Below are 56,582 nucleotides of genomic sequence, written 5' to 3'. Positions count from 1 at the left end.
CCAGGAACAGCCCGCAGGTAAACAGCAGCAACGACCACGGGATCAGGGTTATCGTCAGCACCTTGGGTCGCCGGACGGCGAACGCCACTACCAGGATCGCGGCCGCTGCAGTTGCGGGAATCCAGATAGCCACGCCGGAAACCAGCGCCGGCAAGAGAAGTGCCAGCACAATCGCGCTGACCAGCAGCAGGGTCTTGTCCTGCGACGCCTTGGACTGGGCCGGGACTGCCGGCCGTGTGGAATCCCGCGCATAGGTCCTGCGCAGATCGCGTCTGAAGACAACTGCTATGAAAGCCAGTGGGACCACAACCGCGGTCAATGATGGCGCCCACATCAGCTGGGCGAACTGTGCCGGGCTGATTCCGCCCAGATTGTGCTGCGCCAGGAGATTGGTCAGGTTGGAGATGGGAAGCAGGAGGCTGGCCGTGTTCGCCAGCCAGACCGTTGTCAGGGCGAAGGGCAGGACAGGCAGGCCCGCCTGGCGTGCCACAGTGACAACCACCGGAGTGAGGAGCACGGCCGTGGTGTCCAGGGAAAGGAAGACTGTGCTGAGCGTGGCGAACAGGGCCAGCAGCAACCACAGCAGGACGGCGCGGCCACGTCCCCACCCGCGCAAATGCCGGGCGATCCACTGGAAGGCACCGCCTTCGCTGACGAGCTCGGTCACCACCGTCATGGCGACGACGAAGGCCAGGATCGGGGCTACCCTCTCGACCAGAACGGTCACTTCGTGCCAGGGCAGGATACCGGTGGCAACGGTGACCCCGCCCGCCACAAGGAGGATCAAACCAATTATCGCCAGACGCATGGAACGGATTCTAAGCCCGCGTTCTGTGTTCTTTCTGCGCGGCACGGCCCCACAGCCGCCTGCGGGCCAGTTAACCCCGACGGGCCTGAGCCACTTGCCGATGCGTTGCGAGGCCCGCTCTTCGCGGATCGGATGGGATATGGGGCGTCAACCGGGCCTCACAACGCAGTAGACCTTCACAGAGGACGTAGGATGTCTTCATGACATCACGCCTTCCCCGTCGTATCGCCCGTGTCCGCCCTGTTGCCGCAGAGTCCTTCACGGGCCAGGCTCCGGACGAACAATTCTTCGTGGCCAACGATGCTGCTGACTTTGACTCCGCCGAGGGCAGGACGTGGACGATCATCGATTCACCCTTCCCTGCATCGCGGGCCAATGCGTCCAGCTCCAGCCGCGAAGGGTGGGAGCCGGGCACCGAGGTCAGTGAAGACAGCTTCCATTTCCTGGCGCCATCCGTACCGGTCAATGTCTTCGGGATGGCCCACAACACCGGCCAACCAGGCCGCGACCTGCCGCCCCAGGCATTCCACAAAGCGGCGTCCAGCGTGATCGGCCCGGGCGAGGCGATCCAGCTGGGCTCGACGGTGGGCCACGTGGACCCCGAAGCCGAGTTGACCGTCGTCGTGGGCCGTAAGGCGCGGGGCCTGGCCCTCGAAACGGCGAGATCGGCAATCCTGGGCTACACCATAGGCAATGATGTCTCTGCCCGCGAGCTCCAGAAATCTGACGAACTGTGGATCAGCGCCAAGAGCCAGGACACCTTCACCCCGGCGGGCCCCTGGATCGTCACGGAGCTGGACGACTCAGCCCTCTCCATTGGCATTGTCCACAACGGCACCGAGCTGAAGACCGCCAGTTCGGCGGACCTCGGCTGGAAAGTGGATGAGATCCTGGTTTACCTGACCTCGTTCATGACCCTGCAACCCGGCGACCTTGTGCTCACGGGATTCCCGGCAGAGTCCGCGCGCATCCATCCCGGGGACACGGTGGTGTGCCGGGTGGAAGGCATCGGCGAACTGCACAACCCCGTCACCGGCGCATCCTGGGAGGAGCACCCGGCTTAGTGTGTCAGGCTTAATCCATGGAGATCGCCGCGGAAGCCACTGAGCTTCGCTCCTCTCCCCCACGCAAGCCGCCCAGAAAGCGGCATCGCGGCGTCCTGAAGTACCCGGTGGTGCGCCAACTGCTGCGGTTCACGGGCGTCGGTATCGTGTGCACAGCCAGTTCGTTGGCCCTTTATGCGTTGCTGCGTCCCGTGATTGACCCACAACTGGCCAACGCTGTTGCCCTGATCGTGACGTCCTTGATGAACACTGCGTTGAACCGGCGCCTCACCTTCAAGATCACAGGCAAGAAGAAACGGGCCAAAGACCACCTCAGCGGCGCCATCGTCATCGGCATTGCGCTGGTCATCACGGGCGGCAGCTTGGGGCTTCTGCATCTGTTCAAGCCCGGAGCCACGGTAACCGAGGAGCTCTGGACCACCACATTGTCCGGGTTCGTGGCCACAGCAGTTCGTTTCACCCTGCTGCGGCACTGGATTTTTCGGCGCGCCCGCCATGTGTAGCCGGGCCGGCTACTGAGGGGCCAACTTACGGACACGGGCGACGGCGGTTTCCACGGCTGCGGCGGCCTGCTCCAGTTCGGCGTCCGTAACAGCTGACGTGAAGCTGAAGCGCACGGCGGTTTGCGCAGTTTCGGGGGCAATGCCGAGGGCCAGCAGAACGGGCGACGGCGCATCGGAACCGGCCGCGCACGCCGAGCCACTGGAGCACACCACACCCAGCCGCTCAAGCTCGAGCAGCACCGATTCGCCGCTGGTTCCCGGGAAGCAGAACGACGCAACCGAGGGCAACCGCAGGCTTCGGTGGCCTGTGAGCATGGAGTCGGGCACGGCCTGAAGTACCCGGTTGATGAACCCGTCGCGCAGCACCGACACCCTGGCTGCCTGTTCCTGTTGATCGGCGTGCGAGAGCCTCAGTGCTGAGGACAGGGCAACGGCCCCGGCCACGTTTTCGGTGCCCGAACGCCTGCCCCGTTCCTGGCCTCCGCCATGGACCAGGGGCTCAACCCGCAAGCGACCCCTGGTGAACAGCACGCCGGATCCCTTGGGTGCTCCCAGCTTGTGCCCTGAGATACTCATCGCGTCCACGCCGAGGGCCTTGACGTCCACGGGGAGCCACCCTGCAGCCTGCACGGCGTCCGTATGGAACGGCACGTTGTACTCCCTGGCCACGGCGGCAAGTTCGGCGACCGGTTGGACGGTTCCGATCTCGTTGTTCGCGTACATGATGCTCACCAGGGCAGTGTCCGGACGCAGCACTGCCCGCAGCGCCGCCACAGTGACCATTCCCTGGCCATCGACCGGGACAACATCGACGTCGAAACCGTGCACTCGCTGGAGGTAGCGGGCCGATTCTTCAACAGCCGGGTGTTCAATTGCGCTGATGACCACACGGCTCAGCGACGGATCCGTCGCCCGCCTGGCCAAGGCAATGCCCTTGACTGCCAGGTTGTCCGCTTCTGTTCCTCCCGAGGTGAACGTCACCTCGCCGGCGCGGCAGTTCAATACCTTCGCGACGCCGGTGCGCGCCTCTGCGAGCGCAGTGGCAGCGGCCTCGCCCAGGCTGTGATGGCTGGAGGGGTTGCCGAACTCGCCGCTCAGGTACGGCCACATGGCATCCAGGGCTTCGCGACGGATCGGAGTGGTGGCTGCGGCATCGAGGAAGATCATGGGAATGACGTTGTTCCTAGGGTTGCGATGTGGTGAGTTCGATGTCGAGGCCCAGGTCCAAAGCGTTCACGCTGTGGGTCAGTGCGCCGACGGAAATGACATCCACGCCGGCCGCTGCGATCCCGGTGACGGTGTTGATGTTCACGTTGCCGCTGGCTTCGACGATGGCACGGCCGTCCACCTGCTTGACACCGGCGCGGAGTTCTTCAACGGAGAAGTTATCCAGCATGATGGTGTCAACGCCGGCCGCCAGTACCGGTTCGATCTGTTCGGCGCTGTCCACTTCGACTTCGAAGTGCGTGGTGTGGCCCAGCTGGGCCTTGGCCGCTGCCAACAACTCGGTGAGTTTGGTGGTGTCACCGCCTGTCATGACGGCCAGGTGGTTGTCCTTGGCCAGGACAGCATCGGAGAGGCTGTACCGGTGGTTCGCTCCCCCGCCACAACGCACGGCGTAGCGTTCGAGCACCCGAAGTCCAGGGGTGGTTTTCCGCGTATCCGTAATACGGGCGCGGGTTCCTTCAACCAGCCTGACGAACTCGGCCGTCTTGGTGGCTATCGCGCTCATTCGCTGCACCAGGTTGAGCCCTACGCGTTCAGCCAGCAGCACGGAGCGGGCGCTGCCGCTGACCCGCGCAAGGTGCGCGCCGGCGTCGAACGCTTCACCGTCGGCGAGCAGCAGCTCAACGTCGGTGTCCGGGTCCACCAGCTTCATGGCGTCGAGGAATACCGTGCCACCGCTGAACACGCCAGGCACGCGCGCGTTCAGCACCGCCGTGGCCCTGGCCTCGGCGGGAATCAGCAGCTGGGAGGTGATGTCGCCGCTCGGCGCGTCCTCCGCGAACGCCCGTTCAAGAATTTCCCGGACTGGGGCTGCGGGGAGGGTCAGGTTAGTCATGGACGAGGCTCGCTTTCCGACTCATGGTGTAAGTCTGGTCAAAATGTACGACGGCGGCCGGTTCGGTCACGCTGTCGCTGCGGTAGTGCGCCCCCAGGGACCCACGCCGCTCCCGGGCAGCCTGCACCAGCAACTGCCCGGCGAGCAGCAGGTTCGCATCCTCATGCTCCCGCACCTCAAGGGAGTCAGGAACAGTCAGTGGAAGCACTCCACTCTCCCACTCACCCAGAGCCTCGGCAGCCTCAGCCAACAAAACCCCGTTACGCAGGACCCCGGCCTTGGCAGTCATGAGTTTCTGGAGCGCACTCCTGGAGAACGCGGAGCGCGAAGCTTGTCCGGGTGACGTGCCGTCGTCGGCTGACGGGGTCCCGGCAGCGTGCGTAAAAGCGAGGCCGCCAGCGGCCGAGTTAGCACGCAGAGGGACCGCGTCAGCCGACCCAATGAACGCACTCACAGCCCGCCGCCCGAAGACCAGGCCTTCAAGCAACGAATTACTGGCCAAGCGGTTGGCACCCTGCACACCGGTACAAGCAACTTCACCGGCAGCCAGCAAACCGGGAACAGAGCTCCGGCCGTGCAGGTCGGTCACCACCCCACCCATCCAGTAGTGCGCGGCTGGCGCTACGGGAACGGGTTCCCGGGTCCAGTCGATACCGGCTTGCCGGGTGTGTTTGCTGAGGGTCGGGAATCGCTTTTCCAGAAATCCCTGCCCTCGTGCCTCTTCGACCACGGTGGCGTCCAGGAAGACGTGGCCGTTGGGGTCGTTGAGTTTTGCCAGGTGCAGGGCGATGCTGCGTGAGACCACGTCCCTGGGGGCGAGTTCGGCATCCGGATGGTAGTCGGGCATGAAGCGGTGGCCAGTGGCGTCCACCAGGGTGGCCCCTTCACCGCGGACTGCTTCGGAGATCAGCAAAGGGGCGGTGCTGCTCTGGCTGCCCGATGAGTCCCAGCCGATGCCGACACGGACCATGCACGTGGGGTGGAATTGGAAGAACTCCAGATCGGACACAGCAGCGCCGACGCGCCACGCCAGCGCCAGTCCGTCAGCCGTGGCCACGGAAGGATTGGTGGTCTGCGCGAACAGCTGCCCAGCGCCTCCTGTGGCGAGCAGTACGGCGTCGCCCTGGATGCTGTGGTGGCGTCCGTCCTGGATATAATCGGCACCCGAGATGCGAACCTCGCCAGCGAAGCCGACGCCCTGGGTCAGGGACGTGACAAACGCATGGCTGATCACCCGGATCCTGCCGGCGGCCTGGAAGTCCAGGACAGTCCGGATCAGTGCGGCGGCAACCCCGGCCCCGGTGGCGTCGCCGCCTGCGTGAAGGATGCGTGGCGCTGAGTGGGCGGCTTCCAGGCCCAGGGCGGGGTCGCCGTCGTCGTCAACGTCGAAGCGGACCCCGAACCGTTCCACCCCGGCGATGTCCAGCCTTGCCTCGGTGCATAGCACCCGCACGGCTTCTTCGTTGCAGTGCCCGGCGCCCGCTTTGAGGGTGTCAGCGATGTGGGCGGCGACCGTATCCCCGGGCGCCGGCTCGTCCAGGACCGCTGAGATGCCACCTTGGGCGTAATAGGTGTTGCTGTCCGCAAGGGCCCCCTTGGTCAGCAACACCACCTCAGCGCCCGCTTCCGCGGCCAGCAACGCGGAGTACAGTCCCGCGATACCGCTTCCGACGACGATCAGCCGCTTGGGCCGTGGCCCTCCAGCAACGCTCTCTGTGGTCATGCGAGGCTCTCTTCAGCTAGGGGTAATGCCTGGTGCTAGGCAGGCTTGGCGGCCAGCATGCGTTCCAGGGCAACCTTTGCGTTGTCCTGTACGGCGTCGTCCACAGTGATGCGGTTGACGATGCGTCCTTCGACGAGTTCCTCCAGCACCCAGGCGAGGTAGCCGGGGTGGATGCGGTACATGGTGGAACACGGGCAAATGACGGGGTCGAGGCAGAAGATGGTGTGCTGCGGGTTTTCCGCGGCAAGCCTGTTGACCATGTTGATTTCGGTGCCGATGGCGAACGTGGTGGGTTCGGTGGCGGCGGCTATGGCCTTCTTGATGAAGTCCGTGGACCCGGCAGAGTCAGCAGCGTCCACCACTTCCATGGGGCATTCGGGGTGCACAATCACGTTGACGCCCGGGAAGTCCTTGCGGGCTTTCTCGATCTGGCCTACGTTGAAGCGCTTGTGCACCGAGCAGAATCCGTGCCAGAGGATCACCCGGGAATCAAGCAGCGCCTGCTCGTCGTTGCCGCCGAGTTCCTTGCGCGGGTTCCACATGGGCATCTGCTCCAACGGGACGCCAAGGGCTTTGGCCGTGTTGCGCCCGAGGTGCTGGTCAGGGAAGAAGAGGACGCGCTGTCCGCGTTCGAAAGCCCATTCCAGGACCACTTTGGCGTTGGAGGACGTGCAGACAATGCCGCCGTTCCGGCCACAGAAGGCCTTGAGCGCGGCAGAGGAATTCATGTAGGTGACGGGGATGACCGGCACCCGGCCGTCGGCATCCGGCTCTGTGCCAAAGATTTCCTCCAGCTGCTCCCAGCATTCCTCCACGGAGTCCTCATCTGCCATGTCTGCCATGGAGCAGCCGGCGGCGAGGTTGGGCAGGATGACGGCCTGCTCGGGTGTGGAGAGGATGTCCGCAGTCTCGGCCATGAAGTGGACGCCGCAGAAGATGATGGCTTCGGCGTCGGGCTTGGTCAGCGCGGCGTTGGCCAGTTGGAAGGAGTCGCCCACAAAGTCCGCGTACTGGATGACTTCATCGCGCTGGTAGAAGTGGCCAAGGATGACCGCCCGATCCCCGAGCGTGGCCTTGGCGGCCCGGATGCGGGCGTCAAGTTCGGCGTCGGAGGCTTTCTTGTACTCTTCCGGCAGCTGGCCCTGGCGTGGCGTGGCCTTGGGCGCGACATCATTGCTGGAGGCACCCGGGCCGTAGGCCGGCTCGCCTGCGAGTGCCTCGGCAAGGTCGTATTCCCATGGGCCCCTGGCTAATGCCGGGCTGCACGTGGACCCTGCGCGGGAGAGGCCTTCCTCGGCTTCTTCGCGAGTGATCAGTTGGACGGCAGTGTTGACGCTGCTCATGGTGTACTCCTGTTATCTGGCCCGAGGCCGGGCGTGCCGGTGAAGCGGTAGAGGCGTGGCGGACGGTGTTTTCCGCCTTGCAGGTATTCACCGGTTTCTTCGATCTCCGGTGTGGCTTTGATGTGTCGGCGGAAGTTGGCGGGATCCAGCTGGCGGTCCAGCACGGCTTCGTAGACTTCCCGGACCTGGGCGAGGGTGAAGAACTCTCCCAGCAGGTGGTAGGCAATGGGCCCGTAGGCCATCTTGTTCCGAAGCCGCCACAGCGCGTAGTCCACGATGGCGTTGTGGTCGAATGCCAGCTCGCCGAGTTTGTCGGCACGGAACCACCGGACATTCTCCGACTCGTCCGCCAGTGCGGCCTCGGTGGGTTGCACCAAGGCCCAGTAAACGATGGACACGACGCGCTGGGTCGGTGATCGATGGAGTCCGCCAAAGGCGTAGAGCTGCTCAAGGTAATGCGGGGTTAGTCCCGTGGTGTCCCGCAGGTTCCGGGAGGCTGCATCCTGCAGGGACTCATCATGCGCCAGAGGGCCGCCGGGCAATGCCCACATGTCCCGGTACGGTTCACGGATCCGGCGGACGAGCGGCAGCCACAGCGTCGGGCGGCCGGACGTCTCGCTGGGGCGGAGGGCGAAAATCACCGTTGAGATGGCCAACGACGGCGGCGCGAGCCGCCGTTCGGCGACATTGGCTGAGCTGGTGTTCACGGCGTTCACCTCGCTTCGTCGCCGCTGCAATCCTGATCGGATCTTAGTTAAAGTCATGTTGACTAGAACTAATGGTACGACTCAATCCGCAGTCCCGCAAAATGCTTTGCGTCACACTGACTTGGCCGCCGCCTCCATCAGGGGAAGGGTCCGCCCCTGAATGTGGCTGTTCAGCACAATGACCGAGGAACAGCGGACCACCGACTTCGTGGCGATCATGGCATCGAGCACCCTCTGCATGTCGGGATTGGACCTCGCGGCTATGCGGACCATAAGGTCCGAGTTCCCCGTGACCGTGTGGACCTCGATGATCTCCGGAATCGCGCCCAGGCTTTCGATGATCGCATCATGGCCGATTTCCTGCGTGATGGTCACCGAACAGAAGGCCACTACAGGGAACCCGAAGTTTGCCGGATCCGGCTGCGGCACCCAAGAGCCTATGACCCCGTTTTCGATCATCCGGTCGATCCGGGACTGCACCGTAGCCCTCGCGACCTTCAGCACCCGCGACGCCTCCAGCACCGAAGATCGCGGCGAATCGGTGAAGAAACGTACAATTTTTGCATCAAGCGCATCGACCAGCATCAAAGTTCCTGTCCCCTGGGTTTCATACCCATCACATCGCCACGGCAAAAAGTGATGTATCTTACAAACTGCGAGAATTATTCCACGGCTCTTGCCGCGTCGTCGACGCCCGCGTGCCAAGCCTATGAAGCCGGCACGCCAAACCAGCATGAAATCCATAGAAGGTAGACACGTATGACAACGAAGTCCATCGCGGCTCCTGCATCAACGGGCGGCCTCGGCCACTCACTCAAACCGCGCCAGCTGACCATGATGGGACTGGGCAGCGCCATCGGCGCCGGCCTCTTCCTTGGGTCAGGGGCGGGAGTTCAGGCCGCCGGGCCGGCTGTCCTGATTTCCTACCTCGTTGCCGGAACGCTCATCATCCTCGTCATGTGGGCGCTGGGTGAGATGGCAGCCGCGAACCCCAACAGCGGGGCATTCTCGGTCTACGCCGAAAAGGCCCTCGGCAAAACGGCCGGCGGCACCATCGGCTGGCTCTGGTGGCTCCAGCTCGTGGTGGTCATCGCCGCGGAAGCCCTCGGGGCGGCAGGGTTGCTGTCCTCCGTCTGGCCAGTCATCCCGGTATGGATACTGGCACTGGTCTTCATGGTGGCCTTCACCGGGATCAACCTCGTAGGCGTCCGCAACTTCGGCGAGTTCGAATTCTGGTTCGCCATCCTCAAAGTCGCCGCAATTGTCATCTTCCTGCTCATCGGCGCAGCGCTGCTGTTTGGCTGGCTGCCGAACGTACCCTCACCGGGCCTCTCCGCGTTCGGGGATTTCGCTCCCCACGGTATTGGTGGCATTGCCGCCGCACTGTTCGTAGTGATCTTCGCCTTCGGTGGAACCGAGATTGTCAGCGTTGCCGCCGCGGAAACCGAAAACCCCGCCCACAGCGTCGGCAAGGCGATCCGCACTGTCGTATGGCGCATCCTTGTCTTCTACATCGGTTCGGTCTTCGTCATCGCAGCCGTCCTCCCCGTGGGTTCAGAAGGACTGAAGTCCCCGTTCGCCGGAGTCCTGGACCTCGCAGGGATTCCCGGCGCAGGCGCAGCAATCACCCTGGTAGCTGTTGTCGCGTTGCTTTCGGCACTGAACGCCAACCTCTACGGTGCCTCGCGGATGATCTTCTCCCTCTCCGAGCGCGGGGAAGCTCCCCGGCTCCTGTCCCGCCTGAGCGCTTCGAAGGTTCCGGTAGCCGCCGTCGGCGTTTCAGTTGCCTTCGGCTTCATCGCAACCATCCTGGAACTGCTGTTCCCGGACAAGATCCTGCCGGCGCTCCTGAACCTGGTCGGCTCCACCTGCCTGGTGGTCTGGGGCACCGCACTGGTGTCCCAGTTCATCCTGCGCCGCAGGGCGGACCGGGAGGGAACCGAATTGCCGCTTCGGATGAAAGGCTTCCCCTACCTCACCATCATTGGCCTGGTCCTGCTGGGCCTCATCCTTGTGGTGGGCTTCGCCAACCCCGAAAGCGCTGGCCAACTGGTGGGCACCTTCCTGCTGATCCTGGCCATTGCTGCCGGCTGCTTCCTCAACGCGAGGGCAAAAGCCGCCAAGGCCGCAGCGGGCGCCTAAAAGCCCCCTGCTAGCAAGCATCCAGAGGCCCTGCACAGTTTGTACTGTGCAGGGCTTTTGCGTGTGCCCAAATTGTACAAAATGTTCCGTTTGAAGTGAGCTGATTGCGCACAGTCGAGCGCGGTGACTAGGGTCACAGCCATGACTCTCAAACCTGTGCTGGCCGCACTCGATGATGATGCGGCCCCGCTCACCCACCATCAACTCCGTGAGCTGTACACCCTGATGGCTGCCGTCCGCCACCTCGACACTGCCGCAGTCGCCTGGCAGCGCCAGGGCATCATTCCCGGCTACGCCCCCGAGCTTGGCCAGGAGGCCGCGCAGGTGGGCAGCGGATACGCCGTGGACCGCGCCCGCGACTTCGTTTTCCCCACCTACCGCGAAATGGGCGTTGCCCGCGCCATGGGCGTGGACATGGTGGGCTACATGTCCACACACAAGGCAACCTGGCACGGCGGCATGTACAACCCGCTGGAATCCAGGTTCGCACCCATCCAGGCAGTGGTTGCGGGTTCCGTCCTGCACGCCGTCGGATGGGCGCATGGCCAAACCCTTGCCGGAGCACAAGAGACGGGGGTTGCCGTGACGTACTTCGGGGACGGCGCCTCATCCCAGGGTGACGTCCATGAAGCCATGAACTTCGCAGCTGTTATGAAGGCCCCGGTGGTGTTCTTCATCCAGAACAACGGCTGGGCCATCTCCGTCCCGACCGAACGGCAGGTTGCCGGCGGTTCCGTCGCCGCCCGCGCCGCCGGATACGGCATCCCGTCACTCCAAGTGGACGGCAACGACGTGGTGGCAGTCTTCGAAGCCACCCGTTCGGCCCTCGCACATTGCCGCTCCGGCAACGGCCCCGTGGTGATCGAAGCCATGACCTACCGCCGCGGCCCGCACTCCACCGCAGACGATCCCGGCAGGTACCGCACGCTCGATGAGGAACGGCTCGGCGCGGGCGAGGACCCGCTGGAACGCTTCAAGCAGCGCCTGCTCGCGGACGGGGTGGCCGACGAGGCCTTCTTCGCCGAGGCTCAGCGCAAGGCAGCCGAGGAAGAGGAAACCATCCGGGCCGGGATCGCAGACCTCGGCCCGCGCCCAGGCGCTGAGATGTTCAGCCTGGTCTTCCAGGAGCCAACGCCCGCCCTTCAATCCCAGGCCACCGCGTGGCGCGAGGAGTCCGAACATGCCTGAGACCACCATCACTGAGGCCACGGCAACCACCGCCGTCGGCATTCAACAGCTTTCCATGCAGCAGGCCCTGAACCGGGCCCTCGACGAAATCCTTAACGAGAACCCCAAGACGGTGATCTTTGGAGAGGACTGCGGCCAACTCGGCGGAGTTTTCCGCATCACCGACGGCCTCCAGGCCAAACACGGCGAGGCGCGCGTTTTCGACACCCCGCTCGCCGAGTCGGGCATCCTGGGCATGTCCGTTGGTTTGGCCATGGCCGGCTTCCACCCCATCCCGGAGGTCCAGTTTGACGGTTTCGCGTACCCGGCGATCAACCAGATCGTCTGCCAGATCGCCCGGATGAACTACCGAAGCCGCGGCACGCTCCCCATGCCGATCACGCTGCGCGTCCCCAGCTTCGGTGGCATCCGCGCCCCCGAGCACCATGGCGAAAGCCTTGAAGCACTGTTCGCCCATGTGCCCGGCCTGAAGGTGGTTTCGCCGTCGAACCCGCACGACGCCTACCATCTCCTCAAGTACGCTGCCAGCCGTCCGGACCCGGTCATCTTCATGGAACCAAAGTCCCGGTACTGGCAGAAGGGACCGGTGGACGTCGGGTCCGCCGACCAGGACACAGCCGCGCACGACGGCGGAACGGACGACGCCGGAAGCCTCACCGGCGCCCGCGTGGCCAGGGAAGGACGGCACCTTACGCTGGTGGCCTGGGGAGCCATGGTCTCCCGCTGCCTTCAGGTGGCTGAACTGGCGGCCGAGGACGGCATCGACATCGAAGTCCTGGACCTGCGCTGGCTCAAGCCCATCGATGCCGAAGCACTGGCGACATCCGTGGGCAAGACGCGGCGCGCCGTCGTCGTCCATGAAGCGCCGCTCACCTCCGGCCTTGGGGCCGAAGTTGCGCAACTGATTACCCAGAGCTGTTTCGCGACACTCAAGGCACCGGTGGAGCGTGTGACCGGCTTCGACGTCCCTTATCCCTCCGGTGACCTGGAGGACGAATACATCCCCAACATCGATCGCATCCTCTTTGGGATCCAACGAGTACTGGAGTACCGCCGTGGCTGAAATTTCCTTCCCGCTTCCCGATCTCGGTGAAGGCCTCATCGAAGCAACCGTGCTCGAATGGCTGGTCGAACCCGGCCAGCAGGTCGAACGCAACCAGGCGATCGTCGAGCTCGAAACCAGCAAGTCAGCCCTCGAGTTGCCCAGCCCGCAGGCAGGTAAAGTGGTGCGTATTCACGGGGCGCCCGGTGAGACCATCAACGTTGGCGAACCGCTGATCGTGTTCGAGGTTCCGGATGACACCGCCGGAATCGTGGGCACTGTTCCGAAGGACGAAGCACCCAAGCGCCGGGTCCGCCTGAGCGCCGTACTCGATGAGGACTGACACCATGACCGGCAGGCACACCGTGGAACACAGCAGGCACACCGTGGAGGGCACAGACCCGGGACTGTTCGTGGAAGTCCATGAGCCAAGTGCCGACGCCGGACTACGCCCGGTGCTGCTGATTCACGGTTTCTCCTCCTCCAGCAAGCTGAACTGGGTAGACAGCGGATGGCTTGCAGCCCTCCAGGATGCCGGCCGCAGGGCGATCACCGTTGACCTTCCAGGCCACGGCCGAAGCCACTCCCCCGAAGACCTGGACTCGTACACGCCCAGCCGTATCCGGGCGGACCTCCTTCAGATAGTCACCGACGTCGGCGCCCGGCCGCTGCGCGACGGCGACCCGTCCACCGGGCTGGACATCATCGGCTATTCGCTGGGGTCCCGCCTGGCGTGGGAGTTCGGCGCGACCCAGCCGGACCTGGTCCATCGGATCGTCCTGGGTGGGCCCAGTTCGGCTGATCCTTTGGCCGCATTCGACCTCGCAGCCGCGCAACGGCACCTGGCCGACGGCACGCCCATCGCGGACGAATCGACGGCCGGACTGCTGAAGATGGCGCAAATGCTGCCGAGCAACAACCTGTTCGCCTTGCTCTCACTCATCGAGGCCATCAAGGGGGAACCTTTCGATCCGGCCGAGGCGGCCCCGCACATGCCTCTCCTGCTGGTTGCCGGCGAGAAGGACGAACGTGCTGCGACGATGCCGGAACTGGCCTCCATTGCTGGCAAGCACGGTGGCATGGTTGAGACTCTGGTGATTCCGGGCCGGACGCACACCAATGTAGTAACCAGCCGGGCCTTCAAGGAAGCTGCCCTCGAGTTCCTGGGAGTGTAGGCCCGACTCCCCTTGCAGGCGGCTGGTGGAAGGCGGCTGGTGCTGCTGGCTGAGGTCAGCGGGCCAGCCGCTCTGCATTGAGGCTCATGCGCTCCAGGACGCTGAGCGCCATGGCGTACTCGTCGATGCCGATGCCCATGGACAAGTCCTGGCGGGCATCTTCGACGAGTCGTTGGGCCTCGTGGTACGTTTCCCGGCCCCGCTCACTGAGCGTCAGCCGGTCATCGACCATGGTGATCAAACCGCGGCCCACCAAGGCAGCGAGCTCCCGCTCACGCAAACGGATATCGCTGCCCCACAACGGTCGCAGGCCTTCCTCGAGTTCGTCAGGAAGCATGGCACCCCCCGAGAGGGTTCCCAAGGCATGCCACTGACGTTTGCTGAGCTTGATCCGCGCCAACGTCCTGTCCAACTGGACATCCAACGCGGCGTCGAGCCTCTTGATCCAGTATCCGATGGGCTTGTTCACACTGCCATGCTTTCAGTGGAGGCCTCGCCCGGCAAGGCCTGGACGGTAGGCTTGGGAATGCAACGAATTTCGTGGAAGTGGAGCAGATGGGCATGCGTTTCAAGGACCGTGCGGAAGCCGGTCGCCGCCTGGCCGAAGGTCTCCCCCAGCTCAGGGAACGCCCTGACACCATCGTCCTGGGCCTCGCCCGCGGGGGGATTCCCGTGGCCGCCGCCGCGGCCGCCGAACTTTACCTGCCCTTCGGAGCCGTACTGGTCCGTAAACTCGGCATTCCGGGCCGGGACGAGACCGCATTCGGCGCCCTGGCATGGTCCCGGGGCGACGTCCTCCGGATCGTCAACAAGCCGCTCAAGGAACTCATTCTTTCCCGCGGCATTTCCCAATCCGCCCTGGACGCCGTGGAAGCCCACGAGCGCTCTGAGCTCCTTCGACGCGCCAAGCAGTACCCGGGCACAAGCCATGACCTCCGCGACAAGACCGTGGTCCTGGCAGACGACGGACTTGCCACCGGCGCCACCATGCGCGCTGCAGTGGAAGCCGTCCGGGCCGGGGGTGCCAAAACGGTGGTGGCCGCCGTTCCGGTGGCATCACTGGAGGCGTCAACGTCTTTGGGCAGGGTGTGCGACTTCGTGTTTGCCCTGCATACCCCCGGTAAGTTCCATGCAGTCGGCGCCTTCTACGAGAGATTCGATCAGCTGTCCGACGCCGACGTCGTGAGCCAGCTGGAAGCTGCCGGTGCCAGCGGTCGCCGCTGACCGCCGTCGTGACGCTGCAAGACCTGAGGCGTATCAAAAGGGTGCGGCCCAGAGGACCGCACCCTTTTGATTCGCCTGATAGCGGAAGAGCCTAGTGGTGGACGCTGTAACCCAGGGGCCGTCCCTTGGTCTCCTTGGCGAGGATGACGCCTACCGAGGAGATGATGCAAAGACCCATGATGTACAGGCCCACTGAGCCCGACCACTTCGTGGAATCCAGGAGTGCTTGGGCAATCAGCGGTGCGAAAGCACCACCAAGGATGGCGCCGAGCGCGTAACCGATGGAGATGCCTGAGTAACGGACCTGTGCCGGGAACATCTCGGCGTACATCGCAGACATCGGGCCGTAGGAGAGTCCGAGTCCGATGGTCAGGACAAACAGGGCCGTCCCGTAGAGCAGGATGTCCTTTGAATCGATGAGCACGAACATGGGGATCATCCAGGCGAAGACAAGGCCGTAGCCGATGAGGAAGGTCTTCACGCGTCCAATCCGGTCCGACAGCCAACCGCCCACCATGGTGAAGATGAGCCAGCCGAAGGAAGCAATGGTTGTCGCCAGGAGGACCTGGGGCGCGGGCATCTTCAAGGTCTTGGTGGCGTAGGAGATGAAGAACGCAATCAGCAGGTAGCCGGCGGCGTTGTTGGCAATGAAGATCAGCGCGGCGAGGACCACTTCCTTCTTGTTCCTGCGGAAGAGTTCACCAAGAGGTGCTTTGCTTTCTGCCTTGCGCTGGGCAAGCTCCTTGAACACGGGGCTCTCGCCAACGGCGCGGCGGATCAGGTACCCCACCACGATCAGGACCACCGACAACAGGAACGGCACGCGCCAGCCCCAGGCCGCGAAAGCCTCCTTGGACATCCCCGACTGCAGGAAGAACAGCAGCCCGGTAGCGAGGATCATGCCGATGGGCACGCCAATCTGGGGGTAGGCACCAAAGAGGCCGCGCTTCTGGATAGGCGCGTGCTCCACGGCCATCAGGGCCGCTCCACCCCACTCGCCACCAGCCGAGAAACCCTGGAGGACACGCAGGAAGATCAGCAGTACCGGCGCCCAGAGCCCGATGGTGTCGTAGGTCGGGAGGACACCGATCAGGGCGGTTGCTGCACCCATCATGACCAGCGTCATGACGAGCACTGCCTTGCGTCCCATCCTGTCGCCCAAGTGCCCGGCAACGAACGCCCCGAGCGGACGGAACAGGAAGCTGATGCCAATCGTGGCGAAGGACAGGAGCTGGGCTACACCCGGGTTGGATTTTTCCAACGGAGAAAGAAACAACGGAGCCAGCAAGGTGGCCGTGAGCTGGGCGAAGATGAAAAAGTCGTACCACTCGATAGTGGTGCCTACCAGTGTCCCGGCAAGCACCCGGCGCTCTTCGCGCTTGCTGCTGGGGCCTGACGGTGAGTCGACAGTGGAAGTTGCGGTCATTGGAACTCCATGTGGGGTGAGGGTGCGGTCAGCGAGTGACGTACATAAACCGACAGAACGGTCAGTTAGGAAAGGATACTACATGCTGTGACGCAAGGCACAGGCACGCGCCGAAGCCGGTCCAACATAGGATGGTTCGCATGAATCCCCGCAGCGGCACCCAGGGCACCACCGACGCGTCCACCCAGGCGCCGCCGTCGCAAACCCTCTCCCGGGGGATCCGTGCGCTGGAAATACTGGCAGCAGCAGAGCGCCCCCTCAGCATCGCGGAACTGACCGAGGCCCTGGGAGTGCACCGCTCGGTGGCCTACCGCATCCTGCGGACCCTCGAGGACCATTCACTGCTGGTCCGCGACGACTCCGGACGGGTCCAGCCCGGGCCGGGATTGGCCGTGTTGGCCCGGGGCGTGTCACGGAACCTGCAAGCGGCAGCGCTGCCCGAACTGACCCAAGTGGCCAACGAACTGCACATGACCGCGTTCGTCGCGGTCTGGGACCACCAGGAATGCGTCACCCTCGTAACGGTGGAGCCCCGCCACTCCGGTGCGGCACTCGCCCAGCATCCAGGCAGCCGGCACCCCGTTGGCACAGGCGCCCCAGGGATCGCCATCCAATCCACCATGACCGAGGAACGGTGGCAGCAGGTGGGAGCCGGCATCCCCTACCGGGAAGAAGCCCGGGAGGCGCACCGCCTGGGCTATGCCACCAGCCACGACGAAGTCATCGCCGGACTGTCCTCCATTGCCGCTCCCATCCGGGTTCCCGGCGGACGGCCGGCCGCGATCGCCGTCGTCTACATCCGCCTGGACCAGGATCCGGACGCCGTGGGCCAGGCACTGGCGGCGAGCGCAGCGCGCATCGAAAGCCAACTCGCCTGAACCATTCCTTCCACGCCAAGCAGCGTGCCGGGCAGCACAAGACGGCAGCCGGGACCGGACCGAATACTCGAAGAAGGACCGGACACAGTGTCCCGTCCTTCTTCCGAGACTGAGAAGGAACCATGAGCCTGAATCTTCTTGACACCTCCAACTGGCTGCCGCTGGAGGGTTTGGCACCCGGCTTCGACGCCAACAAAGCCCCCACCGTCCAGGACCTGGCGGGACAACAGTTCTCCGTGCACAGCACCGGCGGATCCATGTCGTTCAGCTTCGACGACAAAGAGGTGCAATGGTCAGCCGCGGGGCACAACAGCACATCCGCGTACGAGGCCTTCGCCGTGGCAGAGGAACTGTATTACGCCCAATGGCAGGATGCCGGGGACCCGGAACTCGCCGTTTCCCTCATCCTGGACCTTTCCCACGGCCGCGCACTCTACATCGGCGCCGCACTTGGCACCGCCACCGCCTCCAGTGTTGATGTCCGTCACGACTTCCGGCCCGGAACCCTCGGCGGATACCAGGTAACCGGCAATGACATTGCTGAAAGCACCGGGCTCATCGGCCGCCGCGTTGAATGGGTCTACAGCGGATCGCACGCCTACGAGCACATTTACCTCAGCCCCACCTGGTACACCTGGCAATGCCTGGCAGGGCCGGAGCGCGGTTTGGCAGACACCGATTCCAACACCGTCTTCGAAATCCGCCCCGGCATTTTTGTGTTCACGTGGCGGGAAAAGGTCATTCCGTGCGGCTCGGTCACCATTGCCGACCACCGCGACCCGAACGCCATCCGCTCCCATGGAAGCCTGTTCGGCTGGGATGAGGCAGGAACCACCCCCGTGCACTTCACGTTCGGCGCGCACGGCCGCCTGATCAGCATGACCCGGCACAGCCCCGAACTGGACCCGGCCAAGGGGCTCTAACCCCAGGAACAGCCACGGCACAAGAAAGCCCCGGCGCGGAATGCGCGCCGGGGCTTTCTTGGCAGATCAGGGTCAGTCTTCGGCGCCGTGGCCGATCCGGGCGTAGAGTGCCGGTTGCGAGCGCCTGAGGCGCAGGCCCCAGACGATGCCCACGACGCCGGGCAGCAGGACCAGCGCGGGCAGGACAAACGTGGCTGGTGTCGACTCGGTTTGGCCCAGCAGGACGTTGAAGTTGGTGGCGATCAGCACAAAGACCACAGCCAGGAGAACGAAACCCAGGCCCGGGGCGACAACCCTGACCCACAGGCTTGCCCCATGCTGCTGCCGGCGGAAGAAACCTATCACGGCAACAGAGACCACGGTCATGAGCAGCACCAGGCCCATGGCGCCGCTGTTGGTCAACCACGTGAACATGGTCAGCACGGGGTACAGTTCGCCCAGTTCGGAGCCCGATCCCGCGATGGCAAACCCAGTAGTCACGACGACGGCAATCACCGTTTGCGCCAAGGAACCGGCGAACGGTGCCCCGCTCTGCGTGCGAACCTTGGCCAGCGCGGCCGGAAGGACCCGTTCGCGGCCCAGGGAGAAGAAGTAGCGCGCCACTGCATTGTGAAAACTGACGAGCGCGGCAAAAAGGCTTGTGACAAACAGGACCTGGGCGATGTCGCTGAGCAGCACGCCGCCATTCGCGCCCAGGAAGGCAAAGATCATGTCAGGGCCGGAGGTTGCCGCGGTCTCAATGACAGCTGAAGGCCCCGTTCCTACGGTCATCGCCCAGGCAGATACCGCGTAGAAGACGGCGATGATGCCCACGGCGGCAAAGGTGGCACGGGCGACGGTCCGCTGGGGGTCCTTGGATTCCTCGCCGTAGATAGCTGCCGATTCAAAACCCATGAAGGCGGCGATGCCGAAGGACAGTACCGCGCCGATGCCGGGAACGAACAGGCTCTCAGGGCTGAAGGTCGCTGCGCTGATGCCCTCAGGGGCCACGGCGAGGCTGATGACGTCGTACACGATCACCACCAGGAACTCGAGGGCCACCAGGACACCAAGGACCTTGGCCGACAAATCCACCCTGTTCACGCCCAGCCAGCCCACGATCGCGATGCACACCAGCACGGGTACCCACCAGGGAACGCTGATGCCCAACCGCGCCGAAAGGAGCGATGAAACCGTGAAGCCGAAGAGTCCGTAGATCCCCACTTGCATCAGGTTGTAGGCCATCAGGGCAACCAGGGAGGCGCCCACTCCGGCCGGCCTGGAAATGCCTTGCGCTATGTACGCGTAGAACGCGCCGGCGTTGGTGACGTAGCGGCTCATAGCGGCGTAGCCCACAGCGAACAACGCCAGGATTCCGCCGAGGAGCAGGAAGGACAGCGGGACGCCGGTCACCCCCGTGACGGCGAACGTGGTGGTTACTCCACCCGCCAGGACGGTAAGCGGCGCGGAGGCCGCGATGATCATAAAGGTCACTGCCGGTACGCCCAGCCGCTTCTTGGTGACGGCGGCTGCGGGGGTCCTGCCTTTGACGGGGTTGTCCACGCTCATAGTGTGCTCCTGCCTCGGTGCCGCGGGAGAGAGCGCGGCACGGTGTCTGTCATTCCGCAATCTTCCACCGCCACGCCACCGCGTGACTTGTCTCACACGGCAAGGTGTTTGTCGCTGGACGCAGGCACAGTGCCACATGGTCCCCGGTGTAGAATCGTGGGCAAGCTCACGTCCCGCAGTGCCGGCCCCCCGGCCCACCCGCAGCGGCACCGCAGGCCTCTGAAAGGGAGTTTGATGACCGTCGCGGCCGAAACCGGCCCCGCAACCGTGGAAACCATCGTGGCGGAGTCGTTCCAGGAGTGGAGCAGGGCAATCTCCGCCTCCTTCGTACCGTTGCTGGCCCAAGGCCCACGCAACTCAGCCTTCCACGGAACCATGCGGGCACGTGTCCTTGGCCAGATCTCCGTAGTTGAAGTCACCGCCGGACCCCATGCTGTCCTCCGCACTCCTGAGCTGATAGCCAAGTCCACCGGCCGCTTCTTCAAACTCAGCATCCAGCTCAGTGGGTCCGGTCGCCTGGTGCAGGACGAACGCGAAGCCGTGTTGCGCCCCGGCGACCTCTCCATTTACGACACCTCACGCCCGTACCAGCTAACGTTCGACGACGACTTCCGCACTTTGGTGCTGATGTTCCCTCACGTCCTGCTGGACTTGCCGGCCGAAGCCATGGGCCATGTGACAGCTTTGCGGATTCCCGGTGACGAGGGGCTCGGCGAACTCATCAGCCCCTTCCTGGTGAAACTGGCCGACAACCTTGAAGCCCTGTCCGGCACCAACGGCCTGCGGTTGGTCCGCAATGCCCTGGACCTGGTGACAACGCTCTTTAACGGCGAACTCGACCAAATGATCGAGACGGGCCGCGATCCCCACCTGCTGTTGCTGGGCCGGATCCACGACTACATCGAAGCCAACCTCGGTGATCCCGGCCTCTCCCCCGGAACCATCGCCGCCGCCCACTACATCTCCACCCGCCACCTGCACGATCTTTTCCAGGAGATCGGCACTACGGTGGCTTCGTCGATCCGGCAACGGCGTCTTGAGCGGTGCCGCCGGGACCTGATGGATCCGGTACTGGCAGAACGCCCCGTCACAGCCATCGCAGCGCGGTGGGGGTTCACCGACGCCGCCCATTTCAGCCGCATCTTCAGGGCCGCTTTCGGCAACTCGCCCACCGGATACCGCAATGCCGGAGCCGTGACCAGCCCCAACGTCGGGGCTTGGCAGGTCAGCCCTGGGGCCGACGCTTCATCACCAGGAACGTGACGACGCCCAGCATGAAAAGACCTGCTGCTGCGCCCATGGAAACCACGAACGCCGCCCCGTAGCCCTGGGTTTGGGCCAATTGCCCGGCCAAGTAGGAGCCCAAGGCGGTACCCGCCACGATCCCGCTGGCCAGCGCCGTCATCACGGTTGCCATCCGGCCGGCAGGCGCCACCACGCCACCGATACTGAAGACCGTGACCATAACCGGTCCCACAGGAATTCCAAGGACCAGCAACACGACGACCATGGGCCAAATTCCGGCGGGGAGCAGCAACAGCAACGACAACACCGACATCGACAGGGCAGCGGCTACCCAGCGGGCAGCCAGGCTGAAGCGCTGCGGCCAGAAAGCGACAGACAACGCCGCAACCGCTGAGCTCAGCCCCATGACGGCGTACAAGAGACCGGCGATTTCGGCTGTTGCATACTGGGCCGAGAAGGCGCTCAAAGCGTTTTGGGTCGCACCAAAGAAGGTGCCCATGCAGATCATGGCCAGCACGGGAACCGCAACCACGGCACCGGCCCAGCGTTGACGGCGCTGTGGTTTCGCTCCGTCGTGTTGCCCTGCGGCGGGCACGACGCCGGTACGCGCCTTTCGTGGGGCCGGCACCACAGCTTGTTGGCTGGGATGGACGGCAAAAGCAGGAACGAGGGTGATGGTCATGACAGCAGCCAGGGCAAGGGGCAGCCAGGGGGCTACGATGCTCGCCAGGACGCCCACCAAGGCGGGACCAAGGACGAAAGTGATTTCGTCCGCGGTGCCCTCATAGGAGAGGGCGGTATCCAGGTCGGCCCGGTTGGCCGCGACGCTCCTGCCCCCGCTGCCTGCCGCGGGCGACAGGTTGCGTGTGGTCAGCGCCATCCAGCGGACCCTTGCCATGGGACCTACCTGGGGACAGCTCGCCCCGGCCAGGAACGCGGCGACAAGGACGGCGATCGCGTCAGCCGCCGATTCGTAGCCGGGAGTGAAGTAGGCCGCGGCAAGCAGTCCGGCAACGGCCAAGGTGTTGACGATGGCCGCAACGACAAGCACGATGCGTTGGCCAGCGCGGTCAGCCAGGGAGCCCAGGACCGGAGCACCCAGTGCAGAGCCGATGCCTACGGCTCCGGCTGCCATCCCGCCGATCGCGTACGAATGGCTGACGGCTGTCACCAAGGTCAAGGTACCCACGGTAAGCATGGCCAAGGGGAGCCGGGCGAAAAGACCCAAAGGCAGGAAGCCGGGTCCAGCCAGTTCGGGAAGCCGGGCGAAACGGCCTGGCAGGCGTGAGGGACGTGCTGGCGCCAATGACAAGGGCTCGGAGGCCACAGAAGATTTTTCCATTAATCCGGGTTCGCTAAAAGGTGCGCATCGTCCCTCCTCCCGATGCGCGCGACCCGGTGTAACGGGTTAAGTCTATCGGATATGGGTCATGTGGGAACTACCTCGGCGATCCGCACGCTGGAACCATGGCGCCCCTTGACCACCTGGAGCTGGCTGGTGATGCGCTGCTTCATCTCCGCAACGTGGCTGACCAGTCCGACGACCCGGCCGCCGTCGCGTAGTCCCTCCAAAGCGTCCATGACCTGCTCGAGCGCTTGCTCGTCGAGGCTGCCGAAGCCTTCGTCGACGAAAAGCGTTTCAATGTCCACTCCACCTGCCTCATGCTGGACGACATCCGCGAGTCCCAAGGCAAGCGACAAGGAGGCCATGAAGGATTCACCGCCCGAAAGCGTGGACGTGTCACGATGTTGGCCGGTCCATTCGTCGACTACTTCCAATCCAAGGCCGGACTTCGCGCCCCGCGCAGCCTTGGCATCGGTGTGCTGCAAGGTATAGCGGCCATCGCTCATGGCAACGAGCCTTTCGGAGGCGGCGGCGGCCACCTGCTCCAAACGAGCAGCAAGAACATAGGTGTTCAAGCTCATCCGGTAACTGTTGTCCCCGGCTCCCCGCACTGTTTCAGCCAGCCCGGCAAGCACCCGGGCCTTCCTGCGCGGTTCTTCAGCGGCCTGGGCAAGGGAACGGTATTCCGCCCGATAGCGGCGAATGGCCTCAACCGACTTGCCCGCGAGCCCTGCAGCCAGGGCAGCAGACCGTGCATCCTCTGCGGCCTTGGCAGCACGGAGCCGTGTTTCCGCGCGTTCGGATTCAGGCATGGGCAGTTCGCCGATGCTGGCTTCCTTGCCGGCCAGGACCAGTTCTTCGCTGGCAAACAGCTCGTCCAGCTTCGCTGTTTCGGCGTCGAAATCGGCGAGGTCCTGCTCAAGTCCAACGACGTCGGCAGGGGACAACAACTCACGACGGGCTTCTTCAGCGGAGGCAAACCCTGATTCGGGCAGCGCGCGTTCCAGAGCGGTTGCGGCCTCGCTCATGACACGCCGGGCACCCTCCAGCTCCTGATCCCCTTCGACAGCCTCCTGGAGGAGGGCACTTTCCCTGGACAGCGCTTCCAGACGTTCACGCAGGCTGGGGAAATCCCCCCTTAGACCTGCCAGCTCGGCTGTCAGGGCATCGTATTGCTCCTGAAGAAGCTGGACACTCGAGGCCGCCTGCGCTGCCGCACCGACTGACGCGGAGTGTTCTTCTTGCACCTGGGCCACTCGTTTACTGAGGGCCTCATGCTCGCCCTGCAGCTCCGCCAGCAGGATGGACGCCTTCCGGGCTTCCAGCGCAGCAGCCTCAGCCGCCACGAGACTTGCCTTAGCCTCGGAGAGGTCAAGTGAACCGCCTTGGGCCGCCAAGCCGGCGACTATCTGGGCCGCAGCGGAAACGTGCCCGGCCAACTCTGCCAGGGCTTTCTCGCTGGCCTCAAAAAGCTGCCTGGCTTCTTCCTCGTCCTGGGCCAGAGACAGGGCCGAGCGCGCAGCTGCTGCAGGCTGCGGATGGTCCGCACTGCCGCAGACGGCGCACGGCTTCCCGTTCTCCAACGCCGCGGCAAGCTCCCCTGCGGCGTTGGCGAGGCGGAGCTCGCGGAGATCAAGCCAGCGCTGACGAAGATCCTGCGACGCTGACCGTGCTTGGAGGTGTTGGCCGTTGAGGGTGTCGAGTTCGTGGGCTGCGGTGGAATAGCGGGCTACGATGCCTACCAATTCGGCTGCTGACGCGGCATCCCGTTCCCGGTCTGCGAGGTGGGCAGCGAGAGGTTCCAGCGGCTCAATCCTAGACTCCAACGCAGAGGCTTCTTCGCGTAATTGAGCCAGCAAGGACGTTGCCTTGGACGCCGCAGCCAGATGGGTTGTCTTTTCAGTCCCCTTGGCAGCGAGGCGTCCGGCGATTTCCTCCATGCGTTGCTCGTCCGGCAGCCGGGCCTGGAGTACCGCGTGCGACGCCTTCGCTTTATCCAGGGCCACTGTGGGATCTTCGGTCGCGACGCCCGCCGCAGCCAGTTTGCCGCGAGCCTTTGCCACCCGTTCAACAGCGGCATCGACCTTTCGGATCGCAGATCCAACAGCGTCGAGCTGGCCGCTGAGAACGGCAGCACGACGGTGCTTTGCCAGCGCTTCCCTGTTCTCAAGCGCCCGGGGTGCCGCCAATTCAGCCACGATCTTCCGCTGCAAGGCGGCAGCGAGGCGGGCATGCCGCAGTGACTTCTCCTCGCCTTCCTTGAATTCCTCGGCGTACCGGACGGATCGCGTTTCCGCTTCGGTGGCGGCGGCCTCCCGGCGTTTCCGTTCGGCCTCAACGTCTTCTTCGACAGCTTGGAGCCAAGCCTCAGGGTCCTCGTTGTCCGCCTGGGGTGTCTCTCCAGCGGTAAGGACAGGCCCGTCGTGGTCACCCGGTGCATCCTCCCCCGTGGCGCCGGAAACACCCAACTGTGCCTGTTCTGAGGCAATCCTGTCCAGCAGCATCTGGAGCCCCGATGCGTTCTCCCCAACCTCTTTGGCTGCTGCCGCCGCTTGCTGGGCGAGTTGCTGTTCGACGGCCTCGAACCGCTGAGTGCCGAAGAGTTTCTGGAGGAGGTCCAGGCGGTCGCCGGCCTTTGACCTCAAGAAGGCTGCAAAGTCCCCTTGGGGGAGCATCACTACACGGGTGAACTGGTCCCGGTCCATCCCCAGGACGTCGGAGAGCTCGGCACCTACCTCGTCATTCCTGGATGACTTTTCCTCCCACGTGCCCCCGATGCGTTCCCGGAGAAGCGTCTTGGCCTGCTGGGTTGTGTACCCCTTGCGGCCACGGGCGCTGGGTCGTTCCCATGCCGGAGAACGGCTTACCTCGAAACGCCTGCCACGGGCTGTGAATTCGCAGACCACGCGCGGTTCGGCCCCCGGTGCCGCGTGGTCGCTGCGAAGCCGCTTACCTTCCTGGCGGGCGCCGGGCACAGATCCGTACAGGGCGAAACAGATGGCATCCAGGATGCTCGTCTTGCCGGCTCCTGTGGGGCCATTGAGCAGGAAGAGTCCTTGGGAGCTCAACTGGTCGAAGTCGATGTGTTGCGGGGTCGCAAAAGGACCGAACGCTTCGATGTCCAGGCGGTGGATTCTCACAGCTCCGCTTCCTCCAACCGAACGGCCTCAAGGGCTTCCCGCAGCGCAGTTTCTTCGGCCTCGCCTGCGGTACGGCCGCGGACATGGTCCAGGAAGCCGCAACATACTCCGAGGTCGTCCTCAGCCTCGGCAAGCCGGGTGCTGTAGCTGGTCTTGGACCGGGCTTCGGCGCCTTCGGGGTCGAATGCCAGGACCAGGGTGTCTGGAAAACGGCTGCGCAGCGTCTCCATGGCTTGGGCGGGCCGCTGGGCGTCCGTCAACGTGATGTGGCAGTACGCAGCTTCCGCCCACGCATGCTCCGCGGACCCCAGCAGGTCTTCGAGCTTTCCCCTCAACACGGCGAGTGTCCGGGGGGCCTCCCATAGGACTTCCTGGATGTCCGGCACGCCATCGGCACCGATCTCCACCAGCCAGGCGCCTTTGTGGTGCCTGGCCTCCGAGAACGAGTAGGCCAAGGGTGAACCGGAGTAACGGATGTGGGGTGCCAGCTCCTGGCGGCCATGGAGATGACCGAGCGCGGTATACGAAAAGTCCTCGAAGAGATCCAGCGGGACCGCGCCCAGGCCGCCGATACTCAGGTCCCGCTCACTCTCCGAGGTGATACCGCCGCTGGCGAAAGTATGGGCCAGCACCACCGGATGAACAGGCCCGGAAACGCGGCGTTGTGCAACGTCGGCCTTGATGCGCTCCACCGCAGCGAGCGTGACCTCGAAGTGGGTGGCGCTGGGGGCCTCCAACCGCTCAGCCACGAGCCGCGGTTCAAGGAACGGAATGCCGTAAATGGCCACTGTCGCAGGGTTTCCTTGGCCGTCCGGACCTGCAGGCAACATGACAGGTACGTCCAGGTCCTCGATCCGGGTCCGCAAATGCACTCCCCCACGTTCCAACAACCTTGAGGCGAAGCCCAGCCTGATCGCGGAGTCGTGGTTGCCGCTGGTCAGCACAACCTTGGCCCCCGCCTGGGTAATGCGCACCAAAGCCTCATCAAGCAGCTTGACGACATCCAATCCAGGCAGCGCGCGGTCATAGACGTCACCGGCAATCAGGACAACGTCAACGGACCTGGCTTCGACGAAAGACACCAGCTGGTCCACGAAGTTGCGCTGGGCTTCAAGCATGCCAACGCCGTGGAAAGACCGGCCAAGATGCCAATCGGAAGTATGGAGTAACCGCATATTCTCAAGTTATCCGGGAGCACCGACATTAAAGCGGAGGCGAGCCGACCGCCGTCGATCCTGTCCGGCCGCTAGCCTTTCTTGCCCTCGAAAAAGTCGCGTGCGTCATCGTCGGCGGCGGGAGCAGCAGGAGCCGGACGGACCGGTGTGCTGCCTTCATCCTCGCTGCCCTTCGCATCACGGGTCACTGCAACGTCCTCGGTGGGGTCGGCCTCAGCGTCGAAGGAATCGTTGACCCCGCCATCCGCCAGCACGGAGCTTGCCTCGGCACCCCGGTTGCCGGCAGAGAAACCCTGGAAGCCCCTGAATGCCAGACCTGCGAGCGCGGCACCCATCAAGGGAGCCACCCAGAAGAGCCACAAACCATCCAAGGCCCAGGACGGGCTGAAGAACGCCTGCCCCGTGGCGCGTGCAGGGTTGAACGGAAGGTTGCCCAGGACCTGTCCGAACTGGAGCAGGACCGCAGTGGCAAGGCCTACTGCGAAAGGTGCCACTACAGGCAGTGCGCGGCGGCCCGAAGTAGCGCCAAGGAACACGGCGACCAGCAGTGCCGAACCGATAACCTCTACAAGCAGGACCCCGGCCATCTGGGTTTGTGCAGCGGCGTGTTCGCCATAACCGGCAGCCACAGAGCCGAAGGCTCCACGGGCGTCCGTCAGCACGGGAACTGTCAGCACCACGCAGTATGCAAGGGCGGCACCCACGACGCTGCCAATCACCTGGGCCACGATGTATGCGATCGCGGCCACGGCGCGGATGCGGCCCGCAATCAGATTGCCCAAGGTGATCACCGGGTTGAAGTGGCCGCCGGAAACGTACCCGAAAGCCAGCATCGCCACGGTAACCGTCAGGCCGGTTGCCAGTGCTGCAGGCAGCGGGGCACCGGAAGGGTTGGAGAAAATCGAGACACCGACCGCAACCAGCACGACGAACATGGAGCCCAAAGCTTCAGCCGACAGCCTGGCGATGAGTCCCGGCTGGGGATCGGAGGTGGCGTGCACAGGAGAGGTCATGACGAAGTTGTCCTTACGGTTGGTGTGCAAGCCGGTGTGGCCTGCCGCGGATCGCGCTGCACGGTGGCGTGCCCATGGTTCGCCCGGATCGTCCGGAGTCCTTGAGCATTTTGCCAGCCGAATCTGGGCAGTTGCTGAATCCCGCCTCCGAGCTTATCTGCCCAGGGCTATCGCTGCGATGGCGGTGCCCCCGAGGCCCATCACCGCCAGCGTGCTGACCAGGACCAACCGTGCCGATGCCGCCTGGCTGCCAGCCTGGAGCTGGCGTGAGCGAACCCACACCACTGCGGCGAGGACTACCGTGGCCGCTGCGGCCATGAGAGCGCAAAGCCCTTGGTAGTCCAGCCCTGGCAGGCGGGCGACGACGTTGCCGGCGGCGGGCTCCGATGTCAGCCAGCTTCGCCAGATGAAAAGGTCCACCACCACCAGCGAAATCAGTGTGCGTCGCCATGCCAAGGTGGTTCGTTCGGGTTGCAGGCCAGGATCCCGGACTTCCACGCTCACGGTTCTGCCCTGTTCAATGCGACCATACTCAACGCGCCACGAGGATCAACACGGCGAAGGCGAAGGCGGCTACGGCCACCACGATGGTCATGAACAACATCACCCGGGAGAAAGGGAGGGCCTGGTCATTGCGCATCGCGGCTTCCATCTGACCCCAGCGACGATACGACAAGGCGGCCAGCCCGGCCCCGACAAGCGCCAACAGTACACACAGAACCAAGCGCACCGGCGTAGGGGCGATGTTGGGGGCCAGTTGGTCAACCGCAACCGCGCCCGCGAGCAGCGCCAGGGATGTACGGATCCATGCCAGGAAGGTACGTTCGTTGGCCAGCGAAAACCGGTAGTCAGGTGTCTTGCCCGTCCGTCGCCAAGCAGGTTCACGCACGTTGTCTCTCCAGGGTTTTATCGGTGCCGGCAGCTTCCCCACCATATCAGCGGGGGCCTGCGGGCACGGTAAGTTACTGGCATGAGTGTTGACGCTTCCTCCCCCGCCGTTCCGTCCTTCGAATCCCGGGTTTACGGGTCACTTTTGGGAGGGGCGCTGGGTGATTCCCTGGGCTACGAGGTGGAGTTCGATTCCCTTGCCGCCATTCGCGCACGGTTCGGGCCCGCCGGCCTGACCTCGTTTGCCCAGCTCGACGGCGGCAGCCACTTTTCGGACGACACCCAGATGACGCTGTATACGGTTGACGGGCTCGTAGAAGCCCTCGAATGGGCGAACGACGGTGTAGCTGCGGACGAGATTGCCTGCCTCTGGCTCGCCTACCTGCGTTGGCTTGCGACCCAGGATGTCGCCGTTTCGTCCTCCGCTCCAGCGCCGCAGCCCCGGTGGATTGACTCCCAGGACGTGCTGAAGCATCGCCGCGCGCCCGGCAACGCCTGCCTCAGCGGCTTGGCGACCGGCGACATGGGAACAGTAGCCCGGCCCGTCAACCCGGACTCCAAAGGATGCGGCACAGTGATGCGCTCAGCCCCGTTCGGGCTCATCCCCCACATCTCCCGTGAAGCGGTCTACAAGCTCAGCTCCGACGCCGCCTCGTTGACCCACGGACACCCCTCGGCACGGCTCAGTGCGGCCGCCTTCAGCCTGCTGATCCACAACATCGTCGCAGGCAACGACATCCGTACTGCCGCCGTCGACGCCCTTGAGTACGTCAGCGCCGTTCCCACAAAGGCACCGGAGCTCGGCGAAAGGCTGGATGCAGCCCTGCAACTGTCCGCGGAATCCACCACGCTGGGTCCCGAGGAACTGACCGCGGCACTCGGTGAGGGATGGGTGGCTGAGGAAGCACTCGCCGTCGGGCTGTACGCCGTCCTGTCCACGGGTGGCAGTGAACCGGCAGAACATTTCCGCAACGCAATCGCCGTCGCCATCAATCACAGCGGTGACAGTGACTCAACCGGGTCGATCGCGGGCAATATCCTCGGCGCATACTACGGCGAGAAGTGCCTTCCCGCGGATTGGCTGGAGGCTTTGGAAGCACCGGAGGTCATCCGCGGAATGGCCGACCGTCTCCTGGCCGTCACCACCGGCTGAAGGCCGGGGCTAGGTTCTGCGAAGCGTGATGTTGTTGCAGGCCTCGCACACGTCCTCCGGAATGAGGCCGCGGCGCTGCAGGAAACCGAAGATTGCACACCCCAGGCAGAAACCGGCGAATGCCTCCAGCGAGGCCGCAACGATCAGCAGAGCAAGCAGAATCCATGCAGCCGGCTGGAAGCCAGTGAAGAACAGCACGACGGCGGCACTGGTCAAGGCGGCCCCGATGCCTTGGGCGAACCTCTTGGGAGGACCGGCAACCAGCTTGGCATGACCAATCCGCGGAGCCAGGACCTTGACGGACAACAGGGCCAACGGGGAAATCCGCGGACCAAAAAGCACGCGGAGCCAGAAACCTGCGGCGAGGGCAACCAACCCCCAGCCCCAGCCGGTCACCAACGTCACGACAGCGAGCACCACAACAAGCCCAGCCGTAATCCGGGCGGCGTACTCGTTGACGGGATTGGGAAAGGCAAACACGGCACGCCAATCAATTCGGCCGGCAACGGAAGTGTCCGCTGCTTGGCGGGCCGGCGCTTGGGCAAAGCTTGGTTTGGTCATGACCCAAGGCTAGGAGCGCTGCCGGAGCGGCGGGAAGCAATGTTGCGCAGTGTGACCGTTTGGCGGTCAGGCTCCGCCCACCATCTGCAGGAACTCGCCCTCGGAGACTACCTCGATCTGTTGGCCCTTGGCGTGGAGTTCAAGGACCCGCTTTGCCTTGCCCGTGAGCCGGCCGGCGCGGAGGTCCCCGGCAACGAAACCGTCTCCGACAATGAGCACCGTGGTCCGGGCAGTCACACGGCTTTCGGGGCGGGCCCCCATGTCTGCGGCCCGGGACTTGGCTTCCGGCCGTGTAATGGCAAGATCACCGGTGAAAACCACTGTTTGGCCGAAAAGGGGGTGTCCCGGCTCGGCCGCGGGGTTGGGCAGCGGGTTGGGACCCTCCTCCGGCCATGCCGACCAGCCGCTTGGACCGCCCAGGGCCCCTTCCAGAGCACGTTCCAGGGAACTGCCGTTCTTGGCGGCCAACGCCGAGACTGTGGCTTTTGATAAGCCCAACGCGGGATCGAAAGCCGGTTGATGGGGCAGGTTCAGGCCCAGGGAAAGATAGAGTTCGGCGATGCTGTTGGCATTGTTGCGCCGGGCAATGTCCACCAGGATGCCGGCGCACGCGCGGGCGTCCTCGGCTGCGTCGTGGTGGTTTACCAGGGGGACCCCGGCTTCCTCTGCCGCGTACGGCAGGGAATTGGACACCAGGGAATAGCATCGACGCGACAGCATGACGGTGCAGACGTAGTGGTAGGCGGGCCCGGGCAGCCCGGAGACCTCCAAGCCCGAGCGGATCACACCGAGGTCAAAGGCCGCGTTGTGGGCGGCAAGTACGTCCCCACCGATGAATGCCCCAATTTCGGGAAAGAGGTCCCCGAACCGTGGGCGCCCGGCGACGTCTTCAGCACGGATACCGTGGATCCGCGTGTTGTGGAACTCGAAATGATCGTGGTTCTCCGGAGGGCGCATCAGCCATGAGGCTTCTTCCACCACAACTCCGTTGCGGACCTTACTGAGTCCAACTGAACACGGGGAGCCCCTGAAGCCGTTGGCTGTTTCAAAGTCGATCGCCGTAAAGTCCAATGCCACTGGTCAAGATTACAGCGGGAAAAGTCCGCCCCCGCCGATTTGGACGGCGGGGCGGCCATTGCATGGGTGATTGTGGTGACATGCAGCCGTTCCTGCCTACGGAAATTTCCGCGGACTGGCTTCAAGTAGGCTTAATGGGTGATCTTTTCTGCGATAAGCGATATGGCCGTATCCACTTTCGGGGGCGCGGGCCCAGTGCAGCCGGCCATGGCGTCGTTCCTGCCGGACTGGTTGAACCCCGACGTTTTCCTGCGCGATTCACCGCTGGGACCCTGGGTGGTTCTGCTGGTCTGCGCCATCGTCTTCGCCGAGACCGGGTTGCTGGTGGGCTTCTTCCTGCCCGGCGACTCCATGCTCTTCACAGCCGGGTTGCTGGTGTCCACAGGCGCCATTGAGTTCAACCTGTGGGGCATGTGTGGCCTGATCATCGTCGCGGCCATCCTGGGTAACCAGACCGGCTACCTCATCGGAGCGAAAGCCGGCCCCGCGATCTTCAACAAGCCCGATTCCAGGCTGTTCAAGAGGGAAAACGTCGAAAGCGCCCACGCATTCTTCGAGAAGCACGGCGGCAAGGCGTTGATCCTGGCCAGGTTCGTGCCGATTATCCGCACCTTCGTGCCGGTCATCGTGGGCGTGGCCCAGATGGACAAGCGCAAGTTCTTCCTCTTCAACGTCATTGGCGCCGTCCTGTGGGGTGGCGGAGTTACCCTGCTCGGTGCATGGCTTGGCCAGTTCGAGTGGGTCGGCAAGAACATCGACATTATCTTCATAGTCATCGTCCTGATCTCCGTGATTCCGATCCTGATCGAGGTGGGCCGCGGATTCGTCGCCAAACGCAAGGCGGCCGCCCAGGGTACCGATCCGGTGGAGGAATTCATCGACGAGCACGACGGCGGCAAGACCGGCGAGCTGTAAGGCCGCCCGGCGTTCCGCTCAAGCAAGCAAAAAACGAATGGCACCCCGCCGCGCGGGGTGCCATTCGTTTTCGTGTGTACAGGCTTACTTCAGTTGCGGCTCCGACAATGCGTCCACGATGGCAGGCAGCAATGCCCGGAACGCCTGGCCCCGGTGGCTGATGGCGTTCTTTTCCTCGGAGCTGAGTTCGGCGCAGCTGCGGTCCATTCCGGCGGGTTGCAGCACGGGGTCGTAACCGAATCCGCCCTGGCCCCGGGGTTCCCGCAGCAGCGTGCCCTCAAGCTGGCCGTACTCCACGGTTTCGTGGTCGATTCCCTCCGCGCCGGGTACCGCCAACGCAGCAGCGCAGACAAAGGCCGCACCACGGAAGGAATCGGGAACGTCCGAGAGCTGCGCCAACAACAGGTTCAGGTTGGCAATGTCATCGCCGTGCCGCCCAGACCAGCGTGCAGAGAAGATCCCGGGGGCGCCGCCCAGTACGTCCACTGCCAGGCCGGAATCATCGGCAATGGCCACCAGGCCGGTCGCTTCCGCCACCGCGCGGGCCTTCAACAGGGAGTTCTCCGCAAAGGTGACACCTGTTTCGGCGACGTCCGGGGCACCCGCCGCAGCGGCGTCCACCACCTGGGTGTCGACGTCGAGCCCTGGCACCTGGCCCCGAAGGAGTTCGCGCAGTTCCTTCAGTTTGCCCTTGTTGTGGGTGGCTAGCACCAGCCGGGGTCCGCCTGGCTCTACGGCGCTCACGGAGCCTCCGCCAGCGTTTCACGCTGGATGGCCGAGAGCTGCGTGGTGCCCAGCAGGGCGAGGTCCAGGAGGGCGTTGAGTTCGTCGCGATCGAAAGGTGCGCCCTCAGCGGTGCCCTGCACTTCAACGAATTTGCCGGAACCGGTCACCACCACATTCATGTCGGTCTCAGCGCGGACGTCTTCAACGTAGGGCAGGTCCAGCATGGGGACGCCGTCGATGATGCCGACAGAAACGGCCGCGATGGTGTCCACCAGGGGCTCGGCGTTGCGGGCAATGAGCTTGTTCTCCCGGGCGAAGCGGATGGCTTCCGCGAGGGCCACGTAGGCGCCGGTGATCGCAGCCGTACGGGTACCGCCGTCGGCCTGGAGGACGTCGCAGTCCAGGACGATAGTGTTCTCGCCCAGGGCCTTGGTGTCGATGATGGAGCGCAGCGAACGGCCGATGAGGCGCGAGATCTCGTGGGTGCGTCCACCAATCTTGCCCTTCACGGACTCGCGGTCGGATCGGGTGTTGGTGGCACGGGGAAGCATGGCGTACTCGGCCGTAACCCAGCCACGGCCTTCTCCTTTGAGCCAGCGCGGCACGCCCTCAGTGAGCGAAGCGGTGCACAGGACCCGGGTGTTGCCGAACTCGATCAGCGCCGATCCCTCGGCCTGCTTGGACCAGCCGCGGGTGATGCTGATGGGGCGCAGTTGGTCGGGGGTCCGGCCATCGGCGCGGATGACGGGTGTGGCTGTTGCTTCAGAAGTCATGGTCCAAGCTTAGCCAAGCCGACCAGGCCCCCGACGACGGCCCACCTAGATGGTGTAGTGAACCCCTGCGACAGCCACAGCCACGTCTCCGAATACCGGCTTGGCCTCCGAGAGTACTTTGGTCTGCGAGGTCCACACGGGAATGTGCGTCAACAGCAGCCGTTTGGCCCCTGCGTTGGCGGCGGCCTCGCCTGCCCGCTTGCCTGTGAGGTGGACATCCTTGATGTCGTCGTCGCGGCCCTCCTCGAAGGCCGCCTCACAGAGAAACAGATCCGAACCCTTGGCAGCGTCCTCGAGCCCCTGGCAGGAATCAGTGTCCCCGGAGTACGTCAGGACCTTGGTAACCGGAATGCCGTCCTTGCCCGGTTCCGTAGCGGTAACACGCAAGGCGTATGCCTCTTCAACCGGGTGGTTGACGGAATAGGGCGTGACGGTGAAGGGCCCCACAGTTACGGGCTTTTGTTCGGCCCAGTTGGTGAAGTCAAACTCCTCGTGCATCCCAGGGTCCAGGTCCAGCCCATAGGCTGTCGCCATCCGGTCCGCGGTAGCTGCAGGCCCCCACACCGGAAGCCTGTCACGACCCCAACCGCCTGGCTTCCAGCGGACGGCGACATGCAGGCCGCAAAGGTCCATGCAGTGGTCCGGGTGCAGGTGGGTCAGGAAAATCGCGTCAATATCCTCAAGGTCCGTGTAGCGCTGGATCGCGCCCAGGGCTCCACTGCCGAGGTCCATGACAATTTTCCACTCACGTTCGCCATCGTGAGCCGTCACCAGGTAACAGGACGCGGGCGAACCGGGGCCCGGGAAAGATCCGGTGCACCCCACGATCGTCAACTTCACAGGCCACGTCCCATGGCCGCAGCCGAGCCGAAGGCAGCGTTGCCCTCTGGCTGGACGAAGTAGGAACGTCGCGACAACCCGGATCCCGATCGGGCAGCTTCCAGCATCTCGGGGGTAATCCGGGCCAGGCTCCCCGTGGGGTACTGGGCAGCCACATGGTCAACGTGCTTGACGGAAAGAACCTCGGGTCCCAGGAAGCGGCGGGCCAGGGTTTCGAAATGTGCCGCATCCCCCGTGGCGATGAACTCGTGGCTGGGCGCTGCAGGCTCCGTCCGTTGGATACCGTGGTTGGCCAACGCACGGTAGACATCCTTGGCCGTCTCTTCGGCGCTGGAAACGAGCGTCACGTCTTCGCCCATGACGAACGAGATGACCCCGGTCAGCAGGGGGTAGTGCGTGCACCCCAGGACAACGGTGTCCACGTCGGCGGCTTTGAGCGGCTGCAGATACTCGTTGGCAGCCGACAGAAGATCCGGGCCGGTGGTGATTCCGGCTTCCACGAATTCAACGAATGCCGGGCAGGCCGCGGACGTGATGGTCAGGTCCGGTGCAGCAGCGAACGTGTCCTCGTAGGCCCGGGAACCAACCGTAGCGGAGGTGCCAATAACGCCGATCCTGCCGGAGCGTGTGGCTGAAACGGCGCGGCGGACGGCCGGCTGGATGACCTCGATAACAGGAATACCGTAGCGGGCCGTGTAGCGTTCACGGGCATCCCGGAGCACGGCAGCCGACGCGGAATTGCACGCAATGGTGAGCAACTTGACGCCGGAGTCCACCAGCTCGTCCATGACGCCCAGGGCGTTGGCCCGCACTTCGGCTATCGGAAGCGGGCCGTAGGGGCCGTTGGCGGTGTCCCCCACATAGAGGATCGACTCATTGGGGAGCTGGTCAATGATGGACCGAGCTACCGTCAGCCCGCCAACTCCCGAGTCGAAAATACCGATCGGGCGCGCCCCCACGATTTCCCCGTCACTGAGGTGGCCGCCACTGGCTGAAGCGCCGCTTGGTGAACTGCCCGATGCTGAAGTCATAATTATTCGAGAATAAGGCTTCCCATGGCGTCCGGCCATTACCTGTGGTCTCCGCCTCGTGTCTGATGTGTCACAAGGCGGCAGCACCAACCCACGGGGCGGATCAGGATTTCGCCTGCCTGGCGGAGATCATGGCCTGCACCAGGGACTCCTGGAGCCACGTCGTGAAGTTGTAGACCAACGCCAAGTAGCTCTCAACGTCCTCCGCCTGGCTCCAGTCCTGCATGCTGTGGATGTGTTCCGCGTCAGCTTCATCGCGGATGTCCAGGCGTTCAGACAGGACGAGCCGCACATCGTTCAGCGCCATGGACCAGCGGGTGGCGTCTTCAAGGCTCAGGACCAGTTCGTCCTTGTCCAGTCCCATGGCGGTGGCCCGCAGGGCACCGACCTTGCTTTCCCGGACAGAGCGTTCGGTGAGCTGGCGGAACTCCAGCGAGCCGTCGTCGTCGTCCTTCAGGACGTTGGGCAGGAGCCGCAGAAGGGCACGGTCGCTCGGCTTCTTGACGTCCATATCCAAGCCGATCAAGGCCGCCAGCGGGTCCTCATTGTCCCGGGCATCGGAGTCCAGCATGGAGATGACGTCGTCCAACAATCCGCGCAGGAGGTCCCGCTCGGCCGGCTCCAGGTATCCGGTGATGCCCTTGAGTCCAAACTTGAATGCCTTAGCCACGCTGGCGGCCGCCCTTTCCGGGTGTCTCATTGCCGCTCGCGGCCTTTTCCACGGTGGCCCAGAGACCAAATCCGTGCATTGCTACGGCGTGCTGCTCAACTTGTTCCTTGCTGCCGTGGGCAACAATGGACCGGCCCTTCTTGTGGACCTCCATCATCAGTTTGTGCGCCTTGGACTCCGAATAGCCGAAGTAACTCTGGAACACGTAGCTCACGTAGCTCATCAGGTTGACGGGATCATTCCAGATCACAAGGTTCCACGGGATATCAGGGGCGGTCAGGACACCGGTGGACGACTGCTCCGCAGTTTCCGTCCGCTCATCGATGTCCGTGCCAAACGCAACGCTAGGGCTCATCTGTCCATTCTATGGCGGCTCGCACTAGAGTGAATTCGTGAGTAGAGCCACGTCGTGGGACCACCCCGCAACTTCCTTGTACACAGACCACTACGAACTGACCATGCTTCAGGCAGCCTTGCACTCCGGGGCCGCGCATCGCCGATCAGTGTTCGAAGCCTTCGCCCGGCGGCTGCCTGACGGTCGCCGCTACGGCGTGGTGGGAGGCACTGGACGATTGCTGGAGGGCATCGCCAACTTCCGGTTCGGCAACGACGAACTGGAGTTCCTGGAGCAAAACAACGTGGTCAACCGGGAAACCCTAGATTACCTCGCAAATTACAAGTTCAGCGGCGATATCTGGGGCTACGCCGAAGGCGACGCCTACTTCCCCAACTCCCCCATCCTCATCGTCGAATCAACGTTTGCTGAAGCCTGCATCCTGGAAACGTTCATCCTCTCGGTCCTGAACCATGACAGCGCCATCGCCTCCGCTGCCTCGAGGATGACCTCTGCCGCCGGCACCCGCCCGTGCATCGAGATGGGCTCCCGGCGCACCCAGGAGGAATCCGCGACGGCGGCCGCCAGGGCCGCTGTGATTGCCGGCTTTGCCAGCACCTCCAACCTGGAAGCCGGACGCCGCTACGGCATCAAGACCGTGGGCACTGCTGCCCACTCCTTCACGCTCCTGCACGACACGGAGCGGGAGGCCTTTGAAGCCCAAATTGCAACTTTTGGCCCGGGTACCTCGCTGCTCGTCGACACGTACGACGTCGAAGCAGCCGTCCGGACCGCCGTCGACCTCGCCGGTGACAAGTTGGGCGCGGTGCGCCTGGATTCGGGCGACCTCGTCGCCCAGGCACAGTGGGTCCGGCAGTTGCTCGATGACCTGGGCAACGTCAACACACGCATTGTGGTGACCTCGGACCTCGACGAATTCGCCATCGCGGCCCTGCAGTCCGCCCCCGTGGACTCCTACGGCGTGGGTACGTCGTTGGTCACCGGTTCCGGCGCACCGACGGCCAGCATGGTCTACAAACTGGTGAGCCGGACCAACGACGACGGCGAATTCATCCCGGTGGCCAAGGCAGCAAAGAACAAGGTCAGCGTCGGGGGCCGTAAATACGCCCTTCGCAAGCTCAACGAACGCGGCAAGGCAACCCACGAAATCGTGGGGATCGGCCACCGTCCAGAGGACGACGGCAACGACCGCCAATTGCTCCAGCAGTTCGTCAAGAACGGCGAGGTCCTTCCCGGCTGGACCGGACCGGAAGGCGTCGTCCGTGCCAAGGAACGGCACGCCGCAACCATGGCTGAGCTACCCGCCGTCGTCAACCGGCTGCAGCGTGGCGAGCCCGCCATTCCCACTGTCTACGAGGAGAACTGATGTCCAGGGCACTGATCATCGTCGATGTCCAGAACGACTTCTGCGAGGGTGGCACCCTTGCAGTTGAGGGAGGCGCAGCCGTAGCCGGCGCCATCACCGAATACGTCGATGCCAACCAGCATCTCTTCGATCACATCGTTGCAACCCAGGACTGGCACATCGAGCCGGGCGCCCACTTCTCGGACGAGCCCGACATGGTCGATTCGTGGCCTCCGCACTGCCGGGCAAGGACCAAAGGGGCTGAGCTCCACGAGGACCTGGACCCCGAGTACATCCAGGCCTATTTTCGCAAAGGGCAGTTCACCGCTGCCTACTCCGGCTTCGAAGGCATCCTGGCGCCCGAAGACGACGTTCCCTCCGGCGACCTCAAAGCAGGGGCCGCGGTGCCCGAAGTCCTGGATGAAGAGGCCATCGGCCTGGACGACTGGCTGCAGAGCCACGACGTGGAGGAAGTGGTGGTGGTAGGCATTGCGACCGACTACTGCGTCAAGTCCACGGCCTTGGACGCTGTCCAGGCCGGATACAGCACCACAGTCATCGCGGACCTCACGGCCGGCATTGCCGAGGACCTCACCGAGGCATTCGAGGAGATGGAAGCAGCCGGCGTCGAGGTTGAACACAACTGACCTGGACGCCATGAATGCCAAAGGGCGCCGCAACCGCGGCGCCCTTTGGCATACGTGCTGAAACGTGGGCCGGCTACTTCCGGCCTATGAACCAGTCCTGGAGTTTACGCAGGCGTGCCTGCAACTGCTCCTCATTGGCCTGGGCCACAGCCGGGCCACCGCACACTTCCCGCAGCTTGGTGTGGACCACTCCGTGCGGCGTTCCTGTACGGGCGGACCACGCGGCCACGTTCTTGGCCAGTTCGTTCCTCAGGTCCATGAGCATGCGGTGGTCGGCGATCGCCGGCGACGCGGCTGCCGCCAAGGGTGATTGCCGTTTCTTCCGCGACTGCTGTTCGTGTTGGCGCTGGCGCAGCAACGTGCCCACCTGCTCGGCGTCTAGAAGCCCCGGTATGCCCAGGAAGTCCAGCTCTTCATCGGAACCGATGTCGGCCCCCGTACCGAACTCGCCGCCGTCGAACAGGACACGGTCAAAGGAGGCCTGCGAGTCCAGCGCTTCGAATTTACCCTTGGTGAGCTCGTCCGAGGCCTTGTCTTCCCGGTTTGCTTCAGCCATGAGGTTCTCCTCGGGGCTGAAGAGTCCGTCGTCGTCCTTCTCCGGACGGTCAAGGGCGTGGTCGCGCTCCGCTTCCATGGTGTTGGCAAGGATCATCAAAGGGGGCACCGAAGGCAGGAATACCGACGCCGTTTCGCCCCTTTTGCGGGCACGCACGAAGCGGCCCACGGCCTGGGCGAAAAACAGCGGGGTGGACGTCGAGGTGGCGTAGACACCCACCGACAGGCGCGGAACGTCCACGCCTTCGGACACCATCCGAACGGCAACCATCCAGCGCTTGTCCCCTGCAGAGAACTCTTCAATCTTGCTGGAAGCCTTGGAATCGTCAGAAAGAATCACTGTGGGCGACTGCCCCGTGATCTTCTTCAACTGTCCCGCATAGGCGCGGGCGTCGTCGTGGTCCGTAGCGATCACCAGGCCACCAGCGTCCGGAACCGTCCGCCGGACCTCGCTCAGGCGCTTGTCCGCGGCAGCCAGGACAGCCGGGATCCATTCGCCAGTAGGGTTCAGGGCCGTTCGCCAGGCCTGGGACGTAATGTCCTTGGTCACGGCGGCTTCGCCCAGCGAGGCCGCCATCTCGTCACCGGCGCTGGTCCGCCAACGCATCTGGCCCGAGTAAGCCATGAACAGGACGGGACGAACCACGTGGTCCCGCAGCGCGTTGCCGTAACCATAGGTGTAGTCGGCCTTGGAACGGCGAATGCCATCACGGTCCTCGGCGTATTCGACGAAGGGAATGGGAGAGGTATCCGAGCGGAACGGCGTACCCGTCAGGGACAACCGCCTCGTTGCAGGATCGAACGCCTCGCGGAGACCATCACCCCAGGACAAAGCTTCACCACCGTGGTGGATCTCATCAAGGATCACCAAGGTGCGGGCAGCTTCAGTCTTCGCTCGATGCAGCATCGGCTTGCTGGCTACCTGGGCGTAGGTGACGGCCACCCCAACGAACCCACGGCCGTGCTGCCCGTCGGAATTCTTGAAGTTGGGGTCGATGGCAATTCCGACCTTGGCTGCAGCGTCCGCCCACTGCCTTTTCAAGTGATCCGTGGGCGCCACGATGGTCACGCGGTTGACCACCCCGCTGTCCAGCAGCGTGGTGGCGATGCGCAGCGCAAAGGTGGTCTTACCTGCACCGGGCGTTGCCACGGCAAGGAAGTCCTTGGGATTGCGCGTCATGTAGAGGTCAAGTGCCTCCTGCTGCCAGGCACGAAGCTTAGGCGCGGTACCCCAGGCGGCGCGCTCCGGGTACGCGGGAGGCAGCGAGGGGCCACCAAAGAGTGTTTCGGTCATGCTGGTTTCCCCCGCAAGCTGGCAGCGTCAGCGACGCCCTGCTTTCCGGACACGCCGCAGCGGTCCGGAAAGCGGTAACGATCAGATTGGGCCTGTGTTTGCTTCCTGCCCACTACTTGGAGTTGTCCGGGCCGCCGTTTTTTCCACCGTCGTTGCCGGGGCGGAGGCCTTCGTAAATCTCCTTGCACTCCGGGCAGACCGGGAACTTCTGGGGATCGCGCCCTGGCGTCCACACCTTGCCGCACAAAGCGATCACAGGTTCACCGGTCAACGCCGATTCCATGATCTTTTCCTTGCGGACGTAGTGCGAAAACCGCTCACGGTCGCCGGGCTCCACTTCCTGGCGCGTTTCCTCGCGCTCAATGGTGGCAGTGGACGTTCCGGCTCCGGAAAGCTCGCGCATGGGGTCGTTTTCGAATGGATCCGGAGGAAGCGTAGTCATGCCAAACATCTTACCGTCTACAGCCCCTGCCACTCCGGCTTGTTGTCGTAAGTGTGCCGATAGTAGTCAGCCAATTTGAGTGAGGAAGCAGCAGCCTCGTCCACCAGGATGGTCGCGTGCGGATGCATCTGGAGGATGGAAGCAGCACATATGGCGGCAACAGGGCCTTCGACGAAGTCACGGACGGCCTGCGCCTTTTGGGCACCGGTGGCCACCAGGACTACGTGCCGGGCATCCATGATGGTTCCAAGGCCTTGTGTCACTACGTGGTGGGGAACGTCGTCGATGCTGTCGAAGAAGCGTGCGTTGTCCTTGCGTGTCTGCTCAATCAAGGTTTTGATGCGGGTACGCGAAGCCAACGAAGAACCCGGCTCATTGAAACCGATGTGGCCGTCCGTTCCGACGCCGAGGATCTGCAGGTCCACTCCGCCCACGGCCTTGATCGCGTCCTCGTACGCCTGGCACGCCGCTTCAAGATCGTCGGCGGCACCATCGGGACCATGGACGTTTTCCGGCTTGATGTTCACGCGGTTGGTGAACTCGCGGCGGATCACTTCCCGGTAGGACTCAGGATGGCCGGCTTTGAGGCCCACGTACTCATCCAAAGCGAAACCGTGGGCTTGGCTGAAGTCCAGTCCCCCGGCTTCGTAACGGCTCGCCAGTTCGTCATAGACGGGCAATGGCGAAGAGCCTGTTGCCAAGCCCAGCACTGCGTTCGGCTTACGGCGCACCAGCGCCTCGATGGCGTCGGCAGCGAGCGCACCGATCTGCTTGGTGCCAGGGAGAATGACAACTTCCATCGTCACGCCTTTCTACTTATGGGTTCTCAAAGTATCTTTCACAGAGGTTATCCCATGTCCCATCTGTGGGCATGGATATTACGGAATCAGCGATTAACGCTGAGCTGGGCGAACATTTCCGGCCCGCGCGCGTCCAACCATTTTCCGCCCAGGCGCACGCCAAGAACGAAGAGGACCAGCCCCAACAACGGCCCCACCGCCAGGTTGATCCAGCCCGCTTCGGGCCCACCGCTGAAAGCCTGGACAGCCACCAGCGCCAGTTCAGGCACCAGCAGGAGGGCAAGAAGTCCCATACCCACTGCCTGCACAGCCAGGGTCTGGGCAACGTTTCCTGGTGGCTTCTTGAAGGGGCTGTCTCCCGGCAACGGAACCGCAATGTTGTAGCGGGCCGAAATCACGGAAGCAAGACCCAGACCGGTGAAGAGCGTCCCCAGCGACAAGCCCAAAAGGTTCGGCAACCAGTGCCAATCCCCCGTGACGAACAACGGGGCAACCGTGAACAGCAAGACGACGGGAAGCGAGATGGCCAGGCAAGCCAGCGCACGCCCCAGCCGATCATCAAGGCCGCGGACCCCAGCTGCTAGATGGAGGGCGAAAGCCGTGTTGTCATACGAGACATCAGCGCAAATTGACCACGCCATGGTGAACGCCGTCAACGGTCCGAGGATCATGAGCAGGCCGTAGCCGCCGCTTTGGGACCCGGCAAAAAAGAACAGGACCGGGAACATTGGGACAATCACCAGGGATGCCGCGTACCTGGGATCCTTGAACCAATAGATCAAGGCCCGGGCTGCTACCGCGCCTGCCGGCGTCCCTGGCAGAAGGCCGAACAGTCCAAGTTTTCCGCCCTTCTTCGCCGAACCGCCGGAGTACGGCGGAGTGACCAACGCGCGTTGCAGCAACAGGTGCCAGCAAAAGAGCAGGGCAACAATGGTAGCAACCGAGATCAGGACCTTGACGGCCGCAGCAACAACATCGCCTGCCGCAAGGTCTCCACCCAAGGACCACGGGGCGCCAAAAGGTGTCCAGGACACGGTGCGGGCCAGGGCTGGAAGATACTCCGCGCTTCCCCGGACGCCATCCACCACTCCCGCCATGATCGGGCCAAGCAGGACAAGTGGGATGAACACGATAATGCTGCTGACGTCCTTGAAACGCCGCGAGGATGCCAGGCCGGCGGTGGCCGTAGTGACCACCTTGGACAGCACCACGCAGGTAACAGCACCAAGGACAGCGCCAAGCAGCGCCCCTGATACGGCCGGGACGCTCCTCCACCAGGTCCCGACCGTTCCCAGGGCCGCGATCAACGTGGCCAGCCCAGGAATGCCTATGAACCCTGCAAGCGCCAGGCCCGTCAGCAGTTGCCGTGGCGGAATCGCAAAAGTCGTGAAGCGGGCGGGATCCAGCGTCATGTCAGCTGCCGAAGCGACCAGCGGAATGATGGCCCACCCCAGTACGGTTACCGCGCCACCCAGCACAACCACGGTGTGCGCGATCCCGGCGTCGGCCCAGCGCAGGGCCACCAATCCACCCACAAGGAGGGTCAGGACACCCAGTGCATAGAGCAAACCGAGGGCCATGCCCACCAGCTGCCAAGGACTGCGCTTGAAGCCGTTCAGCAGCAACCGCCACTTCAGGTTCAGAAGGTGCGCAACCATTCCAAGCCCTCCGTCCGGTGTCCGCCGCCCACCAACTGAACGAAACGCTCCTCCAACGTGGAACCACCACGGACCTCGTCCACGGAACCGGCCGCCAGCACCCGTCCTCCGGCAACGACGGCGACGTGGCTGCACATGCGCTGCACGAGGTCCATCACGTGGCTGGAGACGATGACAGTGCCGCCGGATGCGACGTAACTTTCCAGGATGCCGCGGATGTTTGCGGCTGAAACGGGGTCCACCGATTCGAATGGCTCGTCAAGGACAAGAAGTCGCGGGGCATGGATGAGCGCCGAGGCCAAGGCGATTTTCTTCGTCATGCCGGCTGAGTAGTCGACCACCAACGTGCCGGCGTCTGACTGGAGATCAAGGGCAGCAAGCAACTCGGTGACACGGGCGCCGACGACGTCCCGGTCCATACCGCGCAGCAGCCCCGAATAGGTCACCAACTGCTCGCCTGTGAGGCGGTCGAACAAACGCACACCATCAGGAAGGACACCCATGAGCTTCTTGGCCTCAAGGGGTTTGGCCCAGACATCCACCCCGTGCACGAATGCCGTACCGAAGTCGGGCCGGAGCAAACCGGTGGCCATGGACAGGGTGGTGGTCTTGCCAGCCCCGTTCGGACCGACCATTCCATAGAACGAGCCCGCAGGGACCTCCAGGCTCACGCCGTCCACGGCAATCTTTTCGCCGAACCGCTTGGCGAGGCCCTGGATGGAGAGCGCGGCAATGGCGCCTCCATCGGGGGAACCACCTGGTGCCGGCGGCGTAGCGTCGGCCTGGGCTGGTCGGTTTACGGGCGGCTCGGGTGCTTGCGGTGGTGTGGACATGGGTTCATGGCGTGGTTCCGTCATGTGACCAGCCTAACCTCGCTGGTGTGTACCTGCCCGGACGTCCTAGAAGCCGTGGCGGGGCACAGCGCGCTGGTATTGCGGCACCCATGGGATGTCATGTCCAAGTTCATATGCCGCCCGGAGCCACCAGTGTGGGTCCCGCAGTGCAGCACGGGCCATGAAGACGGCATCCGCACGCCCGTTGGCCACGATGTCTTCGACCTGGGCGGGGCTGGTAAGTAAGCCGACTGCCGCGGTGGGCACACCGGCGTCGCGCTTTATTTGCTCGGCGAACCCTGCTTGGTATCCAGGAGCAACCGTGATTTTCTGGTGGGCAACGGCACCTCCGCTGGACACATCCACCAGGTCCACTCCACGCTCAGCCGCAGCGCGGGCCAGACGGACCGACGCTTGGACGTCCACTCCCCCTTCTGCCCAATCCGAAGCTGATATCCGCAGCAAAAGCGGCATCGACTCCGGAATGACCTTCCGGACGGCGTCCACCACGGTGAGCATCAGCCTGTTCCTGCCATCTTCGTCACCACCCCACCGATCGGTCCGGGTGTTGATCAGCGGGCTCTGGAACTGGTGCAGCAGGTAGCCATGGGCGCCGTGGATCTCGACGGTGTCGAACCCTGCGGCAACGGCGCGGGAAGCTGCGGAAGCGAAATCCGCCACCACTTGTGAAATGTCGGCTTCGCTCATGGCAGCCGGCGCGGCATATCCATCAAACGCATCCGTGGTCGGCCCAACGGTGGCCCAACCGCCGTCGGACACTGCAACTGATCCCGAACGGCCCGAGAAAGGCCAATAGGTTGATGCCTTGCGGCCCGCATGGGCCAGCTGGGCCCCGATCCTGCAGTCCACGGCGCCGTTTTGGTGCACAAAACGGACGATCCGTTCCCAACCCGCCGCTTGTTCATCGGAGTACAGGGCGGCGTCCAAGGGACTGATCCTGCCCTCCGCGTTCACCGCAGCGGCCTCGCTCATGATCAAACCGGCACCGCCCACAGCGAAAGAACCGAGGTGCATCAGATGCCAATCGTTGGGGACTCCTTCCCCGGTTTCGGGATGGCAGCTGTATTGGCACATGGGCGAAACCCAGCCCCGGTGCGGGACCGTGAGTGAACGCAGCTGCAGCGGGGTGAACAGTGCGGACGGCACTAGAAGAGCACCCTGGCGAGGCCTTGGCGGGCCTTGGCGACCCTTTCGTCCTGCGTCCCGACAACTTCGAAGAGTTCCAGAAGGCGAACCCTCGCCGCCTCGCGCTCCGATCCGAAATTACGGCCAATGAAGGTAATGATGCGGTTGAAAGCGTCCTCGATGTGGCCGCCGGAAACATCAAGGTCGGCCACACCAAGCTGGGCTTCGATGTTGTCCGGTTCCTGGGCAGCCAGGTCGCGGAGCTTTTCAGCGTCGGGAGCAGACAGGCTCTCCAACCGTGCCATGAGGTCCACTTGGGCCAATCCGGCTTTGGCGTCGGCGTCGGCGGGTTGTTCCAGGAGAGCCTGCTTGTAGGCCGCAGCCGCACCCGCGTAGTCGCCTGCCTCAATGGCATCGATCGCTGCCTGGTGGAGCGGCGGAAGCGCTTCGGGTTCGTCCGTCCCTTCAGTCGGGGCGGAGTCGCCGATGCTGCCGGTAACGCCGTTGGCCGCAGCGACCTTCAGGAGTTCTTCAACAAGGTCCCGGATCTGCGCATCATCTGCGGGTCCTTGGAAGAGCGGAACCGGCTGGCCCTTGATGACCGCTACTGCGGTGGGCACAGCCTGGACCTGGAACGCTTGTGCAAGCTGGGGAAAGGCATCAACATCGGCGGCAGCGAGCACCAGGCGACCACCATAGCTTTCAACAACCCGTTCGGAGGCCTCAAGGACAGCGGGTGATTCTGCCGCATAGCGGGACCAGAGAAGGAACAGCACAGGGATCTGGGCGGAAAGCTGCACCAGGTCCTGGAAATTTGTTTCGGTGGCTTCCACACGCAGCGGGGCCTTACCGGACCCGCCTTCGCCGGGGGTGCCCCCATCCGGTGACGCGGAAGCAGGCGGCGCGGGTGGCGCTGGCGGGCGGCGCAACGACGAAAGGTCTACTGCACCACGAAGGTTGAGCTGGCTGGCAGCGGCTGGAGTGGGTCGGTATCCGGGCGAACTCATACCGTCCACTCTAGCCGCTGCCCTGCCAGGGGAATGCTACTTAAAGCTGGCTCCCACCAGGCCACGCGTTGCTGCAACGAGCTTCATGGGATCAGCGGAGCCTGCCGGCGGAATGTAGACCGCAACGGATTCGGCAAAGTTCAGGACCATGCCCGTCGTGGTTTCCTTGCCTCCGGCAAAGACTGCGGAATCATCCTCCAACAACAGCTTGTCACCGGCAGCCTTCGGCGTGCCTTCGAAAGCGAAGTCCAGTCGCCCAACCACCAGTGCACCGCCGTCGGCCGTACGCAACACCACAGTCTGATTGGTGACCGGGGTGTGGGTGAACTTGAAGTTGGCGCTGGTGCCGTTCTTCACGGTGTCTGCCTGGTAGGCCAACGCACCGGCGATGTAAGGCGAGGACTGCCCATCGGCGAGCTTGCTCCGGTTAGGCGAATCGGGGTTCGTCAACATCTCGCCGAGGATGCCCAAGGCCTCGTTACCGCTGTACGCAAGGCCGGTTTTGTCACTGGCAGGAACGGGTTGGGTTCCTTCACGGGGTACGGGGAAGGACGGGAAGTTGGTTCCCGGCTGCAGCGGAGCGGTGCCCCACAGCTTGTAGTTTTCACGCGGGGACAGTTGAACCAGCGTCAGGACCTGCGGCACAACGTTTCCGTCGCCCTGGGTGAGGGCGAAGACTGTGCGGGGCCAGTCACGCTTGGTGCTGATAACGCTGCTCTGCAGCTTGGTGGCACGAACCGGCATACGCGGTTCGTAGGCGGACACTGTAGACCGGATCTTGTAATTCGCGGTCCGGACCTGGAGTTCCATCTTGTCCACCCGGGGAGCAAGCTTGGCTGCGTCCTTTGCGGCATCGGCTGCGTCAACGGTACTGGCAACCTGCTCCAGAATGCGCTGCAACTGGGATTCCAGCATGACCGGCGTGCCGCCGTCCGCGGCTGCCGGGGCTGAACTGGCAGAAGGCTGGGGCGTGGTGGTGGCCTGCGCGGCGACGGCCGTTCCGCCCACCATGACAGCAGCCAACGCTGCCGCTACTGCCGTCACCCGCAATGCGGGGCCTTCTTTTTTGGTCTCACCGACCGGCGTCGTGTCGTCCGCGGGCGACTGCACCGGCAGCGACGTTGTTTCATCAGCGTTCCCCGGGCCGTCATCTTCGCCATCCCTGCGGCGGTTACTGAGGGCCTTGGCAATGAATGGAAGGGCAGCGCCAATCAGGATAATGATGATGCCCAGGACGATCAGCGGCACGGCCCAGGGGGTCGTGGCGTTGTTCGGGAAAGTCATGGAAATCGACGACGGCGCGGGCTTGGTTCCGTCGCTGGCTACCAGGAGGGACCACTCGCCATCAGCCGGCGGGTTCCAGGTGTAGTCAAGTTCGCCGCTGCCATCTTCAGTGCTGACCCAAAGGTCGGATCCTGCGGGAGAAGGCGCGGTGGCCTCACCGTCGGCAGAGGAAACCTCCAGGGACTTCTGGTCGGCCGACACACCCGTCAGGGTGGTGTGGGCAGTCTTGCCAACCCAGGCGTTGACGTCGTCCGGGCGCCCGGTAGCAACCGTGAAGTTGCCTTCGCCCTGGATCTTGATCTTCACCGGCCCGTCGTGGAGTGCGATCAACTTCTGGTCGATCACGGTCAGCGGGGCAGCTTTGGTATCACTGGGTACCGAAGCCGTCACAGTCTCGGAGGGAGCCCAAAAAGTCAGCTGGCCAATGCCGGCCAGCATCGTCAGCAGGCCCAGCAGCACCAGCAAGGCTGCAGTCTTCAAACGCACAGGATCACCTATCATCAGCGGTCGTTGAACTTCAAGGGTAACCGTTTTGTTATCAGAGAGTCAGATCGGGCCGACGGCGGCATAGCCCCTTTAAGCGCGGGATGGCGCCGCTGCAGCGCGATTACACGGTCCTGATAGTGTGGCGATGATCATGAACACAGGACCTTCCTGCGTGCCGGTCAGCCCCGTACCACCAATGAAAAGGCAGCTAAACCGCGTGAAAGAACCGTTGGAGCCCCGTCCCGCCAATGAGCCCGGGTCAAGTGCGGTGGAGGCCACGTCAGACGGAACCGCCGCGACCGTTCCTGTCCGCACCGGACGGCTTGCCGCCATCAGCCGGAGACTGAGGCAGCCGATCCCGGGCGCACGTACGCGCGTCCGCTTCGAAATGCCTCCCGAGGAAGAGGGCACCGATGTCCGCGCGGACTACCGTCCCGAGGACGATCATGGCTTCGGATCACCCGGCCCCCGGATGTCGTCCCAGCACCCGCTGTACGTAGGTTTCATGGGCACCGCCGGAGTCGGCGTTGCCCTTGCAGTGTTCTACATCGCAAGCAACACCACGCAGCTCATTCTGTGGATCGTTGCGGCCCTATTCATTGCGCTCGGACTTGACCCCGTGGTCCGTTGGCTGGAGGGCCGCAAGGTCCCCCGCCCCGCCGGTATCCTGATTTCCGTTTCCGTGCTGGTGCTGGCGGTAGCCGGTTTCTTCGCCACCTTGATCCCTACGATTGTCGAGCAGGTTTCGGAAATCGTGCGCCAGGCCCCGGACTGGATCCGCGGCTTCCTCGACTCGGACTTCTTCCGGACCGCGGACAGCCAGTTCGGTGTCCGGGAGCGGATCACCACGGAACTGGATAAGTTCGTCAAGGACCCTGAGACCATGGGCGGAATCTTTGGCGGCGTGGTCGGCTTCGGTTCCACCGTGGCCAACGGGCTGTTCGGTTCCTTGATCGTGCTCGTCCTGAGCCTGTACTTCCTGGCAGCCTTGCCGTCCATGAAGAAATGGGCGTACCGCCTGGCTCCCCGTTCCCGCCGGCCCAGGGTCCAGGCTTTGTCGGAGGCCATCACTGATTCCGTGGGCAACTACGTGATCGGCCAGGCCTGCGTCGCCCTCCTCAACGCGATCTTCGCGTTCATCGTGATGACGATCCTCGGCGTCCCGTTCAGCGTGCTCCTCGCGTTCGTCGTGTTGCTGCTCGCGTTCATTCCACTGGTGGGAGGTCTGATCGCCGCCGTCGTGGTCATCCTCGTTGCACTCACGGCCGGATGGCAGACCGCCGTCGTCTATGCCATCGCCTACTTCGCGTACCTGCAGTTCGAGGCCTACTTCATCTCCCCCCGCATCATGCAACGCGCGGTCGCGGTTCCTGGCGCCGTTGCCGTGATTTCCGTGATCGCCGGCGGCAGCCTGCTCGGGGTGCTCGGCGCGCTGATCGCCATCCCAACGGCTGCGGCCATCATGCTTCTGATTAAGGAAGTCTTTATCGTCCGCCAAGACCGGCACTGACCTTCCGCTGTTTTAGTACAGAGAATGCCCCTAAACCCTCGGGTTTAGGGGCATTTTCTGCATAGACATCCAGTCAGGCGCTGGCGACCGGGTCGGCCGCTTGCGACCAGGTCAGGCGCTGGCAACCGGCCCCGCCCACTGGCGCGGCAGGCCGTCCACTCCGGCACCCGCGGGAGTGACGTCGTCGACAATTTCATCCAGGACGCGCGCCGCGTACTTCTCGCCCACCCAGAGGTGCTTGGCACCGTCGACGCCGACCAACCGGGCCTGCGGAACCAGGCTGAAGCGCTGCGCTGCCTCGGCAGGTTGCAGATAGTCATCGTGCTCGGGCACCAGGACCGTCAGCGGCTTCCCGGAAGACGCCCACTCTTTGAGGTGGACGTCATTGGCACGATGCAGCGGGGGCGACAACAGCACAGCCCCCTGGATCTGGGAAGCGACCGGCTCCACCGCGCCGTACATCAGGGCGAGTTCGGTACCAAAGGACCACCCCACCAGCCAGCGGTTCGGCAGGCCACGATCCACGGCAAACCGCACCGCCGCTTCGACGTCGTAGCGCTCACCGATGCCTTCCTCGAACTCTCCGTCGCTTGTCCCCCGCGGCGACTGCGTGCCACGGGTGTTGAACCGCAGCACTGCAACGCCGGCCAACGCCGGAAGCCTGTAGGACGCCTTGCGGTAAACATGCGAGTCCATGAACCCACCGTGCGTCGGCAACGGATGCAGGGTGATCAAGGTAGCGGTGATTTCACCGGATTCGGGAAGCGCGAGTTCCCCGCGCAGGACTTTGCCGTCCTCGGTGGTGAACTCGATATTTTCGCGCCGGGCAGGCAGGACCGTTGAAGCGCGGATCTCGGATGGCGCGTCCTGTGGCGTGAAAACAAGCGAGGCGGGATCGAAAGTCATGCGTCCAAGCCTATTCGAATCAGCGGTAGCGGTAAGTCCGCGACGTCCAGCAGTTGGTGTGCCAGTGACGGCGTTCGGCCAGGCCGGCCGCCTGTCCGAACAAATGGCTGTCAGACCACACCACCAGATGGGCGATGCCCGGCAGGATCGCCGTGGAGCAACCCGGGCAGATGTATTCCTTCTCTGCCTTCTTGGCCGTCATGGTCCGCACCATCCAGTCCCCGTCAGGTGCGCTCTCGCGCCGCGCAATGCCGCTGCGGGCGCGCTCCAGGTCAAGTTCGGGCACCGGCTCAGTCCACTTGCCGCCGTTGCCTCCCGAGCGTGAACCGGACGCGTTGCGACGGGGGCGGTTGGAGCGGGGCATGGTTCCATTCTGCCCCAGCCACCGGGTCCCAGGCGGTATTGTGGGGCGGGTGCGACTCGTCATAGCCCGTTGTTCTGTTGATTACGTTGGCCGCCTTAAGGCCCATCTCCCCCTCGCTACCCGGCTGCTGCTGGTCAAGGCGGACGGCTCAGTGCTGGTGCACTCGGACGGCGGTTCCTACAAACCGCTGAACTGGATGAGCCCTCCCGCCACGCTCCGGGTGACGTCACCCGAAGAGACCGAGGTTGAAGAAGGCGTGGTGGAGCAGTGGACCGTTCAATCAGCCAAAACCGACGACCGCCTCATCATCAATATCTACGAGCAACTCCACGACACGTCCCATGAGCTCGGAACCGACCCCGGCCTGATCAAGGACGGCGTGGAAGCGGACCTCCAGAGGCTGCTTGCCGAGCAGATCGAAACCCTCGGAACGGGCTACTCCCTGATTCGCCGCGAGTACTTCACCGCCATCGGCCCCGTGGACATCCTGGCCAGGGACGCCAACGGAGCCACGGTTGCCATCGAGCTCAAACGGCGCGGCGACATCGACGGCGTCGAGCAGTTGACCCGTTATCTTGAACTGCTCAACCGCGATCCCCTGCTGGCACCCGTGCGCGGTATTTTCGCCGCCCAACAAATCAAGCCGCAGGCCAAAGTCCTTGCCAACGACCGCGGTATCGACTGCGTCACGTTGGATTATGACGCGATGCGCGGCGTGGATGACAGCGAATCCCGCCTCTTCTGATCCCCTCCCTTCGGGGGACTGTGCGTTGGGCCACTAGAATCGAAACCATGACTTCCGCCACTTCTTCCGCGCCGAGCCATCAGATCATCAAAGGAACGCTTGTCAGCGACGGCGAGGTGGTGGAAGACGGCCTTCTTGCCATCGACGGCGACAGGATCGCCTATGCGGGTCCTGCCGGGGGTTTCGATCCCGAGGCCTATGAGGGCTTCCAGAGCGCTGTCCGACTTGGCGTTCCCAGCGGCAGCTACCTCATTCCTGGCCTTGTCGATGTGCACTGCCACGGCGGAAACGGTGGAGATTTCCCGGGAGGCGATGAGGCGTCGGCACGTAAAGCCGTGGACTTCCTGCACCGCTCCGGTACCACCACTTTCCTCGCCAGCATGGTCACGGCACCCCGGGAAGACCTGCTTCGTGGCATAGAACTGTACGTGAAGCTGGTGAACGAGGGGCTCGTTGCCGGCATCCACCTCGAAGGCCCTTTCCTCTCCCATGCCCGCTGTGGCGCCCAAAATCCCGAATTCCTGCTGGAGCCTGACCTCGAACTCATGGCTGAGCTGGTCGGCGCCGCTGATGGCAAGCTCGCCACCATGACCTACGCCCCCGAGCTTCCCGAGGCCGGAGCGCTGGTGGACCTGATGACGTCCCACGGCGTCACACCGTCGCTGGGACACACCGACTGTGACGACGCCACTGCGGCGGCGTCGCTGGCTGCGGCCCGGGAGGGGCTTGAGCTGGCAGGGTTCGACGGCGTCAGCTCACTTCCCACGGTGACGCACCTTTTCAACGGTATGCCACCCCTCCATCACCGCTCACCCGGCCCTGTCGCCGCCTGCCTGCGCATGGCCCAGTCAGGCAAGGCCGTCGTCGAGCTCATCGCGGACGGCACCCACCTCGATCCAGGCACTGTGGCGACCGTTTTCCAACTGGTAGGTGCCGCCAACATTGTCCTTATAACTGATTCCATGGCGGCAGCCGGCCTCTCGGATGGAAACTACATGCTCGGGCCGTCGCCCGTGACCGTCAGCGGCGGAGTAGCAACACTGGATGCGACCGGATCCATTGCGGGAGGCACCGCAACCCTTCTTGAAGTGGTCCGCAAAACGGTGGCAGCCGGCGTCGCACTTCCTGACGCCCTCTGTTCGGCAACAGCGGTCCCCGCCGCAGTCCTGGGGCTATCCGATGAAATTGGCGGGCTGCGCCGCGGATTGCGGGCCGACGTGGTTGTCACCAATGCGGACCTGGAACTCACCGGCGTCCTTCGAAACGGACAGTGGTTGCACCAGTAATGACGGCATATGAATTCGGGTGTCGGCGTTACCTTCTTTTTACCGAAAATTTTCCCGAATTGCCCAAAAGACCGTTGACCTCCGGCAGGCCGCATGAAAGTGTTGTAGCAGTCTTTGTGTAGGTGGTTTTCATGCTCGCAAGACGAGTTGCGAGCGTGAAGCTCCTGCGAAACCAGCCGGGCCAGGCCTGGCGGGAATCCATGGTCTTCTCGCGGAGTAACAAAGCCGGTACGAGGTGTATCGGACTGCTTTTCCATAATGAGGAGAAATACATGGCACTGGGAACCGTCAAGTGGTTCAACGCTGAAAAGGGCTTCGGCTTCATCACCCCGGATGACTCGGATGGGGACGTTTTCGTTCACTACTCCGAGATCCAGACCGGTGGCTTCAAGACCCTCGATGAGAACCAGCGCGTTCAGTTCGAGATCGGCCAGGGCGCCAAGGGCCCCCAGGCAACCGGCGTTACCGTCGTCTAGCATTACCTGTTGAATTCTGCTTCCGGCAGGAACAACACCGTTGGCCCCGGCTTACCAGCCGGGGCCAACGCATTTAAGAAAAGCCTCCACCAATAGGCGTTGACAATTCAACCAACCAATGTTCGAAGAAGCCTTGCAGAATGTCGTACCGACAATCCCGGCAGATACGCGCGACTCAACGCACGTCCCATTGCGGGAAGGTGCAGCGGGTCTTGGTAATACATGTACAAGGACCGGTACTCAGGTTGGAATCGTGACTTAAAGGATGCCAATGACCGGAATCCATAAACCGGTTCCAGCGCCTGGCCCACGGCGTCGAGAATTCCGGCAAGTCCTTTCGCCTGCTGCTCGATTTCACCCTTGTCACTGGCAAGCGGGGAGCCCGACAACGAGATAACTTCCACCGAGTCCCGCAGATGCAGGACGGCCGAGGCTATGAGGAACTCCATCACTCCGGGAAAGGCATCACCGCGCCGCCGCATGAAGTCCAGCGTCCAGCTCACAATCTTTCCGTCCTGGTGCACCGGAAGCCAACTGGTCACCCCGTAGACATAACCCGCCTCGTCCACGGCCACGCAGCACAGAACGTCGTCGTCCTCGAGCTCGTCCAAGCCACCGAGCGTGAAGCCCATCTCGGGAATCTTCTTCTGTGCAGCCCATTCTTCGGAAACCTCGCTGACCTGGGCGCGGACGCCGAGCGGCAGCTCCGAATAGCGGCCCCAACTGGCTGTGATGCCACGTTTTGCTGCGCGGTTGAGGGACGTCCGGACGTTCTGCCACTCCTTGCCCCGGAACTCCAGGTCCCTGATCCGGAGACGGGTTTCCTGTGCCACCGCGACCCTGCGAAAACCCTTGGACTGCAGCATGGGCCATAACTCATCGGTGCAGGAGTAGAAGCACGGGATCAGGGCGTGCTGGGAACAGAACTCAAGGAATCCCTCAGCCGTAGCTACGTGGTTCTCCGCGGCGCCAAGGGGACCGGCGAGCGTCAGGGCCACGTGACCGTGTTGCTGATAGGCAACTCCCCCGGTGCCATCTGCCGTGAACCAGTACTTGTTTGGCTCCCACAGCGCCATCCATGACAACGAATCGCCGCCTTGGATGGCCAACATCCGGGCCTTCTGGCGTGATTGGTGGTCCAAGCCTCCAGCCAGGTGCCCACGGACCAGGAGGACCCAGACCCCCGCCAGCGCGACGAGCCAAAAGACCGTGCCGGAGTAGGAAAAAAGGAAGACCTCAAGGACGTCACGGTCGGCAAAAACCTTCCGGTAGACCCCCGGCAGTGGGACCGGGAGGTACTGGCGGGCAAGCTCAGCTGCCAAGCCAAGCAGTCCACCGTCGCGGTCCATCCCGCCCGACGCCAGCCAAACCGTTGTGTAAGCGATGATGAGCGCACCACCGGTCAGCCCCACCCACCAAAAAACCCTCCGGCGAAGCCGCTCTGAGGACCCCACCCTGAAGTGCCCCCGGTATACGAACATCAGAAGCGCAAGCACCAGGGGAACAAGTACCAACGGAATCAGGTGCACCACGGCCGAGTTCAGCATCCCAACGTGAGGACGCCCCTGCGCCCGAGGCATTCCGGCGAAGAGGGCCAGGTAGATTGCTGACAACGCGACCACTACCAGCTGCACTCCGATGGCAATCCCCAGGGCCAGCCGGCGGCCCCGCCGCATTCCGTCCGCGCAAATGAGCAGGAGCACAACCGGCACCACTGCCAGGGCCAGCCCGAAAGGTCCCGTATACGCTTGCCGTCCCGATTCAAGGCACGCGACGTCGATCGTTCCGCCACAGCTGGTTTCCAACTGGCTCAGGGTGGGCAAAGGATTCAGGATGACATCACGCAGCAGGGACAGCGGTCCAGAGGGGCTCTTCGCTACAGCCGTCACGATTGGCCCCACGGCGAAGATCGCCATGGTCAAGGAAAGCAGGTTGCGCACTTCCCTGCCCGTGGACCGGTAGAGATGAAGATGCCCCTGGCTACTCTGCATCCACCACCCGGCGGCGAGCCCAATCAGCGCACCGAGGAACCCCACGACCGTCTCTGCGTGGCCAACGTACAGCAGCAGGAGCAATGAAATGGATAGCGTCACCGTCCGCAGGCGTCGCTGCCACAGGGTGGGAAGAAGCGCACTCGCTGCCATGGCCGTAGCCAGGATGGCGCCGTAAGGACCAATCAACCGGGTGTCGGCCATGCGCGACAACCAGCCGTCGTCAGCTTGGCGGGCAATTTGGGTGACCAGCAAGAACGCGGAAACGCAGGCGAACTGGCCGCCCAAAAAAACCCCTGCCGTCTTGAGTGGTCCGAAGCGCCGTTCGGCCAAACCAAGCAGGAAGAGCATCATGAGAATGGCTGTGACGTAGGCGAGGGGGTTGGTGGTGAAGAAGAGGGAGGTCCAGATGGACCACCACTCCCCAGCCTTGAGCCCAGCCAGTGAAACACCGGCCACTGGAAGCCACGGCTCCGGCGGGCCCGTCAACAGGCTTCCGGACGCTAGGGAGAGCACAACAAAAAGCATCAGCGCAAAGAGAGTGAAAGGTGTGGAACGCAGGTGCCTGCCCGCTTGCCTGATCGCTGGCATCACCATACGGCTCAGGGCGAGGCTCACTGCGGGATTCCCCACCGCTTGGCAAGGAATCCGAGCGCACCCGGCATCCCTTCGATGACGGCGTCCCAGGAGTGTCCGGCACGGGCAATGGACTGCTCATGGGTGTCGAATCCCGAGTTCCGCGCCGCGTCTGCCAGTTCATGCATGGACGCGGTGAACTCGTGGTCGGCTTCACCGGAAACCAGATACACCCCGCTGCCGGAATACCTGCGTTCAGCCATCAGAACCAACGGCGTCCTGGACTCGAAAGCTTCAACATCCCCGCCGAACGAGTCGGCAATCGTCTTGCCTCGGTCCTTGGCAAGGGCCGGCTCACGCTCGGCGGAGAAGGCAACAACGGAAGGAAACAGGTTCGGGTGCAGGGTTCCCATTTGCAGGGCGCAGGTGCCACCGAAAGAGAATCCGCCAACTGCCCACTGCCTGTGGTCAGTGGAGACGTCCAAAGTGCTGCTGATCCAGGCTGGCACGTCTTGGGACAGGTACGTGTCGGCGTGAGCGATGTTGCTGTCCATGCACATGGTGTTTG

General features: G+C 63.8%; 54 protein-coding genes and 1 pseudogene (2 of these 55 cut by a window edge). 19 read left to right on the top strand and 36 right to left on the bottom strand.

Annotated features, from left to right (window positions below):
• Positions 1 to 808, bottom strand: the 5' portion of a protein-coding gene (locus ABHM97_RS09105) for an SLC13 family permease (protein ID WP_349470386.1). 389 nt of this gene lie to the left of the window's left edge; only the first 808 of its 1,197 coding nucleotides appear in the window; its start codon is at positions 806 to 808; its stop codon lies off the left edge, out of view.
• Between the two features lie 200 nt (positions 809 to 1,008).
• Between ABHM97_RS09105 and ABHM97_RS09100 the strand changes: the two genes are divergently transcribed.
• Positions 1,009 to 1,872: a fumarylacetoacetate hydrolase family protein gene (locus tag ABHM97_RS09100; protein WP_349470385.1), complete on the top strand. Its 864-nt coding sequence runs from the start codon at positions 1,009 to 1,011 to the stop codon at positions 1,870 to 1,872.
• A 17-nt stretch (positions 1,873 to 1,889) separates the two neighbouring features.
• Positions 1,890 to 2,375: a GtrA family protein gene (locus ABHM97_RS09095; RefSeq protein ID WP_349470384.1), complete on the top strand. Its 486-nt coding sequence runs from the start codon at positions 1,890 to 1,892 to the stop codon at positions 2,373 to 2,375.
• 9 nt (positions 2,376 to 2,384) lie between these two features.
• Here the strand turns inward: ABHM97_RS09095 and ABHM97_RS09090 are convergent, their stop codons facing one another.
• The 6 genes from ABHM97_RS09090 to ABHM97_RS09065 form a co-directional block, all read right to left on the bottom strand.
• Entirely contained in the window at positions 2,385 to 3,542 is a 1,158-nt protein-coding gene (locus ABHM97_RS09090) for a cysteine desulfurase family protein (RefSeq protein ID WP_349470383.1), read from the bottom strand.
• Positions 3,543 to 3,558: 16 nt separating this feature from the next.
• Complete coding sequence (nadC, locus tag ABHM97_RS09085; protein ID WP_349470382.1) at positions 3,559 to 4,437, bottom strand: carboxylating nicotinate-nucleotide diphosphorylase; 879 nt, start codon at positions 4,435 to 4,437, stop codon at positions 3,559 to 3,561.
• On the bottom strand, positions 4,430 to 6,160 hold the full coding sequence (nadB, locus tag ABHM97_RS09080; RefSeq protein ID WP_349470381.1) for an L-aspartate oxidase: 1,731 nt from the start codon (positions 6,158 to 6,160) through the stop codon (positions 4,430 to 4,432). The genes nadC and nadB overlap by 8 nt, the downstream gene beginning before the upstream one ends.
• Positions 6,161 to 6,195: 35 nt before the next feature.
• A complete protein-coding gene (nadA, locus tag ABHM97_RS09075) occupies positions 6,196 to 7,503 on the bottom strand; it encodes a quinolinate synthase NadA (RefSeq protein WP_349470380.1) in 1,308 nt (435 codons plus the stop codon).
• The gene (locus ABHM97_RS09070; protein WP_235521627.1) at positions 7,500 to 8,219 is read right to left on the bottom strand and encodes an NUDIX hydrolase; all 720 of its coding nucleotides are present in this window, start codon (positions 8,217 to 8,219) and stop codon (positions 7,500 to 7,502) included. The genes nadA and ABHM97_RS09070 overlap by 4 nt, the downstream gene beginning before the upstream one ends.
• 102 nt (positions 8,220 to 8,321) lie before the next feature.
• Entirely contained in the window at positions 8,322 to 8,795 is a 474-nt protein-coding gene (locus tag ABHM97_RS09065; protein WP_211711590.1) for an Lrp/AsnC family transcriptional regulator, read from the bottom strand.
• A 174-nt stretch (positions 8,796 to 8,969) separates the two neighbouring features.
• Between ABHM97_RS09065 and ABHM97_RS09060 the strand changes: the two genes are divergently transcribed.
• The 5 genes from ABHM97_RS09060 (at position 8,970) to ABHM97_RS09040 (ending at position 13,757) form a co-directional block, all read left to right on the top strand.
• Positions 8,970 to 10,352 (top strand): amino acid permease, encoded by a 1,383-nt coding sequence (locus tag ABHM97_RS09060; protein ID WP_349470379.1) that lies wholly within the window; start codon positions 8,970 to 8,972, stop codon positions 10,350 to 10,352.
• Between the two features lie 141 nt (positions 10,353 to 10,493).
• Positions 10,494 to 11,540 carry a thiamine pyrophosphate-dependent enzyme gene (locus tag ABHM97_RS09055; RefSeq protein ID WP_235521564.1) on the top strand — a complete coding sequence of 349 codons (1,047 nt, stop codon included), beginning with the start codon at positions 10,494 to 10,496 and terminating at the stop codon, positions 11,538 to 11,540.
• On the top strand, positions 11,533 to 12,603 hold the full coding sequence (locus ABHM97_RS09050; protein WP_235521565.1) for an alpha-ketoacid dehydrogenase subunit beta: 1,071 nt from the start codon (positions 11,533 to 11,535) through the stop codon (positions 12,601 to 12,603). Before ABHM97_RS09055 ends, ABHM97_RS09050 begins: the two co-directional genes overlap by 8 nt.
• On the top strand, positions 12,596 to 12,925 hold the full coding sequence (locus tag ABHM97_RS09045) for a biotin/lipoyl-containing protein (protein ID WP_211711587.1): 330 nt from the start codon (positions 12,596 to 12,598) through the stop codon (positions 12,923 to 12,925). The genes ABHM97_RS09050 and ABHM97_RS09045 overlap by 8 nt, the downstream gene beginning before the upstream one ends.
• Positions 12,926 to 12,929: 4 nt before the next feature.
• Positions 12,930 to 13,757: an alpha/beta fold hydrolase gene (locus tag ABHM97_RS09040; protein ID WP_235521566.1), complete on the top strand. Its 828-nt coding sequence runs from the start codon at positions 12,930 to 12,932 to the stop codon at positions 13,755 to 13,757.
• Between the two features lie 55 nt (positions 13,758 to 13,812).
• Here the strand turns inward: ABHM97_RS09040 and ABHM97_RS09035 are convergent, their stop codons facing one another.
• Complete coding sequence (locus tag ABHM97_RS09035) at positions 13,813 to 14,226, bottom strand: winged helix DNA-binding protein (RefSeq protein WP_235521567.1); 414 nt, start codon at positions 14,224 to 14,226, stop codon at positions 13,813 to 13,815.
• Positions 14,227 to 14,312: 86 nt separating this feature from the next.
• Between ABHM97_RS09035 and ABHM97_RS09030 the strand changes: the two genes are divergently transcribed.
• Complete coding sequence (locus tag ABHM97_RS09030; RefSeq protein ID WP_235521628.1) at positions 14,313 to 14,981, top strand: phosphoribosyltransferase; 669 nt, start codon at positions 14,313 to 14,315, stop codon at positions 14,979 to 14,981.
• A 91-nt stretch (positions 14,982 to 15,072) separates the two neighbouring features.
• Here the strand turns inward: ABHM97_RS09030 and ABHM97_RS09025 are convergent, their stop codons facing one another.
• Positions 15,073 to 16,407 (bottom strand): MFS transporter, encoded by a 1,335-nt coding sequence (locus ABHM97_RS09025; RefSeq protein WP_235521568.1) that lies wholly within the window; start codon positions 16,405 to 16,407, stop codon positions 15,073 to 15,075.
• A 131-nt stretch (positions 16,408 to 16,538) separates the two neighbouring features.
• Between ABHM97_RS09025 and ABHM97_RS09020 the strand changes: the two genes are divergently transcribed.
• On the top strand, positions 16,539 to 17,285 hold the full coding sequence (locus ABHM97_RS09020; RefSeq protein ID WP_235521569.1) for an IclR family transcriptional regulator: 747 nt from the start codon (positions 16,539 to 16,541) through the stop codon (positions 17,283 to 17,285).
• Between the two features lie 122 nt (positions 17,286 to 17,407).
• The gene (locus ABHM97_RS09015; RefSeq protein WP_235521570.1) at positions 17,408 to 18,208 is read left to right on the top strand and encodes a MoaF C-terminal domain-containing protein; all 801 of its coding nucleotides are present in this window, start codon (positions 17,408 to 17,410) and stop codon (positions 18,206 to 18,208) included.
• A 72-nt stretch (positions 18,209 to 18,280) separates the two neighbouring features.
• Here the strand turns inward: ABHM97_RS09015 and ABHM97_RS09010 are convergent, their stop codons facing one another.
• Positions 18,281 to 19,756, bottom strand: a complete 1,476-nt coding sequence (locus tag ABHM97_RS09010) for an APC family permease (protein ID WP_349470378.1) — start codon at positions 19,754 to 19,756, stop codon at positions 18,281 to 18,283.
• A 234-nt stretch (positions 19,757 to 19,990) separates the two neighbouring features.
• Here ABHM97_RS09010 and ABHM97_RS09005 point away from each other — a divergent pair.
• Positions 19,991 to 20,944 (top strand): annotated as a pseudogene (locus ABHM97_RS09005) (AraC-like ligand-binding domain-containing protein); the annotation flags it as partial.
• 37 nt (positions 20,945 to 20,981) lie between these two features.
• On the opposite strand, the gene ABHM97_RS09000 reads toward ABHM97_RS09005, so the two are convergent.
• From ABHM97_RS09000 to ABHM97_RS08975, 6 genes are all read right to left on the bottom strand, one after another.
• Complete coding sequence (locus ABHM97_RS09000; protein WP_349470376.1) at positions 20,982 to 22,343, bottom strand: MFS transporter; 1,362 nt, start codon at positions 22,341 to 22,343, stop codon at positions 20,982 to 20,984.
• Between the two features lie 86 nt (positions 22,344 to 22,429).
• Entirely contained in the window at positions 22,430 to 25,486 is a 3,057-nt protein-coding gene (locus ABHM97_RS08995) for an AAA family ATPase (protein WP_349470375.1), read from the bottom strand.
• On the bottom strand, positions 25,483 to 26,661 hold the full coding sequence (locus ABHM97_RS08990; RefSeq protein ID WP_349470373.1) for an exonuclease SbcCD subunit D: 1,179 nt from the start codon (positions 26,659 to 26,661) through the stop codon (positions 25,483 to 25,485). Before ABHM97_RS08990 ends, ABHM97_RS08995 begins: the two co-directional genes overlap by 4 nt.
• A 71-nt stretch (positions 26,662 to 26,732) precedes the next feature.
• On the bottom strand, positions 26,733 to 27,674 hold the full coding sequence (locus ABHM97_RS08985) for an MIP/aquaporin family protein (RefSeq protein ID WP_349470372.1): 942 nt from the start codon (positions 27,672 to 27,674) through the stop codon (positions 26,733 to 26,735).
• 153 nt (positions 27,675 to 27,827) lie between these two features.
• On the bottom strand, positions 27,828 to 28,178 hold the full coding sequence (locus ABHM97_RS08980) for a DUF202 domain-containing protein (RefSeq protein WP_349470370.1): 351 nt from the start codon (positions 28,176 to 28,178) through the stop codon (positions 27,828 to 27,830).
• Positions 28,179 to 28,206: 28 nt separating this feature from the next.
• On the bottom strand, positions 28,207 to 28,563 hold the full coding sequence (locus tag ABHM97_RS08975; protein ID WP_175538584.1) for a YidH family protein: 357 nt from the start codon (positions 28,561 to 28,563) through the stop codon (positions 28,207 to 28,209).
• A gap of 81 nt (positions 28,564 to 28,644) precedes the next feature.
• Between ABHM97_RS08975 and ABHM97_RS08970 the strand changes: the two genes are divergently transcribed.
• Positions 28,645 to 29,715 carry an ADP-ribosylglycohydrolase family protein gene (locus ABHM97_RS08970; protein ID WP_349470368.1) on the top strand — a complete coding sequence of 357 codons (1,071 nt, stop codon included), beginning with the start codon at positions 28,645 to 28,647 and terminating at the stop codon, positions 29,713 to 29,715.
• A gap of 9 nt (positions 29,716 to 29,724) precedes the next feature.
• On the opposite strand, the gene ABHM97_RS08965 is transcribed toward ABHM97_RS08970, so the two are convergent.
• Positions 29,725 to 30,276 (bottom strand): DUF4395 domain-containing protein, encoded by a 552-nt coding sequence (locus ABHM97_RS08965; RefSeq protein WP_235521580.1) that lies wholly within the window; start codon positions 30,274 to 30,276, stop codon positions 29,725 to 29,727.
• 66 nt (positions 30,277 to 30,342) lie between these two features.
• Complete coding sequence (locus ABHM97_RS08960; RefSeq protein ID WP_235521581.1) at positions 30,343 to 31,353, bottom strand: 3'-5' exonuclease; 1,011 nt, start codon at positions 31,351 to 31,353, stop codon at positions 30,343 to 30,345.
• Between the two features lie 153 nt (positions 31,354 to 31,506).
• On the opposite strand from ABHM97_RS08960, the gene ABHM97_RS08955 reads away from it, so the two are divergent.
• Positions 31,507 to 32,268, top strand: coding sequence for a DedA family protein (locus tag ABHM97_RS08955; RefSeq protein ID WP_235521629.1), 762 nt, complete (start codon positions 31,507 to 31,509; stop codon positions 32,266 to 32,268).
• 84 nt (positions 32,269 to 32,352) lie between these two features.
• Here the strand turns inward: ABHM97_RS08955 and rdgB are convergent, their stop codons facing one another.
• The 6 genes from rdgB to clpS form a co-directional block, all read right to left on the bottom strand.
• Positions 32,353 to 33,012, bottom strand: coding sequence for an RdgB/HAM1 family non-canonical purine NTP pyrophosphatase (gene rdgB / locus ABHM97_RS08950; protein WP_235521582.1), 660 nt, complete (start codon positions 33,010 to 33,012; stop codon positions 32,353 to 32,355).
• Positions 33,009 to 33,767, bottom strand: coding sequence for a ribonuclease PH (gene rph / locus ABHM97_RS08945; RefSeq protein ID WP_011775233.1), 759 nt, complete (start codon positions 33,765 to 33,767; stop codon positions 33,009 to 33,011). Before rph ends, rdgB begins: the two co-directional genes overlap by 4 nt.
• Before the next feature lie 45 nt (positions 33,768 to 33,812).
• Positions 33,813 to 34,607, bottom strand: coding sequence for an MBL fold metallo-hydrolase (locus ABHM97_RS08940; protein WP_235521583.1), 795 nt, complete (start codon positions 34,605 to 34,607; stop codon positions 33,813 to 33,815).
• The gene (gene murI, locus ABHM97_RS08935) at positions 34,604 to 35,638 is read right to left on the bottom strand and encodes a glutamate racemase (RefSeq protein WP_349470367.1); all 1,035 of its coding nucleotides are present in this window, start codon (positions 35,636 to 35,638) and stop codon (positions 34,604 to 34,606) included. Before murI ends, ABHM97_RS08940 begins: the two co-directional genes overlap by 4 nt.
• A 103-nt stretch (positions 35,639 to 35,741) precedes the next feature.
• Positions 35,742 to 36,308, bottom strand: coding sequence for a DUF2017 domain-containing protein (locus ABHM97_RS08930; RefSeq protein ID WP_349470366.1), 567 nt, complete (start codon positions 36,306 to 36,308; stop codon positions 35,742 to 35,744).
• Positions 36,301 to 36,663 carry an ATP-dependent Clp protease adapter ClpS gene (clpS, locus tag ABHM97_RS08925; protein WP_235521586.1) on the bottom strand — a complete coding sequence of 121 codons (363 nt, stop codon included), beginning with the start codon at positions 36,661 to 36,663 and terminating at the stop codon, positions 36,301 to 36,303. The genes ABHM97_RS08930 and clpS overlap by 8 nt, the downstream gene beginning before the upstream one ends.
• Before the next feature lie 37 nt (positions 36,664 to 36,700).
• On the opposite strand from clpS, the gene ABHM97_RS08920 reads away from it, so the two are divergent.
• A complete protein-coding gene (locus ABHM97_RS08920) occupies positions 36,701 to 38,029 on the top strand; it encodes a nicotinate phosphoribosyltransferase (protein WP_349470364.1) in 1,329 nt (442 codons plus the stop codon).
• A complete protein-coding gene (locus ABHM97_RS08915) occupies positions 38,029 to 38,655 on the top strand; it encodes an isochorismatase family protein (protein WP_349470363.1) in 627 nt (208 codons plus the stop codon). The genes ABHM97_RS08920 and ABHM97_RS08915 overlap by 1 nt, the downstream gene beginning before the upstream one ends.
• A gap of 73 nt (positions 38,656 to 38,728) precedes the next feature.
• On the opposite strand, the gene ABHM97_RS08910 is transcribed toward ABHM97_RS08915, so the two are convergent.
• From ABHM97_RS08910 to ABHM97_RS08875, 8 genes are all read right to left on the bottom strand, one after another.
• Positions 38,729 to 40,504 carry a DEAD/DEAH box helicase gene (locus ABHM97_RS08910; protein ID WP_349470362.1) on the bottom strand — a complete coding sequence of 592 codons (1,776 nt, stop codon included), beginning with the start codon at positions 40,502 to 40,504 and terminating at the stop codon, positions 38,729 to 38,731.
• 112 nt (positions 40,505 to 40,616) lie between these two features.
• Positions 40,617 to 40,955: a DUF3039 domain-containing protein gene (locus ABHM97_RS08905; RefSeq protein WP_211711563.1), complete on the bottom strand. Its 339-nt coding sequence runs from the start codon at positions 40,953 to 40,955 to the stop codon at positions 40,617 to 40,619.
• An 8-nt stretch (positions 40,956 to 40,963) separates the two neighbouring features.
• Positions 40,964 to 41,746 carry a glucosamine-6-phosphate deaminase gene (nagB, locus tag ABHM97_RS08900; RefSeq protein WP_257369127.1) on the bottom strand — a complete coding sequence of 261 codons (783 nt, stop codon included), beginning with the start codon at positions 41,744 to 41,746 and terminating at the stop codon, positions 40,964 to 40,966.
• 86 nt (positions 41,747 to 41,832) lie between these two features.
• Positions 41,833 to 43,404 carry a transporter gene (locus tag ABHM97_RS08895; protein ID WP_235521591.1) on the bottom strand — a complete coding sequence of 524 codons (1,572 nt, stop codon included), beginning with the start codon at positions 43,402 to 43,404 and terminating at the stop codon, positions 41,833 to 41,835.
• Complete coding sequence (locus tag ABHM97_RS08890; RefSeq protein ID WP_502921278.1) at positions 43,386 to 44,237, bottom strand: ABC transporter ATP-binding protein; 852 nt, start codon at positions 44,235 to 44,237, stop codon at positions 43,386 to 43,388. Before ABHM97_RS08890 ends, ABHM97_RS08895 begins: the two co-directional genes overlap by 19 nt.
• Positions 44,238 to 44,303: 66 nt before the next feature.
• Positions 44,304 to 45,404 (bottom strand): NADH:flavin oxidoreductase/NADH oxidase, encoded by a 1,101-nt coding sequence (locus tag ABHM97_RS08885; RefSeq protein WP_349470360.1) that lies wholly within the window; start codon positions 45,402 to 45,404, stop codon positions 44,304 to 44,306.
• Entirely contained in the window at positions 45,404 to 46,390 is a 987-nt protein-coding gene (locus ABHM97_RS08880; RefSeq protein ID WP_349470359.1) for a tetratricopeptide repeat protein, read from the bottom strand. The genes ABHM97_RS08885 and ABHM97_RS08880 overlap by 1 nt, the downstream gene beginning before the upstream one ends.
• Positions 46,391 to 46,426: 36 nt before the next feature.
• Complete coding sequence (locus ABHM97_RS08875; protein WP_349470358.1) at positions 46,427 to 48,175, bottom strand: DUF8094 domain-containing protein; 1,749 nt, start codon at positions 48,173 to 48,175, stop codon at positions 46,427 to 46,429.
• Between the two features lie 202 nt (positions 48,176 to 48,377).
• On the opposite strand from ABHM97_RS08875, the gene ABHM97_RS08870 reads away from it, so the two are divergent.
• Positions 48,378 to 49,670 carry an AI-2E family transporter gene (locus ABHM97_RS08870; RefSeq protein WP_349470356.1) on the top strand — a complete coding sequence of 431 codons (1,293 nt, stop codon included), beginning with the start codon at positions 48,378 to 48,380 and terminating at the stop codon, positions 49,668 to 49,670.
• 111 nt (positions 49,671 to 49,781) lie between these two features.
• Here the strand turns inward: ABHM97_RS08870 and ABHM97_RS08865 are convergent, their stop codons facing one another.
• On the bottom strand, positions 49,782 to 50,576 hold the full coding sequence (locus ABHM97_RS08865) for an alpha/beta hydrolase (protein WP_349470355.1): 795 nt from the start codon (positions 50,574 to 50,576) through the stop codon (positions 49,782 to 49,784).
• Between the two features lie 19 nt (positions 50,577 to 50,595).
• Positions 50,596 to 50,940, bottom strand: coding sequence for an Rv1322 family protein (locus tag ABHM97_RS08860; RefSeq protein ID WP_349470354.1), 345 nt, complete (start codon positions 50,938 to 50,940; stop codon positions 50,596 to 50,598).
• A gap of 49 nt (positions 50,941 to 50,989) precedes the next feature.
• Between ABHM97_RS08860 and nucS the strand changes: the two genes are divergently transcribed.
• The 3 genes from nucS (at position 50,990) to ABHM97_RS08845 (ending at position 53,447) form a co-directional block, all read left to right on the top strand.
• Positions 50,990 to 51,685, top strand: coding sequence for an endonuclease NucS (nucS, locus tag ABHM97_RS08855; protein WP_235521599.1), 696 nt, complete (start codon positions 50,990 to 50,992; stop codon positions 51,683 to 51,685).
• Positions 51,686 to 51,732: 47 nt separating this feature from the next.
• Entirely contained in the window at positions 51,733 to 52,971 is a 1,239-nt protein-coding gene (locus ABHM97_RS08850; protein WP_349470353.1) for an N-acetylglucosamine-6-phosphate deacetylase, read from the top strand.
• 272 nt (positions 52,972 to 53,243) lie between these two features.
• On the top strand, positions 53,244 to 53,447 hold the full coding sequence (locus tag ABHM97_RS08845) for a cold-shock protein (RefSeq protein WP_018776337.1): 204 nt from the start codon (positions 53,244 to 53,246) through the stop codon (positions 53,445 to 53,447).
• Between the two features lie 107 nt (positions 53,448 to 53,554).
• Here ABHM97_RS08845 and ABHM97_RS08840 read toward each other — a convergent pair whose 3' ends face one another.
• Together ABHM97_RS08840 and ABHM97_RS08835 are read right to left on the bottom strand one after the other, a co-directional pair.
• On the bottom strand, positions 53,555 to 56,071 hold the full coding sequence (locus ABHM97_RS08840; RefSeq protein ID WP_349470352.1) for a phosphatidylglycerol lysyltransferase domain-containing protein: 2,517 nt from the start codon (positions 56,069 to 56,071) through the stop codon (positions 53,555 to 53,557).
• On the bottom strand, positions 56,053 to 56,582 hold the end of the coding sequence (locus ABHM97_RS08835; protein ID WP_349470351.1) for an alpha/beta hydrolase. Its footprint extends 769 nt past the window's final position; the window shows 530 of its 1,299 coding nt (coding positions 770–1,299); the start codon falls outside the window, past its right edge; it ends in the stop codon at positions 56,053 to 56,055. Before ABHM97_RS08835 ends, ABHM97_RS08840 begins: the two co-directional genes overlap by 19 nt.

The sequence above is a fragment of the Paenarthrobacter sp. CAP02 genome (genome assembly GCF_040137855.1).
GTDB lineage: Bacteria > Actinomycetota > Actinomycetes > Actinomycetales > Micrococcaceae > Arthrobacter.
The sequence above is the reverse complement of the archived record's forward strand: the minus strand, read 5'-3'. Positions and strand labels throughout refer to the sequence as shown.

Bases quoted from the DNA above. Each gene is read 5' to 3' on its own strand.
- ABHM97_RS09100 (WP_349470385.1), top strand. From the start codon at position 1,009: ATGACATCACGCCTTCCCCGTCGTATCGCCCGTGTCCGCCCTGTTGCC.
- ABHM97_RS09095 (WP_349470384.1), top strand. From the start codon at position 1,890: ATGGAGATCGCCGCGGAAGCCACTGAGCTTCGCTCCTCTCCCCCACGC.
- ABHM97_RS09090 (WP_349470383.1), bottom strand. From the start codon at position 3,542: ATGATCTTCCTCGATGCCGCAGCCACCACTCCGATCCGTCGCGAAGCC.
- nadC (WP_349470382.1), bottom strand. From the start codon at position 4,437: ATGACTAACCTGACCCTCCCCGCAGCCCCAGTCCGGGAAATTCTTGAA.
- nadB (WP_349470381.1), bottom strand. From the start codon at position 6,160: ATGACCACAGAGAGCGTTGCTGGAGGGCCACGGCCCAAGCGGCTGATC.
- nadA (WP_349470380.1), bottom strand. From the start codon at position 7,503: ATGAGCAGCGTCAACACTGCCGTCCAACTGATCACTCGCGAAGAAGCC.
- ABHM97_RS09065 (WP_211711590.1), bottom strand. From the start codon at position 8,795: ATGCTGGTCGATGCGCTTGATGCAAAAATTGTACGTTTCTTCACCGAT.
- ABHM97_RS09060 (WP_349470379.1), top strand. From the start codon at position 8,970: ATGACAACGAAGTCCATCGCGGCTCCTGCATCAACGGGCGGCCTCGGC.
- ABHM97_RS09055 (WP_235521564.1), top strand. From the start codon at position 10,494: ATGACTCTCAAACCTGTGCTGGCCGCACTCGATGATGATGCGGCCCCG.
- ABHM97_RS09050 (WP_235521565.1), top strand. From the start codon at position 11,533: ATGCCTGAGACCACCATCACTGAGGCCACGGCAACCACCGCCGTCGGC.
- ABHM97_RS09040 (WP_235521566.1), top strand. From the start codon at position 12,930: ATGACCGGCAGGCACACCGTGGAACACAGCAGGCACACCGTGGAGGGC.
- ABHM97_RS09030 (WP_235521628.1), top strand. From the start codon at position 14,313: ATGGGCATGCGTTTCAAGGACCGTGCGGAAGCCGGTCGCCGCCTGGCC.
- ABHM97_RS09025 (WP_235521568.1), bottom strand. From the start codon at position 16,407: ATGACCGCAACTTCCACTGTCGACTCACCGTCAGGCCCCAGCAGCAAG.
- ABHM97_RS09020 (WP_235521569.1), top strand. From the start codon at position 16,539: ATGGTTCGCATGAATCCCCGCAGCGGCACCCAGGGCACCACCGACGCG.
- ABHM97_RS09015 (WP_235521570.1), top strand. From the start codon at position 17,408: ATGAGCCTGAATCTTCTTGACACCTCCAACTGGCTGCCGCTGGAGGGT.
- ABHM97_RS09010 (WP_349470378.1), bottom strand. From the start codon at position 19,756: ATGAGCGTGGACAACCCCGTCAAAGGCAGGACCCCCGCAGCCGCCGTC.
- ABHM97_RS09000 (WP_349470376.1), bottom strand. From the start codon at position 22,343: ATGGAAAAATCTTCTGTGGCCTCCGAGCCCTTGTCATTGGCGCCAGCA.
- ABHM97_RS08990 (WP_349470373.1), bottom strand. From the start codon at position 26,661: ATGCGGTTACTCCATACTTCCGATTGGCATCTTGGCCGGTCTTTCCAC.
- ABHM97_RS08985 (WP_349470372.1), bottom strand. From the start codon at position 27,674: ATGACCTCTCCTGTGCACGCCACCTCCGATCCCCAGCCGGGACTCATC.
- ABHM97_RS08970 (WP_349470368.1), top strand. From the start codon at position 28,645: ATGAGTGTTGACGCTTCCTCCCCCGCCGTTCCGTCCTTCGAATCCCGG.
- ABHM97_RS08965 (WP_235521580.1), bottom strand. From the start codon at position 30,276: ATGACCAAACCAAGCTTTGCCCAAGCGCCGGCCCGCCAAGCAGCGGAC.
- rph (WP_011775233.1), bottom strand. From the start codon at position 33,767: ATGACTTCTGAAGCAACAGCCACACCCGTCATCCGCGCCGATGGCCGG.
- murI (WP_349470367.1), bottom strand. From the start codon at position 35,638: ATGACTTCAGCATCGGGCAGTTCACCAAGCGGCGCTTCAGCCAGTGGC.
- clpS (WP_235521586.1), bottom strand. From the start codon at position 36,663: ATGAGCCCTAGCGTTGCGTTTGGCACGGACATCGATGAGCGGACGGAA.
- ABHM97_RS08915 (WP_349470363.1), top strand. From the start codon at position 38,029: ATGTCCAGGGCACTGATCATCGTCGATGTCCAGAACGACTTCTGCGAG.
- ABHM97_RS08910 (WP_349470362.1), bottom strand. From the start codon at position 40,504: ATGACCGAAACACTCTTTGGTGGCCCCTCGCTGCCTCCCGCGTACCCG.
- ABHM97_RS08905 (WP_211711563.1), bottom strand. From the start codon at position 40,955: ATGTTTGGCATGACTACGCTTCCTCCGGATCCATTCGAAAACGACCCC.
- nagB (WP_257369127.1), bottom strand. From the start codon at position 41,746: ATGGAAGTTGTCATTCTCCCTGGCACCAAGCAGATCGGTGCGCTCGCT.
- ABHM97_RS08895 (WP_235521591.1), bottom strand. From the start codon at position 43,404: ATGGTTGCGCACCTTCTGAACCTGAAGTGGCGGTTGCTGCTGAACGGC.
- ABHM97_RS08890 (WP_502921278.1), bottom strand. From the start codon at position 44,237: ATGTCCACACCACCGCAAGCACCCGAGCCGCCCGTAAACCGACCAGCC.
- ABHM97_RS08880 (WP_349470359.1), bottom strand. From the start codon at position 46,390: ATGAGTTCGCCCGGATACCGACCCACTCCAGCCGCTGCCAGCCAGCTC.
- ABHM97_RS08875 (WP_349470358.1), bottom strand. From the start codon at position 48,175: ATGATAGGTGATCCTGTGCGTTTGAAGACTGCAGCCTTGCTGGTGCTG.
- ABHM97_RS08865 (WP_349470355.1), bottom strand. From the start codon at position 50,576: ATGACTTTCGATCCCGCCTCGCTTGTTTTCACGCCACAGGACGCGCCA.
- ABHM97_RS08860 (WP_349470354.1), bottom strand. From the start codon at position 50,940: ATGCCCCGCTCCAACCGCCCCCGTCGCAACGCGTCCGGTTCACGCTCG.
- ABHM97_RS08850 (WP_349470353.1), top strand. From the start codon at position 51,733: ATGACTTCCGCCACTTCTTCCGCGCCGAGCCATCAGATCATCAAAGGA.
- ABHM97_RS08845 (WP_018776337.1), top strand. From the start codon at position 53,244: ATGGCACTGGGAACCGTCAAGTGGTTCAACGCTGAAAAGGGCTTCGGC.